The 57,671-nt window shown below is 39.1% G+C and carries 50 protein-coding genes (1 of these 50 only partly in view); 35 read left to right on the forward strand and 15 right to left on the reverse strand.

Annotated elements, in window-relative coordinates:
* Window positions 1–153: 153 nt before the first annotated feature.
* Complete coding sequence (locus tag F4V57_RS13295) at window positions 154–1,287, reverse strand: anhydro-N-acetylmuramic acid kinase (protein ID WP_070071092.1); 1,134 nt, start codon at window positions 1,285–1,287, stop codon at window positions 154–156.
* Between the two features lie 78 nt (window positions 1,288–1,365).
* Here F4V57_RS13295 and tyrS point away from each other — a divergent pair, with 78 nt between their 5' ends.
* From tyrS to F4V57_RS13310, 3 genes are all read left to right on the forward strand, one after another.
* Window positions 1,366–2,580 carry a tyrosine--tRNA ligase gene (gene tyrS, locus F4V57_RS13300; RefSeq protein WP_070071091.1) on the forward strand — a complete coding sequence of 405 codons (1,215 nt, stop codon included), beginning with the start codon at window positions 1,366–1,368 and terminating at the stop codon, window positions 2,578–2,580.
* Between the two features lie 198 nt (window positions 2,581–2,778).
* On the forward strand, window positions 2,779–3,222 hold the full coding sequence (locus F4V57_RS13305) for a universal stress protein (RefSeq protein ID WP_070071090.1): 444 nt from the start codon (window positions 2,779–2,781) through the stop codon (window positions 3,220–3,222).
* A 268-nt stretch (window positions 3,223–3,490) separates the two neighbouring features.
* Complete coding sequence (locus F4V57_RS13310; RefSeq protein WP_070071089.1) at window positions 3,491–3,850, forward strand: RcnB family protein; 360 nt, start codon at window positions 3,491–3,493, stop codon at window positions 3,848–3,850.
* A gap of 114 nt (window positions 3,851–3,964) precedes the next feature.
* Here the strand turns inward: F4V57_RS13310 and F4V57_RS13315 are convergent, their stop codons facing one another.
* Entirely contained in the window at window positions 3,965–4,513 is a 549-nt protein-coding gene (locus F4V57_RS13315) for a DUF2062 domain-containing protein (RefSeq protein WP_171257574.1), read from the reverse strand.
* Window positions 4,514–4,886: 373 nt separating this feature from the next.
* On the opposite strand from F4V57_RS13315, the gene F4V57_RS13320 reads away from it, so the two are divergent.
* A complete protein-coding gene (locus F4V57_RS13320) occupies window positions 4,887–5,324 on the forward strand; it encodes a DUF2147 domain-containing protein (RefSeq protein WP_070071087.1) in 438 nt (145 codons plus the stop codon).
* A gap of 53 nt (window positions 5,325–5,377) precedes the next feature.
* On the opposite strand, the gene F4V57_RS13325 is transcribed toward F4V57_RS13320, so the two are convergent.
* The gene (locus tag F4V57_RS13325) at window positions 5,378–5,728 is read right to left on the reverse strand and encodes an arsenate reductase (RefSeq protein ID WP_070071086.1); all 351 of its coding nucleotides are present in this window, start codon (window positions 5,726–5,728) and stop codon (window positions 5,378–5,380) included.
* Window positions 5,729–5,980: 252 nt separating this feature from the next.
* On the opposite strand from F4V57_RS13325, the gene murG reads away from it, so the two are divergent.
* The 7 genes from murG to lpxC all read left to right on the forward strand — a co-directional run bounded on the left by murG (window position 5,981) and on the right by lpxC (window position 14,049).
* A complete protein-coding gene (gene murG, locus F4V57_RS13330) occupies window positions 5,981–7,081 on the forward strand; it encodes an undecaprenyldiphospho-muramoylpentapeptide beta-N-acetylglucosaminyltransferase (protein ID WP_264754226.1) in 1,101 nt (366 codons plus the stop codon).
* 14 nt (window positions 7,082–7,095) lie between these two features.
* Window positions 7,096–8,550 carry a UDP-N-acetylmuramate--L-alanine ligase gene (gene murC / locus F4V57_RS13335; RefSeq protein WP_070071084.1) on the forward strand — a complete coding sequence of 485 codons (1,455 nt, stop codon included), beginning with the start codon at window positions 7,096–7,098 and terminating at the stop codon, window positions 8,548–8,550.
* A 41-nt stretch (window positions 8,551–8,591) separates the two neighbouring features.
* Complete coding sequence (locus F4V57_RS13340) at window positions 8,592–9,503, forward strand: D-alanine--D-alanine ligase (protein ID WP_227515728.1); 912 nt, start codon at window positions 8,592–8,594, stop codon at window positions 9,501–9,503.
* 12 nt (window positions 9,504–9,515) lie between these two features.
* Window positions 9,516–10,367, forward strand: a complete 852-nt coding sequence (locus F4V57_RS13345; protein ID WP_070071082.1) for a cell division protein FtsQ/DivIB — start codon at window positions 9,516–9,518, stop codon at window positions 10,365–10,367.
* A 66-nt stretch (window positions 10,368–10,433) separates the two neighbouring features.
* Window positions 10,434–11,696: a cell division protein FtsA gene (ftsA, locus tag F4V57_RS13350; protein WP_070071081.1), complete on the forward strand. Its 1,263-nt coding sequence runs from the start codon at window positions 10,434–10,436 to the stop codon at window positions 11,694–11,696.
* 149 nt (window positions 11,697–11,845) lie between these two features.
* The gene (gene ftsZ, locus F4V57_RS13355) at window positions 11,846–13,039 is read left to right on the forward strand and encodes a cell division protein FtsZ (protein ID WP_070071080.1); all 1,194 of its coding nucleotides are present in this window, start codon (window positions 11,846–11,848) and stop codon (window positions 13,037–13,039) included.
* 110 nt (window positions 13,040–13,149) lie between these two features.
* Complete coding sequence (gene lpxC, locus F4V57_RS13360) at window positions 13,150–14,049, forward strand: UDP-3-O-acyl-N-acetylglucosamine deacetylase (RefSeq protein WP_070071079.1); 900 nt, start codon at window positions 13,150–13,152, stop codon at window positions 14,047–14,049.
* 99 nt (window positions 14,050–14,148) lie between these two features.
* Here the strand turns inward: lpxC and F4V57_RS13365 are convergent, their stop codons facing one another.
* The gene (locus tag F4V57_RS13365) at window positions 14,149–14,607 is read right to left on the reverse strand and encodes a hypothetical protein (RefSeq protein ID WP_070071078.1); all 459 of its coding nucleotides are present in this window, start codon (window positions 14,605–14,607) and stop codon (window positions 14,149–14,151) included.
* A 95-nt stretch (window positions 14,608–14,702) separates the two neighbouring features.
* Here F4V57_RS13365 and F4V57_RS13370 point away from each other — a divergent pair, with 95 nt between their 5' ends.
* The 8 genes from F4V57_RS13370 to recJ all read left to right on the forward strand — a co-directional run bounded on the left by F4V57_RS13370 (window position 14,703) and on the right by recJ (window position 26,567).
* Window positions 14,703–15,311, forward strand: coding sequence for a M23 family metallopeptidase (locus F4V57_RS13370; protein ID WP_070071077.1), 609 nt, complete (start codon window positions 14,703–14,705; stop codon window positions 15,309–15,311).
* Between the two features lie 347 nt (window positions 15,312–15,658).
* Window positions 15,659–18,376 (forward strand): pyruvate dehydrogenase (acetyl-transferring), homodimeric type, encoded by a 2,718-nt coding sequence (gene aceE, locus F4V57_RS13375; RefSeq protein WP_070071076.1) that lies wholly within the window; start codon window positions 15,659–15,661, stop codon window positions 18,374–18,376.
* Between the two features lie 2 nt (window positions 18,377–18,378).
* Window positions 18,379–20,034, forward strand: a complete 1,656-nt coding sequence (locus F4V57_RS13380; protein ID WP_070071075.1) for a 2-oxo acid dehydrogenase subunit E2 — start codon at window positions 18,379–18,381, stop codon at window positions 20,032–20,034.
* Between the two features lie 248 nt (window positions 20,035–20,282).
* Complete coding sequence (locus F4V57_RS13385) at window positions 20,283–21,080, forward strand: oxygen-binding di-iron domain-containing protein (protein ID WP_070071074.1); 798 nt, start codon at window positions 20,283–20,285, stop codon at window positions 21,078–21,080.
* Between the two features lie 187 nt (window positions 21,081–21,267).
* Window positions 21,268–22,734 carry an IMP dehydrogenase gene (gene guaB, locus F4V57_RS13390; RefSeq protein WP_070071073.1) on the forward strand — a complete coding sequence of 489 codons (1,467 nt, stop codon included), beginning with the start codon at window positions 21,268–21,270 and terminating at the stop codon, window positions 22,732–22,734.
* 99 nt (window positions 22,735–22,833) lie between these two features.
* The gene (gene glmM, locus F4V57_RS13395) at window positions 22,834–24,171 is read left to right on the forward strand and encodes a phosphoglucosamine mutase (protein WP_070071072.1); all 1,338 of its coding nucleotides are present in this window, start codon (window positions 22,834–22,836) and stop codon (window positions 24,169–24,171) included.
* Between the two features lie 29 nt (window positions 24,172–24,200).
* Window positions 24,201–24,857 carry a pyridoxamine 5'-phosphate oxidase gene (gene pdxH, locus F4V57_RS13400; RefSeq protein WP_070071071.1) on the forward strand — a complete coding sequence of 219 codons (657 nt, stop codon included), beginning with the start codon at window positions 24,201–24,203 and terminating at the stop codon, window positions 24,855–24,857.
* 3 nt (window positions 24,858–24,860) lie between these two features.
* Window positions 24,861–26,567 carry a single-stranded-DNA-specific exonuclease RecJ gene (gene recJ, locus F4V57_RS13405; protein ID WP_070071070.1) on the forward strand — a complete coding sequence of 569 codons (1,707 nt, stop codon included), beginning with the start codon at window positions 24,861–24,863 and terminating at the stop codon, window positions 26,565–26,567.
* Window positions 26,568–26,639: 72 nt separating this feature from the next.
* On the opposite strand, the gene F4V57_RS13410 is transcribed toward recJ, so the two are convergent.
* Entirely contained in the window at window positions 26,640–27,422 is a 783-nt protein-coding gene (locus tag F4V57_RS13410; protein WP_070071069.1) for a putative porin, read from the reverse strand.
* A 322-nt stretch (window positions 27,423–27,744) separates the two neighbouring features.
* On the opposite strand from F4V57_RS13410, the gene prfB reads away from it, so the two are divergent.
* The 3 genes from prfB (at window position 27,745) to F4V57_RS13425 (ending at window position 30,347) form a co-directional block, all read left to right on the forward strand.
* Window positions 27,745–28,840, forward strand: a protein-coding gene (prfB, locus tag F4V57_RS13415; RefSeq protein ID WP_141729298.1) for a peptide chain release factor 2 whose coding sequence is annotated in 2 segments (ribosomal slippage) — window positions 27,745–27,816 and window positions 27,818–28,840 — 1,095 coding nt in all. Because the reading frame shifts where the segments join, the coding sequence is not laid out codon by codon here.
* A gap of 135 nt (window positions 28,841–28,975) precedes the next feature.
* Entirely contained in the window at window positions 28,976–29,275 is a 300-nt protein-coding gene (locus F4V57_RS13420) for an ArsR/SmtB family transcription factor (protein ID WP_070071067.1), read from the forward strand.
* A gap of 19 nt (window positions 29,276–29,294) precedes the next feature.
* Window positions 29,295–30,347, forward strand: coding sequence for an alkene reductase (locus F4V57_RS13425; protein WP_070071066.1), 1,053 nt, complete (start codon window positions 29,295–29,297; stop codon window positions 30,345–30,347).
* Between the two features lie 171 nt (window positions 30,348–30,518).
* Here the strand turns inward: F4V57_RS13425 and F4V57_RS13430 are convergent, their stop codons facing one another.
* Together F4V57_RS13430 and F4V57_RS13435 are read right to left on the reverse strand one after the other, a co-directional pair.
* A complete protein-coding gene (locus F4V57_RS13430) occupies window positions 30,519–31,433 on the reverse strand; it encodes an AEC family transporter (protein WP_070071065.1) in 915 nt (304 codons plus the stop codon).
* The gene (locus F4V57_RS13435; protein WP_070071064.1) at window positions 31,426–32,361 is read right to left on the reverse strand and encodes a DMT family transporter; all 936 of its coding nucleotides are present in this window, start codon (window positions 32,359–32,361) and stop codon (window positions 31,426–31,428) included. The genes F4V57_RS13430 and F4V57_RS13435 overlap by 8 nt, the downstream gene beginning before the upstream one ends.
* Window positions 32,362–32,448: 87 nt before the next feature.
* Between F4V57_RS13435 and F4V57_RS13440 the strand changes: the two genes are divergently transcribed.
* The 3 genes from F4V57_RS13440 (at window position 32,449) to F4V57_RS13450 (ending at window position 35,495) form a co-directional block, all read left to right on the forward strand.
* Complete coding sequence (locus F4V57_RS13440; protein WP_070071063.1) at window positions 32,449–33,321, forward strand: LysR family transcriptional regulator; 873 nt, start codon at window positions 32,449–32,451, stop codon at window positions 33,319–33,321.
* A gap of 189 nt (window positions 33,322–33,510) precedes the next feature.
* Window positions 33,511–34,797, forward strand: a complete 1,287-nt coding sequence (locus tag F4V57_RS13445) for a 3-deoxy-D-manno-octulosonic acid transferase (RefSeq protein WP_070071139.1) — start codon at window positions 33,511–33,513, stop codon at window positions 34,795–34,797.
* Window positions 34,794–35,495 carry a 16S rRNA (uracil(1498)-N(3))-methyltransferase gene (locus F4V57_RS13450; RefSeq protein WP_070071062.1) on the forward strand — a complete coding sequence of 234 codons (702 nt, stop codon included), beginning with the start codon at window positions 34,794–34,796 and terminating at the stop codon, window positions 35,493–35,495. The genes F4V57_RS13445 and F4V57_RS13450 overlap by 4 nt, the downstream gene beginning before the upstream one ends.
* Here F4V57_RS13450 and F4V57_RS13455 read toward each other — a convergent pair.
* Both F4V57_RS13455 and F4V57_RS13460 read right to left on the reverse strand, forming a co-directional pair.
* On the reverse strand, window positions 35,484–36,455 hold the full coding sequence (locus tag F4V57_RS13455) for a mechanosensitive ion channel family protein (RefSeq protein WP_070071138.1): 972 nt from the start codon (window positions 36,453–36,455) through the stop codon (window positions 35,484–35,486). The two genes, F4V57_RS13450 and F4V57_RS13455, sit on opposite strands and share 12 nt — an antisense overlap.
* Before the next feature lie 116 nt (window positions 36,456–36,571).
* A complete protein-coding gene (locus F4V57_RS13460; protein ID WP_070071061.1) occupies window positions 36,572–37,153 on the reverse strand; it encodes a DUF805 domain-containing protein in 582 nt (193 codons plus the stop codon).
* A 347-nt stretch (window positions 37,154–37,500) separates the two neighbouring features.
* Between F4V57_RS13460 and murD the strand changes: the two genes are divergently transcribed.
* Both murD and ftsW read left to right on the forward strand, forming a co-directional pair.
* Entirely contained in the window at window positions 37,501–38,847 is a 1,347-nt protein-coding gene (gene murD / locus F4V57_RS13465) for a UDP-N-acetylmuramoyl-L-alanine--D-glutamate ligase (RefSeq protein ID WP_070071060.1), read from the forward strand.
* Between the two features lie 9 nt (window positions 38,848–38,856).
* Window positions 38,857–40,074, forward strand: a complete 1,218-nt coding sequence (ftsW, locus tag F4V57_RS13470; protein ID WP_081409295.1) for a putative lipid II flippase FtsW — start codon at window positions 38,857–38,859, stop codon at window positions 40,072–40,074.
* Between the two features lie 46 nt (window positions 40,075–40,120).
* On the opposite strand, the gene F4V57_RS13475 is transcribed toward ftsW, so the two are convergent.
* The 3 genes from F4V57_RS13475 to F4V57_RS13485 all read right to left on the reverse strand — a co-directional run bounded on the left by F4V57_RS13475 (window position 40,121) and on the right by F4V57_RS13485 (window position 44,168).
* A complete protein-coding gene (locus F4V57_RS13475; protein ID WP_081409294.1) occupies window positions 40,121–42,559 on the reverse strand; it encodes a TonB-dependent receptor in 2,439 nt (812 codons plus the stop codon).
* A 91-nt stretch (window positions 42,560–42,650) separates the two neighbouring features.
* Window positions 42,651–43,607, reverse strand: a complete 957-nt coding sequence (locus F4V57_RS13480; RefSeq protein WP_070071059.1) for a FecR family protein — start codon at window positions 43,605–43,607, stop codon at window positions 42,651–42,653.
* Between the two features lie 48 nt (window positions 43,608–43,655).
* Window positions 43,656–44,168, reverse strand: coding sequence for a sigma-70 family RNA polymerase sigma factor (locus F4V57_RS13485; protein ID WP_070071058.1), 513 nt, complete (start codon window positions 44,166–44,168; stop codon window positions 43,656–43,658).
* Between the two features lie 275 nt (window positions 44,169–44,443).
* On the opposite strand from F4V57_RS13485, the gene F4V57_RS13490 reads away from it, so the two are divergent.
* The 5 genes from F4V57_RS13490 (at window position 44,444) to F4V57_RS13510 (ending at window position 49,690) form a co-directional block, all read left to right on the forward strand.
* On the forward strand, window positions 44,444–45,340 hold the full coding sequence (locus F4V57_RS13490; RefSeq protein ID WP_070071057.1) for a LysR family transcriptional regulator: 897 nt from the start codon (window positions 44,444–44,446) through the stop codon (window positions 45,338–45,340).
* 100 nt (window positions 45,341–45,440) lie between these two features.
* On the forward strand, window positions 45,441–46,526 hold the full coding sequence (locus F4V57_RS13495) for an LLM class flavin-dependent oxidoreductase (protein WP_070071056.1): 1,086 nt from the start codon (window positions 45,441–45,443) through the stop codon (window positions 46,524–46,526).
* A 12-nt stretch (window positions 46,527–46,538) separates the two neighbouring features.
* Window positions 46,539–47,525 (forward strand): ABC transporter substrate-binding protein, encoded by a 987-nt coding sequence (locus F4V57_RS13500; protein WP_227515724.1) that lies wholly within the window; start codon window positions 46,539–46,541, stop codon window positions 47,523–47,525.
* 9 nt (window positions 47,526–47,534) lie between these two features.
* The gene (locus tag F4V57_RS13505; RefSeq protein ID WP_070071055.1) at window positions 47,535–48,101 is read left to right on the forward strand and encodes a cysteine dioxygenase family protein; all 567 of its coding nucleotides are present in this window, start codon (window positions 47,535–47,537) and stop codon (window positions 48,099–48,101) included.
* Complete coding sequence (locus F4V57_RS13510) at window positions 48,098–49,690, forward strand: rhodanese-like domain-containing protein (protein ID WP_070071054.1); 1,593 nt, start codon at window positions 48,098–48,100, stop codon at window positions 49,688–49,690. The genes F4V57_RS13505 and F4V57_RS13510 overlap by 4 nt, the downstream gene beginning before the upstream one ends.
* Window positions 49,691–49,749: 59 nt before the next feature.
* On the opposite strand, the gene F4V57_RS13515 is transcribed toward F4V57_RS13510, so the two are convergent.
* A complete protein-coding gene (locus F4V57_RS13515; RefSeq protein WP_070071053.1) occupies window positions 49,750–51,048 on the reverse strand; it encodes a solute carrier family 23 protein in 1,299 nt (432 codons plus the stop codon).
* A gap of 131 nt (window positions 51,049–51,179) precedes the next feature.
* The gene (ppc, locus tag F4V57_RS13520; protein ID WP_070071134.1) at window positions 51,180–53,870 is read right to left on the reverse strand and encodes a phosphoenolpyruvate carboxylase; all 2,691 of its coding nucleotides are present in this window, start codon (window positions 53,868–53,870) and stop codon (window positions 51,180–51,182) included.
* Window positions 53,871–54,190: 320 nt separating this feature from the next.
* Between ppc and F4V57_RS13525 the strand changes: the two genes are divergently transcribed.
* Window positions 54,191–54,568 carry a hypothetical protein gene (locus tag F4V57_RS13525; protein WP_070071052.1) on the forward strand — a complete coding sequence of 126 codons (378 nt, stop codon included), beginning with the start codon at window positions 54,191–54,193 and terminating at the stop codon, window positions 54,566–54,568.
* 153 nt (window positions 54,569–54,721) lie between these two features.
* Window positions 54,722–55,852 (forward strand): molecular chaperone DnaJ, encoded by a 1,131-nt coding sequence (gene dnaJ, locus F4V57_RS13530; protein WP_070071051.1) that lies wholly within the window; start codon window positions 54,722–54,724, stop codon window positions 55,850–55,852.
* 115 nt (window positions 55,853–55,967) lie between these two features.
* Here dnaJ and F4V57_RS13535 read toward each other — a convergent pair whose 3' ends face one another.
* Window positions 55,968–56,798 (reverse strand): class I SAM-dependent methyltransferase, encoded by an 831-nt coding sequence (locus F4V57_RS13535; protein WP_070071050.1) that lies wholly within the window; start codon window positions 56,796–56,798, stop codon window positions 55,968–55,970.
* A 181-nt stretch (window positions 56,799–56,979) separates the two neighbouring features.
* On the opposite strand from F4V57_RS13535, the gene dapB reads away from it, so the two are divergent.
* On the forward strand, window positions 56,980–57,671 hold the 5' portion of the coding sequence (gene dapB, locus F4V57_RS13540; protein WP_070071049.1) for a 4-hydroxy-tetrahydrodipicolinate reductase. Its footprint extends 118 nt past the window's final position; the window shows 692 of its 810 coding nt (coding positions 1–692); its start codon is at window positions 56,980–56,982; the stop codon falls past the right edge of the window.

Genomic DNA, 57,671 nt, shown 5'->3' on the forward strand with positions numbered 1-57,671 from the left:
AAAAATAATCAATTGTTTCATAATTTGAATAATTTCTAATGTTATAGAATAACATTACATATTTTACAGCACAGTTTATCTATGCTGTAAAACTAACATTATCTCATTATGCGATTAAGATGTTGATAAAGTTAAATATTTATCAGATATGGTTTAAACACTGGTGATTGTTCCTAAAACTCTAAAGCCTTTTGCACCAGTTACAGCAGGTAAATTTCCGGATAGTCCTTCACAAAAACGCATGGCTAGCCAAGCAAAAGCCGTAGCCTCTACCCATGTAGGCGCTAAACCCAACACTTCTGTAGTTTGTACACTCCATTCATGTTTGCGTAAACGCCAGCGTAATTGTTCCAATAGATGACTATTATAGGCACCCCCACCACAAACATAAACTTCACCGGTTGGCATAATGTCCTTGCTACGATAAATGGCTTTCTTAATGGCACGAGTCGTAAGCTTCATTAGGGTTGCCTGAATATTTTCGGGAGTGTCTTCTAATTCGTCATAATCCAGATCATTGCGCCAGTCACTGATCTGATCATCAAGCCACTCCAGATTGAAATCTTCACGTCCGGTACTTTTGGGTGGTTCTTTGGAAAAAAATTGATGTTCTTGCAGCCGTTCCAGTAAGGAGCGTACGGGTTGGCCATAAGCAGCCCAGTCACCATTTTCATCATAAGGCTGGCCTGTATGACGTTCACACCATGCATCCATTAAAATATTTGCAGGTCCTGTATCAAAGCCATATACCAGTTCAGAATGGTCAGCTGGTAACATGGTGACATTGGCAATACCCCCCAAATTTAAAATAACCCGATGGATAGAGGGATGCTGAAAAAGTTCTTGATGGAACGCAGGTACTAAAGGTGCACCTTGTCCGCCAGCTGCCAGATCACGGCTACGAAAATCATAGACAACAGGAATTCCAGTTAATTCTGTAATGATATGTGCATCACCAATTTGTAGACTAAAGCCAGTTTCCGGGCGATGGCGAATGGTCTGGCCATGTGAACCAATGGCACGAATACGACTGCGATCTAGTTTATTGTCTTCAATCAGTTGATTAACACCCTGAGCAATCATTTTACCCAGCGCAACGTGAACAATGCCCATACGATCAATTTCGTTATCATCGGGTAAGGTAAGTGCCATTAACTGGTCACGTAATTCTTCTTCAAAATGTAAAGTTAAAGTGGCGTGTAATTGTAATGGATCAAATGAAGCTGCAACGAGATCCAACCCATCCATACTCGTACCTGTCATTACGCCAATATATACTGCGGTCATGCCGATCTTTGCCTGCATTTGCTGAAAAAAATGTTAGTATATCGCACAAATTGAAAGATAAATGTATTGGATTTTGTGATGAGTACTTTTCTACCTGCTCAAGAGCAGCTTGAGTTAATTAAGCGTGGTACACATGAAATTATTTCAGAAGAAGATTTGCTAAAAAAATTGCAGCAAAATCGTCCATTGCGCATTAAAGCCGGCTTTGATCCGACAGCACCGGATTTACATTTAGGGCATACCGTATTAATCAATAAACTTAAAGTATTTCAGGATTTAGGCCATGAAGTCCATTTTCTGATTGGTGATTATACGGCAATGATTGGTGATCCATCGGGTAAAAGCGCAACCCGTCCACCATTGTCCCGTGAGCAGGTTGAAGAAAATGCCAAAACTTATCAGGAACAGGTCTTTAAAATTCTTGATCCTGCAAAAACCAAAGTGGTATTTAATTCGGAATGGTTTAGCCAAAAATCAGCAGCGGATTTAATTCAATTGGCGAGTCAGCAAACAGTGGCGCGTATGCTGGAGCGTGATGATTTCTCCAAGCGTTATCATAATGAACAACCGATCGCGATTCATGAATTCTTATATCCATTGGTGCAAGGTTATGATTCAGTGGCATTAAAAGCGGATGTTGAGTTGGGAGGGACAGACCAAACCTTTAACTTACTCATGGGACGCACCTTACAAAGTCGTTTTGATCAGGAATCCCAGGTTTGTATTACCGTTCCTATTCTGGAAGGTCTGGACGGTGTGAAAAAAATGTCTAAGTCTTTGGGTAATTATATTGGGGTTTTTGATGCTCCGGGAAGTATGTATCAAAAAGTACTCTCCATGCCGGACAGCCTAATTGAGCGTTATTTTGAGCTATTAAGTTTTAAATCTATGGATGAAATTCATCAATTGCTCAAGGAAATGGCTGAAGGTCGTAATCCTCAAGATATCAAGCGAATTTTAGCATTAGAATTGGTTGAGCGTTTCCATGATGCTGAAGCGGCAGCGAATGCACATAAGTCGGCCGGTAATCGTCTTGTAGATGGGGAAATTCCTGAGGATACACCTGACGTCACTATTTCACGTGCCGAACATGGCGGTGAATTATTTATTCCTTCAATTCTTCGATTGGCAGGATTGACTAAAAATGCAGCTCAGGCCAAGGATGCTGTTGCTCGTGGCGCAGTAAAAGTAGACGGCGAGGTTATTGATGGTTCTTTTGCAGTCAATGAAAATAAAACCTTGATTATCCAAGCCGGTAAAAAAGCAATTGCTCGTGTCATATTTGTTGATTAATTCTGGTATAGGCAAATAAAAGCGGCTGCTTATTTGACTCAGTTCAAGTAAGCAGTTTTTTATGCAAAATTTAATCATTAATCCAATTATATTTTTATGGTTTTATTGTCGTTTTGAATTAGCAATTTTCCCAAATTTGTTTCACAATAAATCAAACAGATTTACTATTTAGCTTTAACAAGAAATAAGGAGAACAACATGTCATTTCAACATATTCTAGTTCCAATTGATGGTTCAACAACTTCGTATGCTGCAGTATCTAAAGCAGCAGAATTGGCAAAAGCCTTTGATAGTAAGGTTACAGCCATTTGTGTACTTTCTTTGGATCCCTTTTTTGGTGTGGAATTTATTAATACTCAGGACATGCTGGAAACTGCGGTTAAACAAGCGCATGAAGAAGTTGCAAGAATTTTGACAGAGGCCAAACAAAAATTTGCAGAGTATGGCTTGGTTGTTGATACCAAAGTGATTGAAGGCAATGAAATCAATAAGGCAATTGTCGAAGCCGCAAAGGAATTACAAACAGATTTGGTGGTTATTGGCTCTCATGGACGTAAAGGTTTGAAAAAATTTGTACTTGGCAGTGTCGCCCAAAGTATTTTGGGAGAAATTTCTGTGCCAGTACTGGTCGTGCGTGAGTAATAAGGTGACTTTAATTCAAAAGGTTAATCAATCTCTGCTTGCTGAATAGTCTTTTTATCTGGTAATGCATTTGTCCACTTTTTAGAAATAAAAGTTGTCATAAAGCATAAAGACCGTTGATAGTTTTATCTAATGTTTAATGGTAAATATTTTTGGTTACAATTCTCTTGTAGTTTTAATAATTTACAAACAAATTATGCCAACTCTCTCCTTGGAGAGTTGGTTTAATACAACCATATCAGAGAATGACATAAAGGGTTTATTGATAATGAAACGTTTAGTACAAGCAATTACTTTTTCTTTGGCAAGTGCATTTGCGGTAACTTCTGCAATGGCTGCACCACAACAGCAAGATCAACAACATCAAACAGCTCCACAACAACATAAACAATCTACTCAGCAGCAAAAGCAGGTAACTCCGGCTCAGCAAAAAAAGCAGATTAAACCTTCAAGAGATTGGAAAGCTGGTGCTAAAGTGCCAGTAGCCTATCAGAAAAAAGCCTACAAGGTTGATTACAAAGCGCATAAACTGCCTGCACCAGCAAAAGGCCAACAATGGTTGAAAGTAAATGGTGAATATGTATTGGTTAAAACTGCCAACCATCAAATCATTAAAGTAAAACGTTAATTTTAAACATATAAAAAAGCCTTATCTTTGTGATAAGGTTTTTTTATATCTGATAAGATATTGGTAATCAATCAGGCAGGTTTATTTCTACTTAAACATTTGATTTGATAAAATTTAAAAAGAATGATTTCTTTTATTCCATGCACGAATCACACTTAATCGCCATAAAATCAACGTCACAGTATAAAATAATACCGCAAAGATGAAGGCTTCAATAAATAAGCCAGAGATTAAAATTTTGGCCAGACTAAAATCAATATGACCATGCCCAAAGTTCATTATCCAGTGTTCGATTTGGTGTAATACGCCTAATATCATGTCTTTATTAATCATATTTACATGATAAATTTTTGTACCAAACCAGAAAGCCAGATAAATAATTGGAACAATGGTTAATGGATTACTGAGCCAAGCCAAAGTTAGACCAATAGGGAGATTGACCTCAAAAATACAGGCAAATAGTGCAATAAATACACTATGAAAAGGAATAGGTAATAAACCAAAAAAGGTCCCAATAAAAACAGCTTTGGCTATCGAGTGCCGGTTAATGTACCAAATGAGTGGATTTAATGCATGCTTACCCAATAAACGCATCAGTTTTAAGCTGGCGACTTTGTCATGAGAAGGCAACCATGTTTGTAGAAATTGTTTTGCCATAATCATTTGATCATGTCAGGGAAAGAGGTTTTATTGTGCCAAAAAATATAGTAAATGCCTACAATTGTCGATGGGATTACATAACAAGGTATTATTTTTGATAAATAATCTTATTTAGATCGCACTGGTGAAGATGATGGATAAATGTAGAAAATGTTCCATGTGAAACAATACCAATGACTTATATGTTGATTTTTGGGATGAAAACAAAAACAGAAGAAAAATGTTTGTCTGCTAACAAGATTTTCAGCATAAAAAATGACTGATCGTTCATGAAAATTATCGATTTCTTTACATTTTTCAATGGAAATACCTTCAGGATTATTTGTTATGATGGCTGTGCTGTATTATGGAAAAGTGTGAACAAGGAAACATTATCATGAAAAAGTTATCTTTAATTCTGGCAACAACGGCACTAGTCAGTACAGGTGCATTTGCCGATACATTGAATAATAGTCAGTGGCAAACCATTGACGATGAAACAGGCAAGCCTAAAGCGATTGTACAGTTTAAACAGCAGGCAAATGGTAGTTTTAATGCCGCTATTGTCAAAGTGCTTGATCCTCAGGCTGCAAAAGCATGTACCAATTGTGCTGGTGCTTTAAAAGGAAAATCCTTACAGGGTGTGACCATTGTACGTAATTTGAAAGCTGTTTCTACCGGTAAATATGATGGCGGAACCATTCTTGATCCCAAATCAGGTAAAAGCTATAAAATGAAAAGTGAAATTTCGGCTGATGGTAAGAAGTTAACAGTGCGTGGTTATATTGGTATTTCTGCTTTGGGTCGTAATCAAACATGGAATCGTGTAAATTAACTGCTTGTATTTCGAGGAGCTTGTAACTGTAATACAAGCTCTTAGTGATAAATTTACTGGCTGAGTTGTTGATATGCTATGTCATCAAAGCCGACCAGTAAACCCTTGGCATGCTCTAATACTGGGCGTTTGATCATACTAGGATGTGCAATGAGGGTTTCGATTAACTGTTGTGGATTAGCGAGCGCATAAGCTTGTTGTTCATCATCAAGTTTTCTCCATGTGGTGCCTTTTTTATTTAATAATAGATTTGCATCAACAAGTGTTAACCAGTACTGAAGTTTTTCAGCACCAATGCCTTGTTTTTTGTAGTCATGAAATTGATAGGGTAAATTTTTTTGTTCCAGTGCAGTAAATGCCTTTTTCATGGTGCTACAATTTTTAATGCCGTAAATAATAAGCATGTCGTGTCCTCATTAAATCTAAAGTTTCTGGATTTAGCTTAAACAAAATAGAATAAAAAATAAAATTGTGCTGATCTATGTTTGTATTAAACCCGATGGTTTATTGATTTTTAGCACTGAATTTTGATATTTTCCGAATTTTAGTAAATTAATGATGAGATATATCCTTCGCAACGAAAATTTACTTGCGTTGCGGTAGTTTAGCTTTAAAATATTTTCATTGATAAGAAACCTATTTAGTTTTGATAAACTGTGACAAATACGACAACACACTCCCGACATATCCTGATGATGGCTGCTGGTACAGGCGGCCATGTTTTTCCAGCATTGGCTGTGGCAAAAGAGCTACAACGCAGAGGGCATCAGGTGTCATGGTTGGCTACACCATCAGGTATGGAAAATCGTTTATTACAGCAATACGATATTCCGATTTATCAGATTGATATTCAGGGTGTGCGAGGTAATGGCGTTATACGTAAATTATTGGCACCTTTTAAAATTCTAAAAGCCATGCTTGCCGCAATGCAAATTATGAAGGCACAAAAAATTGATGCTGTGGTTGGATTTGGTGGTTATGTTGCAGGTCCGGGAGGACTAGCTGCTCGTTTGTCTGGTATTCCTGTGTTGATTCATGAACAAAATGCTGTGGCAGGATTTACTAATAAACAACTGGCGCGTATAGCCAAGACGATTTGTCAGGCTTTTCCAAAAACTTTCCCAGAAACGAAGAATCTGGTCACCACGGGTAATCCAGTACGTCAGGAAATTTGTGAAACACTTTCACCAAAATGGCGTTATGAGCAACGTGAAACAGCACAGCAACCTTTGAAGATATTAATTGTTGGTGGGTCGTTGGGAGCACAAGCCTTGAATGAGCGTATTCCTACGGCACTGGCTGCTTTAAATTTGCCAATTCAGGTTTACCATCAGTGTGGTCAACAACAATTGGATGCAACGCAGCAGCGTTATCGGGATGCTAAAAAAGTAGATGGTTTTACAGTTGAAGTGGTGCCTTTTATTGAAAATATGGCACAAGCTTACAGCGATGCGGATTTAATCATTTGCCGGGCAGGTGCTTTAACGGTAACAGAAGTTGCAACCGCAGGTTTGGCTGCTATTTTTATTCCATTGCCAAGTGCAGTAGATGATCACCAAACTGCTAATGCACATTATCTGGCAGACGTTGGAGCAGCAAAAATTTGCCCTCAGGAAACATTAATTTCTATACATTTGACTGAATTGCTCATCCCTTTAATGTCAAGAAACGTATTATCTGATATGGCGATTAAAGCCCGTCAACAGGCACAAACACAAGCTACAGCACACGTTGCTGATTTAGTAGAAGCTTTATAAATTAGAGTATCCTTATGTCACCAAATCATATTTCCGACAAACAAGCAAAACAGCTGATCAAAATTCCAGAAATGCGTCGAATCAAACAGATTCATTTTGTCGGTATTGGTGGAGCCGGGATGTGTGGAATTGCCGAAGTTCTTAAAAATCAGGGTTATTGTGTTTCTGGTTCGGATATTAAAGCATCTAAAACAACGGCACAACTTGAGGATAACGGAATTCAGGTTTTTATTGGTCATGATGCCAGCAATATCGAGGGTGCTAATGTATTGGTGGTATCAACGGCAATTGATCCTGAAAATCCTGAAGTTAAAGCTGCACTGGAAAAACGTATTCCTGTCGTGCGTCGTGCAGAAATGCTAGGTGAATTGATGCGTTATCGCCATGGCATTGCCGTTGCCGGTACACATGGTAAAACCACCACTACGAGTTTACTGACCTGTATGTTGGCTGAAGAAAATCTGGATCCTACTTATGTGATTGGTGGTTTGCTTAATCGTACAGGAGTTAATGCTGCGCTGGGCGCTAGTCGTTATATCGTGGCAGAAGCAGATGAATCAGATGCATCCTTTCTATATTTGGAGCCAATGGCAGCGATTGTCACCAATATCGATGCGGATCACATGGATACCTATGGTGGTAGTTTTGATACCTTAAAAGACACTTTTGTACAATTCTTACAAAAATTACCATTTTATGGTTTAGCGGTAGTATGTGGGGATGATGCCAATGTTCGGGAGATCATTCCTCGTATTGCTCGCCCGATTTTAACGTATGGTTTTAATGCGGATAATGATATTCGTGCCGTTGAAGTCGAACAGGATGGCATGCGTTCACACTTTACGGTATTACGTAAAGATTGTGAGCCATTACGTTTAACCATTAATCAACCGGGATTGCATAATATATTAAATGCGCTTGCAGCCATTGGTGTTGCAACGGATGAAGGTGTTTCTGACGCAGCAATTTTCCGTGCATTGGAAAGTTTTAGTGGTGTTGGACGACGGTTTCAGGTGCAGGGTGAGTATGCACTTGGTGAGGGCAATGTTAAGTTGGTCGATGATTATGGTCATCACCCTAAAGAAGTTGAAGCAACGATAAAAGCTGCCCGACAAAGTCATCCAGATCGCCGTTTGGTCATGTTATTTCAGCCACACCGTTTTTCGCGTACCCGGGATTGCTTTGATGATTTTGTGGAAGTGTTATCCAAGGTTGACGTACTTTTACTGATGGAAGTATACGCTGCGGGAGAAAAACCGATTGTGGGTGCAGACAGCCGCACATTGGCACGTAGTTTACGCTTGCGTGGTCAGGTCGAGCCAATAGTTGTCGATCCTGTAGATCGACAATTGCCAGAAGTTTTAAAGAATTTGTTACAACCCAATGATCTTTTGCTTACACAAGGCGCAGGTAATGTTGGTTCAGTTTCAGTAGAATTAGCCCAACATCAATTATATTTGAATGATTAATCATTCTTCTTTTTATGAATAAGGAAAACACCGTGACACAGGTGCAGGAAAAATTTGGAAAAGTTGCTGTTTTACTTGGTGGTAAATCGGCGGAACGTCAAGTGTCTTTAAACAGTGGACAGGCTGTACTCAACGCTTTATTGCGTAGTGGTGTTGATGCGGAGGCTTTTGATCCGTTGACCCGTAGTGTTACAGAGTTAAAAGACTATGATCGTGCATTTATTGTATTGCATGGTCGTGGTGGAGAGGATGGTCAGATTCAAGGTGTACTCGAATGGTTGAACGTGCCATACACTGGAACGGGTGTACAAGGTTCAGCCATTGGTATGGATAAAATTAAAACCAAACAAATTTGGCAGGGAAGTCATTTACCAACAGCACCATATCGTTTGGTTTCACCACAAAGTGATTTTGAGCAGGTTGCCCAGGATTTGGGTTTACCAGTGATTATCAAGCCTGTACATGAAGGCTCCAGCATTGGTATGAGCAAAGTTGAGAAAATAGAAGATTTTGCTACAGCCTTGTCTAAAGCAACGGTACATGATTCCATTGTTATGGCCGAAAAATGGATTACCGGACGTGAATTTACCATCATTATTTTGAATGGTCAGGCTTTACCGGTGATTAGGCTTGAACCACCTAAAGACGTTGCATTTTATGATTATGAGTCCAAGTACAACCGAAATGATACCACTTATGGCATTCCTTGTGGTCTGAATGCTCAGGAAGAAAAACAATTACAGGAATTATGTTTGCAGGCATTTAAAGCAGTGGGTGCCTCAGGTTGGGGGCGTATTGATGCCATGCAGGATGATCAAGGAAATTTCTGGTTATTGGAAGTCAATACTGTACCTGGAATGACAGATCATTCACTAGTACCTAAAGCAGCACAGGCAGTTGGAATTAACTTTGATCAACTGTGTTTAACAATTTTAGAACAAACCCTGAATTAAGACTTATTTAATATGGCACAACTTCCAGCCTCAATGCGTCGTCGAAAACCTGCGACCACGTCTATTCATGAGAAACAACCTCAACTGACGGATAAGTTATTGGGCTGGGGCAGCTGGTTATTGTTGTTTTTAGCATGTCTGGTGCTGATTTTTGGTGCTTATGTGTTATATCAACGTATGGTGCAGGCAAAAATAGCAAAAGTTGAAGTATTGGGTGTATCTGCCAATGAACGCAAAATTTTGACGAATTATGTGAATGATCAAACTCAAGGTGGATATTTTACTACGGATTTGGAGCAAATTCGTGATCGTGCGCTGACTTTATCCTGGGTCGATCGGGTGGTTGTTTCCCGGGCATGGCCGGATTCAGTTGTATTACGGGTGATTCCTCGCCATGCGATTGCTCGTTGGGGTACAGGTCGGCTGTTGAGTGATGATGGTGTGGTTTTTCAACCTGTTGATCCAGTAGCTACGGCGAAATTACCATTGTTACATGGGCCGCAATCTCAGGCACGAATGATGATGAATAAATATCGGGATATTAATCAGATGTTTGCTCCAATGAAAATTCATCTTAAAGAATTGTATCTCACAGAACGTATGACATGGTTCATGCAATTTGATAATGGTATGCGTGTGATTGTGGATCAAGATCAAACCATGAGTAAGTTACAACGCTTAAGTCAGATAGCCAGTTCTGACTTAAACACAGTGTGGGGACAAATTGCAGCCATTGATTTACGTTACAGAAATGGTTTAGCAATTCAATGGAAGGATGCTCAGGCACCAAAAATTGTGGATGGTCATTTTGTTTTAACAAATAGTGAAACAGCAGTTGCGACACCTGCAACAGTCACTCCATAATATGAAGGGCGATGAAGTTAACAAAAACGGCATTTAAATATCAACAAAATAGTATGGTAATGAGTAATGAGTGAAGTTGTTCCATCGGTTGTGGCAATTGATATTGGAACACACAAAGTATCGGTGTTGATCGGTAAAGTGCATGCGCCGGATAAAATTGAAGTTGTCGGCATGGCTTATGCACGTAACCGAGGCATGAATAAAGGCAAAATTATTAGCCTTGATAAAGTTGTGTCTGCTATTAAAAATGCTGTACAGGCTGCTGAAGATATGGCGGAATGTCGTATCCATAGTGCCTGGGTAGCGATACCAAGTGCTGAATTACACAGTAGCTATGCCGCAGGTCGCACCCCTATTTTAAATAGTGATCAAACCATTACTACCAGTGAACTGGTTCGGGCACTGGAACTTGCTAAAGCCAGCCATGTTGCCTCAGATTATTATTTGGCCAGTGCTGTGCCTATCGGTTTTCAGGTTGATGATAGCGATGAATGGGTACAGAACCCGATCGGGATGTCTGGGCACACTGTAACTGGGCATTATCAACTGATGATGTTGCCTATCAGTACCATGCAAAATCTGGATAAAGCCCTAAAAAATGCAGGTATTGGAGTAGAAAAACTGGTTTTATCGCCACTAGCCAATGCAGAAGCAAGTTTATTAAAAGATGAAAAAGAATATGGCGTATGCTTGATCGATATTGGCGCTGGTACAACGAATATCACGGTATACCTTGAAGGTCGTCTGGCTATGGCCAGTACCATTCAGTTAGGTGGTGAACATGTAACACGCGATATTGCCGCTGTACTACAAACTACAACAGAAGAAGCAGAACGCCTAAAAACACTCCATGGTTGTGTAGATCATCAAGCCATTAAACCAGATCAAATGATACAGGTACAAGGTATAGATGGTCCTCAAACCATTAGCCGTATTGAGCTTGCAGATATTATTGTGGCACGTTACGAAGAAATTTTTGACTGTATTCGTCAGGAAATCGAAAATAGCAATTTACTTTCGGGTTTATATCACGGTGTTGTGCTAACAGGTGATGCCTGTCAGATTGAGGGTGCCATTAATTTGGCTCGTCGTAAACTTAGTGTCACCGCACATCTTGGTAATCCACCTTTACAAGTGTATGCTAAAGATGAGATGTTGCCAGCTTTACGTCGTTCGCTTTACGCAACGGCAAGTGGTTTATTGATGTTTAGCCAGAGTGAATTACAGCAAACAGTCACACAACCTGAAGATGAGCAAGCAAGTTCAGCTTGGCAGCGTATTGTTGATAGTTGTAACAATGCACTTAACAAGTTGAAGAATATGTTTTAGGTAAGAATGCATTGCAATGTTTTTTGTTTGTAATAATCAGTGATCTGGTTATTACAAATCAAAGCAGCCATGTTAAGATTTACAAACGAAAATTTAAGCAGTATGCGGGCTTTAGAGGCTGCTAATCACTTTTTTGGAAGTCGGAAGGTATGACTACAAATACATTCACATTGTTAGATGACGAAGTAATGGATAATAACGGACAGGCCCGTTTCACAGTTTTTGGTGTTGGCGGTGGAGGCGGTAACGCCGTGCAAAACATGGTAGAACAAAAAATTCACGGTGTGAAATTTGTATGTGCCAATACCGATAAGCAAGCTCTGGATCGCATGTCTGCACCGAATAAAGTGCAACTGGGTGAACAATGTACCCGTGGTTTGGGTGCTGGTGCCAATCCTGAAGTGGGTCGTGCAGCAGCAGAAGAAACCCGTGAAACCATTCGCCAGCACCTTGAAGGCACAGATATGGTTTTTGTCACTGCGGGTATGGGCGGTGGAACTGGAACTGGTGCCGCACCTGTTGTTGCAGAAGTTGCAAAAGAGATGGGAATTTTAACGGTTGGTGTCGTGACAACACCGTTTGAATTTGAAGGTCGTCGCCGTATCAAATCGGCTGAACAAGGCATTGAAAATCTGGAGCAATATGTTGACTCTTTAATCATCATTCCAAATGAGCGTCTGCTCGAAGTGTATGGTGATATTTCGATGAAAGATGCTTACAAAAAAGCTGATGATGTATTACTTAATGCAGTTCGTAGTATCTTTGACCTTGTTGTAAATCCAGGTTTAATCAACCTTGATTTTGCTGACTTAAAAACAGCTATGAGTACACGTGGTTATGCCATGATGGGTACCGGAACAGGTCGTGGAGAACAGCGTGCTGAACAAGCTGCTGAAATGGCAATTCGCAGTCCACTGCTAGATAAAGTTAATATTAAAAATGCGAAAGGCGTATTGCTCAACATCACTGGTGGTGAAGATTTAACCTTAAAAGAAGTTAAAACGATTGCCAATATTGTTGGGCAAATTGTTGATGAAGATGAAGTACAATTTTTCTATGGTACAGCAATTGACACTGATGTTCGTGATGAAATTCGAGTGACAGTTGTTGCAACCGGATTAACTCGTAATTCTGATCCAGTGCCACAACAACAGGTAAGAAGTACAGTCACAAATCCAGTAACAGCAGCACAAAATACTTCTGTTGATGCAGATGATGTACCGGCCATTGCCCGTCAACAAGGTGCAGGATTAGATCAAAATAAATCTGCAAACTCAGGTTCCAGTCCTCGACCATCTCCAATGAGTATTCAGGATTATCTAAAAAATCAACAACGTAAATAGCATTGTTGAGATTGAATGGAAAGGATAGTTATCGAGTATAATTATCCTTTCTGTTTTTTTATCGCCTATTTTGTGCTAACGTATTACAAACTCTAAATTTGTAAGCAAATATGTTGAAACAGCGAACAATCAAGCAAGCGGTTCGTGCCAGTGGTATTGGATTGCACAGTGGTAAAAAAGTCAGGATAAACTTTTTGCCTCATGACTGTGATGGTGGCATTGTTTTTAGACGTATTGATTTACATCCTCCAGTAGAAATTCCTGCACAAGCTATGCTGATTCAGGAAGCCTTTATGTGTTCCAATCTGGTTCAGGGCGATGTTAAAGTGGGCACGATTGAACATCTCATGAGTGCAATTGCTGGTTTGGGAATTGATAATCTACTGGTTGAAGTCGATGCTGCTGAATTGCCCATTATGGATGGCAGTGCTGGACCATTTCTATATTTATTATTACAGGGTGAATTACAAGAACAAGAGGCACCAAAAAAATTTATTAAAATTAAGCAAGCTGTACAAGCAACAATCGCCGACAAAACAGCAAGTTTTGTTCCTTTTGATGGATTTGAACTGAATTTTACCATTGATTTTGATCATCCTGCTTTTGATAAAGCACATCAATCCACATCAATTTTATTTTCCACTGCAAACTTTGCTGAACAAGTGAGTGAAGCACGTACTTTTGGATTTATGAAAGATCTGGAGTATTTACAAGCCAATAATCTGGCTTTAGGTGCAAATTTGGATAACGCAATTGGTCTGGATGAGCATGGCGTTGTCAATGAAGAAGGTTTGCGATTTGCAGATGAGTTTGTGCGACACAAAGTTCTGGATGCGATTGGTGATTTATATTTATTGGGACATCAAATTATTGCCAAATTTACAGCCTTTAAATCTGGACATGCCCTTAATAACCAACTTCTACGTACGGTTTTGGACAATCCAGAAAACTATGAAATTGTAACTTTTTATGACGATAATTCCTGTCCGATTAAATACGTATCAGTTTAGAAATTTAGACTAAGTTACTGTCTTTTAAAAAATAACGTTATAGTGTAACAATAATGAAAGCCTTTAATCCTGAGGGCTTTGCCACTTTTAGCTTAATATTTACTCCACTTTTATGTTATCGGGGCTTGCCAAACGTAGTAAAGCTTGGCTAAGCTTGGCATCGTTCACCAGTGAGGCAGCCTGACGTAACGCTTGTTGAGTTTCGTTTGACAATGTTTTACTTCGTGTATATTTTTTGCTAGTAGGTTTGTCGGGAGTTTTCAGGATAACCTGAATTCGTTCTAATCCTTCTAGCGATGGGATAGTTTTAAATTTCTGTATAAATTGGTTATGCAGGTAACGTACCTGACTAATCAATGCCTGATTATCACCAGTAATGGTTAATAAACCATTTTGATAATAAACCACTTGCCATTGCCCTTGGGGTGGTAAGTGAGATTGAATAATTTGTGTAAGTTTTTGCCAGTTGGCGACTTGCGATTGAAGAAATGAAAAGTTTCCTAAACGTTGTGATGACACCTGATTCAGTTCAGTGAAACAGATTTTAGGCGAACGCATACGTGCTTCCACAAAGTTAGACATGTATATAGTTAGTCATGAAGCTGAATAGAAAGCAAGTGTATATAACGTTTAGGAAATTAGAGGCTTTGTTTATGCGTTTTTACCAGTTATTAATTGCGTTGTGTGCCAGCACGGCAATGTCATCAAGCTTTGCAGACATTCAGAGAACTTATATTTCCGCAGGTTCTTCAGAAGATCGTTTAGAGCAGTTATCTCAGACTTTAAGTAAAAATAATACTGAAGAATCCGTTGAATTTACCAATGCATCATTTAGTCACGGTAAAAACTCAAGTTCTAGTGCGCTAGGTTCATGGTTAACTGCCCATCCGATCAAAAATGCCCGTGTTTCATCAACATGGGGGAATCGCACTTTATTGGGTAGTACACGTCATCACTCCGGTGTGGATCTGGCTGCACCATCAGGTACACCTATTTATGCGACTGGTCCTGGCATAGTAACCAAATCTGGTTGGGGTACAGGCTATGGTAACTATGTAGAAATCGATCATGGTAATGGTTATGTGACTCGTTATGCACATGCTTCTCGCTTGGGTGTGCGTGTTGGTGAGCGTGTTTCTGCAGGTCAGATGATCGCCAATGTTGGTTGTACAGGCCGTTGCACAGGACCACATTTACATTTTGAAGTGGTTAAGAATGGACAACGCCAAAATCCTTCAACTTATCTTGCAATGTTACCTTAATGGTTGATAAAAAATCTCTATTACAAAAAATCACCCAAATTTAGGGTGATTTTTTATGTAAATATTTTATTTTTTGAATACGAAATCATTTTATATCATGCAATAAAATAATCATCGACCAGATCGGCATATTCAGGAAAACCTGATATAAAAAAATATGATGATTTTTGCTTAAAAAATAATCTAATTGACTGTTTTTTTGTATTGTTATGTAAAATGTAAACTTTTATCATTTTTTTAAAAAATAATGTCTTTATTCTGTATTCATTTTCATGTCTAACGCTCATGGGGCAAGACGTGATACAAATATACATTAACTATGGATATAGCAAATAAGGTGATAAGAGATGGCTTTTTATGGAGATACAGATGCTCTGGAAACACAAGAATGGCAGGAAGCATTTGATTCTGTAATTGAACATATTGGAACGGAACGAGCAGCTTTTCTATTACAAACATTATATCAGCGTGCAATTTCTAAGCATGTACCAATTCAGCGATTAAATACACCTTATTTGAACACTGTTCCTGTAGATGAAGAGCCTGCTATGCCGGGTGATCAGGATATGGAGCGCCGTATTCGTGCGTTAATTCGCTGGAATGCTTTAGCGATGGTATTACGTGCTAATAAAACTGGTGATGACCTTGGTGGTCACTTGGCAAGTTTTGCTTCTTCAGCAACATTATATGATGTAGGGTTTAACCATTTCTTCCGTGCAGCCAGTAATCATTTTGGCGGCGATATGATTTATTATCAAGGTCATTGTGCGCCGGGGATTTATGCGCGCTCTTTTCTGGAAGGTCGTTTAACCGAAGATCAACTGAATAATTTTCGTCGTGAAGTGAATGGAAACGGCTTACCAAGCTATCCGCACCCTTATTTGATGCCAGATTATTGGCAATTCCCAACAGTATCTATGGGTCTTGGTCCAATTATGTCGATTTATCAGGCACATATTCAAAAATATCTGATGAATCGTGGTTTGATTAAGGAAGAAGATCGTAAAGTCTGGGCATATCTTGGTGATGGTGAAATGGATGAGCCAGAAAGTCTGGGAGCTATTTCACTCGCTGGCCGTGAAAAGCTGGATAATCTGATTTGGGTGGTGAACTGTAACTTACAACGTCTGGATGGTCCGGTGCGTGGTAATGGTAAAATCATTCAGGAGCTTGAATCTTTATTTCGTGGTGCAGGCTGGCGCGTGATTAAAGTGGTTTGGGGACGTCATTGGGATCCTTTATTGGCAAAAGACAAATCCGGTGCACTCAAAGCACGTATGGAAGAGGCCGTTGATGGTGATTTTCAGCGTTATCAAGTGAAAGGTGGCGGTTATGCCCGTGAGCATTTCTTTGGTAAATATCCTGAGTCAGAAGAGTTGGTTAAACATTTAAGTGATGATGATATTGATGCATTGAATCGTGGTGGTCATGATCCATATAAAGTTTATGCTGCTTATGCCGCAGCAATGCAAAGTACAGAACAACCTACAGTGATTTTGGCAAAAACCGTAAAAGGTTATGGTTTATCTGATGAAATTGAAGCAGTAAACAAAACCCATCAGATCAAAAAAATGCAAATTGAATCATTAAAATACGTGCGTAACCGTTTTAATTTGCCATTTAATGATGAGCAACTTGAAGAGTTGCCATTTTATCGTCCAGCAGAAAATTCACCTGAACTGAAATATTTGAAAGCTCGCCGTGAATCTCTGGGGGGTTATCTTCCTGCACGTCGTAAAGAAAGTATTGCTTTACAAATTCCTGAATTATCAGCTTTTGATAGTGTACTTGTGGGTAGTGGTACCAAAGAACAATCTACGACTATGGTCATGGTACGCTTAATTTCGGCATTATTAAAAGATAAGGCGCTTAAAGACCATGTTGTTCCAATTGTACCTGATGAGGCACGTACATTTGGTTTGGAAGGTATGTTCCGTCAGTTAGGTATTTATGCTGCACATGGCCAAAAATATATTCCTGAAGATAATGAACAGCTAATGAATTATCGTGAAGCCAAAGATGGCCACATGCTACAGGAAGGGATTAATGAAGCTGGAGCAATGAGTGCATGGGCAGCGTTAGGTACGAGTTATTCAACCAATAACTTGCCAATGATTCCAATGTATATGTACTATTCAATGTTTGGTTTCCAGCGTATCGGTGATATTGCATGGGCAGCAGGTGATGCACAGGCACAGGGCTTTCTGTTCGGTGCAACAGCAGGACGTACCACATTGAACGGTGAAGGTTTACAACATCAGGATGGACATTCACATATTCTTGCAGGCACAATTCCAAACTGCGTATCTTATGATCCATGCTTTGGTTACGAACTTGCGATTATTATTCATGATGGCTTACAACGTATGTATGTCAATCAGGAACGGGTATTTTATTATCTCACTCTCATGAACGAAAACTATACCCATCCTGAAATGCCACAAGGTGTTGAAGACGGTATTAAAAAAGGCATGTACTTGTTTGAACAGGATGAAAAAGCCACTGTTCAACTGCTGGGTTCAGGTGTAATTCTGCGCGAAGTGATCAAAGCAGCTAAAATCTTGCGTGATGAATATCAAATCCATGCCAATGTCTGGTCAGTGACCAGCTATAATGAACTGGCGCGTGATGGTATGGCATGCGAAGAATATAATCGTAAACATCCTCTTGCTGAAGAAGCCAAAGAATCTTGGGTATCACAGCAATTACGTGAACATGAGGGTATCGTTGTTTCTGCAACAGATCATATTCGTTTATATAGTGAACAAATTCGGGCATATCTACCGGAAGGTCGTCCGTTTGTGGCATTGGGAACAGATGGTTATGGCCGCTCAGATACTCGTGAAAACCTGCGTAGTTACTTTGAAGTCGATGCTGCCAACATTGTTGTTGCAACATTGAAAAAATTATCAGATGAAGGCGAAGTGGATGCACGTCTGGTGAAAGATGCCATTTCTAGTTTTGAGCTGGATATTGATCGTCCGTTGCCATGGAAACCACAAGCACATGCGGAAGTACAGGCAGTTGCAGAATACGTTGAAAATACTTCAGGAGAGGAGAAATAATCATGCAAATTACAACTCCTGATATTGGTGTAGATAAGGCTGTTGTTGCAGAAATTCTAGTGAAGGTGGGTGATCATATTGCTGAGAATGATAGTATTGTTCTCTTGGAATCGGATAAAGCTTCAGTAGAAGTTCCTAGTTCTGCCAGTGGTATAGTTAAAGCGATTTTAGTTAATTTGGGTGATGACGTTAAAGAAGGGATCGCATTAATTGAACTTGAGAGCGAAGGTGCAGTACAAACTGCGTCTGAAGCTCCAGCCAATGAAACTACAGCAGAAAAAGTTAGTTCTGAATCTATTCAGGACACGGTATCAGAATCTGAACCAGAGACTGCCATTGCAGCAGCCACAGAAAGTGCAGAAATAGAGGTTAAAGTTCCTGATATCGGTGTTGAAAAAGCACTTGTAGCAGAAATCTTGGTGAATGTTGGTGATCAGATTGATGTTGAACAAAGTGTTGTTCTGGTTGAGTCAGATAAAGCATCTGTAGAAGTCCCTAGTCCGGTTGCAGGAGAAGTTTTATCTATTGCTGTTAAAGCGGGTGATAGTGTAAAAGAGGGCGTATTACTTCTTACAGTGAAATCGACTACAGCAGCAAAAAGTCAGGCAGCACCTGCCAAAGCAGAAGCGTTAACCCAGACGCCAGTTGCAGAGAAAAAACAAGTCCCTGCACAACCACAATCTACTGCAGCACTCACAGCCAAAATGGATAGCATTGATAAACTGAATGACGAACAAAAAGCAGCTAATGCTAAAGTTTATGCTGGACCAGCTGTACGTCAATTAGCACGTGAATTGGGCGTGTTGCTTGCAGAGGTCAAAGCTTCTGGTGAACATGGTCGTATTGTAAAAGATGATGTATTTGCTTACGTAAAAACACGTTTAAACGCATCACAAAATACAACAAGTACCACAGTTGCGCCTGCTGCATCAGGTTTACCACCTTTACCTGATTTCAGTGCATTTGGTGGTGGTGAAATCAAAACAATGACACGCTTGCAACAAGTATCTGTTCCACAATTGTCATTAAATAACTTTATCCCGCAGGTCACACAATTTGATTTGGCAGATATTACCAACCTTGAGGCATGGCGAGGCGAACTTAAAGACGACTTTAAAAAGCAAGGTATTGGTTTAACCATTCTGGCTTTTATTGCCAAGGCGGTGGCACACTTACTTAAAGACGAGCCATATTTTGCTTCACATCTGGCAGATGATCAGAAATCAGTAGTGTTACGCAATGAGATTCACATGGGCATTGCAGTAGCGACACCGGATGGTTTAACAGTACCTGTATTGCGTAATCCGGATCAAAAATCCATTAAGCAAATTGCACAGGAGCTGGCAGAATTAAGCCAAAAAGCGCGTGATAAAAAATTGAGTCCAAAAGACTTACAAGGTGCAAACTTTACCATTACAAGTTTGGGCAGTATTGGTGGGACAGCATTTACGCCATTGGTAAACTGGCCACAAGTTGCCATTCTGGGAATTTCTCCAGCAACCATGCAGCCTGTTTGGAATGGTAAGGATTTTGATCCACGCTTAATGTTGCCGTTGTCTTTATCTTATGATCACCGAGTAATTAATGGTGCTGATGCTGCACGATTTACCCGAAAGTTGACCATATTACTGAAAGATATTCGTAATATCTTATTGTAATTACTCAGCATTTATTAAAATTATGTTATTGGTTTTTTGAATCAATTGTCAAGTTTAATTCATTGAGTGAATCAATATAAAGACTAGGTGGTTGATTCATATAAATAAAAAAAATGTATAATATCCTACTAATTTAGTAGGATATTTTTATTTATGAGAACTAAATCTCAAAACCTTTTTTACTCTATTGTATCTTTGTGTAAATCATCTTATTTTGACAAAAATTTCTTATTATTGCGTAAATACTTATGTCATTAGATCGAACATCTTCACGTGTTTTATATGACGACGGACATCATAAATGTATCGCCTTTACCAGTCTGGTAAAAGGGGAAGGTGTACAGGCAAATCAGTTTCTAATTATTGATGGAAAAAATGCAGCAGTACTGGATCCTGGTGGTGATTTGACTTATACCCCCTTGACACTGGAACTCAGCAAATATGTTCGTATTAATCAGTTGGATTATGTGATTGCTTCCCATCAGGATCCAGACATCATTACTTCAATGCCGCGCTGGCTGGTATATACGCAAGCCAAAGTTGTTGCATCTAAACTCTGGGCACGATTTCTACCACACTTAAATTCTGCATTCACCAGTGATCGTATTCAGGGTGGCTGGCTGGAACGTTTAATTGAATTACCGGATGAAGGTGGAATTATTCCTTTTGGTAATACAGTGATTAAGGCAGTTCCTGCTCACTTTTTGCATTCAGTTGGTAATTTCCAATTTTATGATCCGGTTTCAAAAATTTTGTTCTCTGGTGATATGGGTGCATCTATTGTTCATGATGCCAATGCTCCGATTATTGATTTTGAAGCACATACGCATAAAATGCGTGGATTTCATCAGCGTTATATGTGTTCTAACCGGATTATTCGGTTCTGGGTGAACATGGTGCGGGAAATGGATGTGGAAATGATTGTTCCACAACATGGCACACCATTTATTGGTAAAGAAATGATTGAGAATTTCTTGAACTGGATTGAGCGTTTGGAGTGCGGTATTGACCTATTTAACCAAAATTCCTATCGTTGTCCAGATTGAATTTAAAGGCTTTGGGGTGGGAGAATAGACGCTTTAAGCGTCTATTTTTTCTTATATTACCTAAAAAAACAATCATTGGTAAAAACATTAATAAAACCTAATACTAAAAATTTTAAATGAGGAAATAAATGCAATTTCATGTGAAATTTGTTTATAATAGCGCACGGAAATTACCAGTGAGATTGTTATGTTGACCATCGTTCAAGAAGCGTTAACCTTCGATGATGTCTTATTACTCCCTGCCTATTCAACAGTTCTTCCAAAAGATGTCTCCTTAAAGACACGCCTTACTCGTGGCATACAGTTAAACATTCCCTTAGTATCTGCTGCCATGGATACCGTAACCGAATCCCGTATGGCCATTGCAATGGCGCAAAATGGCGGTATTGGCATTTTGCATAAAAATATGGACATTGCAGCACAGGCGGCTGAAGTGCGCCGAGTGAAAAAATTTGAAGCCGGCATGGTTAAAGATCCAATTACGGTTTCGCCACAAACTACAGTACGTGAGTTGATCGACATTACTAAAGCGAACAACATCAGTGGTGTGCCTGTGGTTCAAGATGGTAAAGTTGTTGGTATCGTTACAGGTCGAGATACCCGTTTTGAAACCAATCTGGAGCAGCCGGTTAGTAACATCATGACGCCACAAGAGCGATTGGTGACAGTCAAAGAAGGCGAATCTAAAGAAAACATTCAGGCATTATTGCAAAAACACCGTATTGAAAAAGTATTGGTGGTGGATGATCAGCAAAATTTGAAAGGTTTAATTACTGTAACAGACTTTCGCAAAGCTGAGCTTTATCCAAACTCCTGCAAAGATGAGCTAGGTCGCTTGCGTGTTGGCGCAGCGGTGGGTACTGGTGCAGAAACACCAGCACGTGTAGAAGCACTGGTTGAAGCTGGTGCGGATGTCATTGTGGTGGACACAGCACATGGGCATTCGATGGGTGTCATTGAACGCGTACGCTGGGTAAAACAAAACTTTCCACAAGTTCAGGTCATTGGTGGCAATATTGCTACAGGTGATGCCGCACTTGCCTTACTTGATGCTGGTGCGGATGCAGTTAAAGTCGGTATTGGACCTGGATCGATTTGTACTACACGTATTGTTGCAGGAATCGGTGTTCCACAAATTTCTGCGATTGATAATGTTGCTCGAGCTTTAAAAGAACAAATTCCATTGATTGCTGATGGCGGTATTCGTTATTCAGGTGACATGGCCAAAGCGATTGCTGCTGGAGCATCAACCATCATGGTGGGTTCCTTAATGGCAGGTACTGAGGAAGCACCAGGTGAAGTGGAATTCTTCCAAGGACGTTACTACAAGGCCTACCGTGGTATGGGGTCATTGGGTGCTATGGCCGGTGCCAGTGGTTCAGCAGACCGATATTTTCAGGATGCCAAAGCTGGCGCTGAAAAACTGGTTCCAGAAGGTATTGAAGGTCGTGTACCTTATAAAGGTCCAATGGGTAATATCGTACATCAAATGATTGGTGGTTTACGTTCTTCAATGGGGTATACCGGATCTGCAACCATTGAAGATATGCGTCAAAATGCTCAGTTTGTTAAAATTACTTCGGCTGGCATGAAAGAATCGCATGTACACGATGTCACCATTACCAAAGAAGCACCAAATTACCGAGTAGGTTAAGTTTCTCAAAGATAAAAAAATTAAACAGCTATCCAATATGGATGGCTGTTTTTTATTGTAAAATGGTGTAATAACAACGCTTAAGATAAGAGAGAACAAATGAGTTATTTTGGTACAGATGGCATTCGTGGTAAATTTGGACAAATGCCGATAACACCAGAATTTGCTTTAAAACTGGGATTTGCCGCAGGTACAGTATTAAAACGGGCATTTCCAAAGAAGAAGCCAATTGTTGTATTAGGTAAAGATACCCGTTTATCTGGTTATATTCTGGAATCTGCTTTGCAGGCCGGACTGAACTCTGCTGGTGTCTATGTACATTTACTTGGGCCATTACCTACCCCTGCAATTGCACATCTTACCCGTGCGTTACATGCCAATGCAGGAATCGTCATTTCTGCATCACACAACCCTTATTTTGATAATGGCATTAAATTCTTTTCCAATGAAGGTAAGAAATTACCGGATGAATTACAGGATGCGATTAACGCAGAACTTGAAAAAGAGATTATTATTCAGGAACCTGATCAGTTGGGTAAAAGTGTACGTGTCAAAGATGCAGCGGGACGTTATATAGAATTCTGTAAATCAACTTTTCCATATCATTTAAACTTACAGGACTATACTATTGTCGTCGATTGTGCCAATGGCGCTGCTTATAGTGTTGGGCCGGCAGTATTTCGGGAATTAGGCGCCAGAGTCATCACGATTTATGATCAACCAAATGGTTTGAATATTAATGATGATTGTGGTTCGACACATCCTGAAAATTTACAAAAAGCTGTGATCAAGCATCAGGCAGACTTAGGTATTGCTTTTGATGGTGATGCAGATCGTGTCATGATGGTAGATCAACATGGTCATTTAATTGATGGTGACCATGTGCTTTATATTCTTGCAACACAAGCGACACAAAAACCAGTAGGTATTGCAGGCACCTTAATGAGCAATATGGCACTGGAACTGGCACTGGAAAAAGCTGGTATTGCATTTACTCGTGCCAAAGTCGGTGATCGTTATGTATTACAGGCACTGGAAGAAAATCAGTGGATCATAGGTGGTGAACCTTCCGGACATATTTTAACGTTAGATAAAAGTACTACAGGTGATGCAATTATCTCCGCTTTACAGGTACTACGTGTCATGGTTGAAAAACAGCAGGCATTACATCAACTGGTACAAGGCTTTAAACTTTTTCCGCAAGTATTGGAAAATGTCCGTCTTGAACACATGATTGATCCATTCTCAGATTCGGTGATGGTACAAGAGTTTGCAAAAGCTGAGCAGCAACTTAAAGGGCGTGGTCGATTATTAATTCGTAAATCAGGTACAGAACCTGTGATTCGGGTAATGGTTGAAGGCGATAACCTGAATGAGGTAAAACAATTGGCAAAACATCTGGCCAATGTCATTCGTCAGAATGCTGTAATTTCATAACATTATTAAATATTTATAGGGGTTAGCACATGAGTGATGTGATTAAGGATTTAAGTGAATTACGGTTAAGCTATCAACGTGCAGAACTGCATGAAGCGCAAGTTCATCCGCAGCCTCATGAGCAGTTCCTGACATGGTTTAATGCCGCATTGCAATGTGATTTGCATGAACCCTATGCCATGTATGTGGCCACTGCCAATGCACAAGGTGTACCACATGTTCGCACATTGTTATTACGTGGTGCCAGTGCGCAGGGTTATGATTTTTATAGCAACTATGACAGCTTAAAAGGCCATGATCTGGCCGAAAATCCACAAGCACAATTATTGTTTTATTGGGCTGAACTGGAACAACAGGTCAGAATTTCTGGTCGTATAGAAAAGATTTCTGTTGAAGAATCCACGGAGTATTATCAAAAACGTCCACATGATAGTCAGGTAGCTGCACATGTCAGTACACCACAAAGTGGTATGATTGATAGCCGTGAAAGTCTACAACAGCGTTTTAATGCGGCATTTGCTGAGTATCAGCACATGACTCAACTACCAAAACCGGAATTTTGGGGTGGCTATCGTTTGGTTCCAGAATATTATGAATTCTGGCAGGGACGTCCAAATCGATTGCATGATCGTTTAGCTTATATTCAACAAAATGGGCAATGGATTATTCAGAGGTTAATGCCTTAATTCATGGATAATATGCTTTTACAGCAAAGAGATTTAAAACAACCTTTGCAACAATATGAATATCTGGGCTCTACAACATTGGCCCGAATTTTATCGGCCAGAGATGTTGCCACAGATCAACTGGATTTACAGCTTAGATCTCTATTACAACCTGATTTAAAAGGCTTAACTCAAGCGATTACATTGATTGACCAGGCGATTGATGCACAGCAACAAATCCTTATTGTTGGGGATTATGATGTTGATGGCGCAACCAGTACTGCTTTGATGATACTTGCGTTGCAACAGATGGGCGCACTAGTACATTACATCGTGCCAGATCGCTTTAAATATGGTTACGGTCTAACACCTGCAATTGCTGATCTGGCGCATGAACGTTATCAGCCTGATTTATTGATTACTGTCGATAATGGTATCTCCAGTCATGCCGGCGTAGATCGTTGTCATGCACTGGATATGCAGGTGATTGTGACAGATCATCATTTAACCACTAAAGCGACGCCTGATGCAGAAGCTGTGGTGAATCCTAATCAACTTGGCTGCAATTTTGCCAGTAAATCATTGGCAGGTGTTGGTGTTGCATTTTATGTGCTAGCAAGTTTGGCATCACATCGACAAAAACAAGGTAAAACGAGCTGCAAATTGAGCCATTATCTGGATCTGGTTGCATTAGGAACTGTAGCTGATGTTGCCAAACTGGATTTTAATAATCGTATTTTAGTACAGGCCGGATTGAAAAAAATTCGCGAAGGGCAATGCCGTGCAGGAATATTGGCCTTGTTGGATCTTGCCGGAAAAAATCCACTACAATTACAGGCACAGGATTTTGGTTTTGTTCTAGGCCCAAGAATTAATGCCGCAGGCCGAATGGATAGCATGCAAATTGGCATTGAATGCTTATTGGCAGAAAATTTACAACAGGCATTTCCCTTAGCCTATCAACTGGATCAACTTAACCTTGAGCGGCGTCAGGTTGAACGAGGAATGCGTGAGCAAGCCTTTGATTATCTAGAACAGGTACAGCTTGATGGAGAGCAACTACCACAAGCCATCGTTTTATTTGAGCCAGAATGGCATCAGGGCGTCATCGGCATTGTTGCCGGACGTTTGAAAGAACATTTCCATCGACCAAGTATCGTCTTTGCACTGGATGAAGATGGTCAGCATTTAAAAGGTTCTGCCCGATCAATTGAGGGTATCCATATTCGTGATAGTATTGAAGCTGTCGCACAACAGCAGTCAGATTTGGTTAAATTCTTTGGTGGGCATGCAGCCGCAGCGGGATTAACCATTGAAAAAGAAAAATTTACACAATTCCAGCAATGCTTTATTGCACAGATTCAACACTATCATCCAGATATTTTTCACAGCAAGTTGTTGACGGATGGTGCTTTGGCAGAAAATGAATTTAACCTTGATTTTCTAGAAAAAATTCAAAATCTTGGACCTTGGGGGCAGGGATTCGAGGCGCCTGTATTTGATGGTATATTTGATGTTATGGATTATCAATGGCTTAAAGATATACATCTCAAATTAACATTAAAATTACCTTCTCATCAAATTGTGTCGGCGATTGGCTTTAATTACCTTGAAAAATTGAATGACACCAGAATTTCATCAAAAATTCGTCTGGCATTTACCTTGGAAAAAAATGAATTTCGTCAGCAAAGCCAATTACAGTTAAGAATATTATTTTTGCAAAATCTTTAAGAATTTTTATTTTCTCAATAAAATAGCGCTTCCGAAGAAGCGCTATTTAGAGTAAATAGGGTTATTCTTTAATTAGAAACGGTAGTTTGCACCAATCGTATAGGTATTATAATCATCACCGAAACCTAGGCGACCTTCAACACTTAAGTTTTGATCAAAGAATTTTTTGGCACGAATACCCCATTGGTCTTGATCAATGGCTTTATCTTTTTGGTAATCAGCACCGAAACTTAATGTCTTATCAATGTAATAGTCTGCGCCGGCAGAATATTGTTTGTTGTCATCGCTACCAAAGACACCACGTGCTTCTAAATTGATGTCATGGCCATTTTGTAGCGTAGTGACGTATTTTGCACGTAAAGTTGGATTAACATCATCATCACCATGTTCTGTATCATAACCTTGTGCACCGGCAGCAACCAATAAGCCAGGTGCCGGTAAATAACCAACTTCTGCGCCATAAGTTGTCGTTTTGGTATCAATATTTGTATTATCTACTTTATATTCGCTACGACCAACATTACCACTTAGATAAAAATCAGAATTTGGTACAAAGTATTCAGCGCCTACGCCATATTGTGTATTTTTGTTGCCACTATTGTCTGCGTATTTAACTTCAGCATTGACATTACTGGCACGGTCAAGGAATGCTGCCTCAGCCAAAGGAGAGTCTTTTACCTGTACCTGATTAAAATAATAAGTACCGTTCACACCGAACTGATTAAGATCTTTAGTGTTGTCATTATCAATACGGTTATAGTTACCACCCACCTCAGCTTGATAAGCATTGGCATTAATTGCTGCTAAAGATGCAGTGGCTGCTAATAATGCGGTCGCAATAGTTAACTTTTTCATAGCTTAATCCTCCAAAGCGGATTTATTAAATTTTTTGTTACAAATTCAGTCTAAATTAAAAAATCATAGCGTCAATTCATGATTTAGAATTTATAGTAATTTTATGTTATTTTAATTGCTTTCATTAATACTAAGTCTTTGATAAATAAAATAATATTTTTAAATGTAAAGATTATTATCATTATGTTAAAGTCTGTATTTCGGTGAATAGATGTACTACTTTTGACAATCCAAAAGAAAAGAAGCGATCGATTGACAGTAAATTTTGTCGGATTTAAAGCTATGCTAGAATAGTTTTCTTTTAACCAGTCTGTGTATTGTTATGGAAATTAATCCTTTTGTTTTACGTTTAAAAGACCTTTCAGATCGTGGCGGAATGTTACGGGGGTATCTTTGACTACGATCTGAAAAAGGAACGTCTAGAAGAAGTACTAAGAGAATTAGAAGACCCTGCAATTTGGAATGATCAGTCGCGTGCGCAGGCGATTGCCAAAGAAAAAGGGGCATTAGAGAATAGTGTTGGTGTTTTGGACAAACTTGCTGAACAATTGGTTGATGCCCAAGCCATGCTGGATTTGGCAATTGAAGCCGATGATGAAAGTTTACTGGATGATGTGACTGCGGAACTGGATTATGCAGAAGAAAGTCTGGCAAAACTGGAATTTCAGCGTATGTTTAGTAATCCGATGGATCCAAATCCGTGCTTTCTGGAAATTCAATCAGGTTCCGGTGGTACGGAAGCACAAGATTGGGCATCTATGTTGTTGCGTATGTATTTACGCTGGATTGAACGCCATGGTTTTAAAGGCGAATTGATGGAAGTATCCGATGGTGATGTTGCGGGTATTAAATCGGCAACGATCCGTGTTGATGGCGAGTTTGCTTTTGGCTGGTTGCGTACGGAATCAGGCGTACATCGTCTGGTTCGTAAATCGCCATTTGATAGCAATAATAACCGTCACACTTCCTTTGCGGCAGTTTTTGTTTCACCAGAAATTGATGACAATATTGAAATTGATATTAATCCATCTGATGTGCGAACGGATACCTATCGTGCTTCTGGTGCAGGTGGTCAGCATATTAACAAAACCGATTCTGCGGTGCGTTTAACCCATATGCCAACCGGTATTGTGGTTGCCTGCCAAAACCAGCGTTCGCAACATGCCAACCGTGATACAGCATGGAAGCAGTTACGTGCCAAATTGTATGAACTGGAAATGCAGAAACGTAATGAAGCTGCACAGGCTCTGGAAGATTCCAAGTCCGATATTGGTTGGGGGAGCCAGATTCGTTCCTATGTACTGGATGATTCCCGTATCAAGGATTTGCGTACCAGTGTTGAAACGTCGAATACCAAAGCTGTTTTGGATGGTGATCTTGATAAGTTTATCGAGGCCAGTTTAAAACAGGGTCTGTAAGTAATATCATTTGAAGGCTTATTCAATTCAATTGTTTGTATATCGTAAAAAATAGATTTAAAAATCGAAAAAATACGATATATTAATGTTGGACGTTGAATAAGGCTTCTTTATTTAAATGTGTGCCAGAAAATTATGGATACGGATGCAATTTTTAAAGCTTTGGCTAATCCAATGCGACGACAGATATTGCAATGGTTAAAATCACCAGAGCAGTTTTTATCTGCCGATGAATGTGGTGGATTTGAAAAAGGTGTATGTGCAGGACAGATTGAAAAATTGGGACAATTGTCCCAGTCAACCATGTCTAATCATCTTTCCGTATTACAACAAGCTGGTTTGGTGACTGTGCAAAAACATGGACAATGGTCATATTTCTCCCGTAATGAAGCCTTGATTCAGCAATATTTAGATGTGCTAAAAAATACGCTATAACTAGAGTAAAGAGGTTGACATGGCAGACTTACTTGATTCATTAAAACTGGGCGATCTTCTCCTTAAAAATCGATTAGTACTGGCACCTTTGACACGTTCCAGATCAGGCGATAGTCGTGTACCCAATGATCTCAATGTTGAATATTATCAGCAACGTGCTAATGCAGGATTGATCCTTACGGAAGCCACTGTGATTAGCCCGTCTGCTGTAGGCTATGCCAAAACACCGGGATTATATAATCAGCAGCAAGTGTATGGCTGGAAAAAAGTCGTTGATGCCGTACATCAACAAGATGCCAAAATTTTTGTGCAACTTTGGCATGTTGGACGTATTTCTGATCCTGAATTATTAAATGGTGAAACACCTGTTTCTGCCAGTGCAATTAAACCTGCTGGTCATGTTAGCTTGTTACGTCCAAAACGTGAATATGTGACGCCTCGAGCATTAGAAATTAATGAAATTCAGGCAATTGTAGCAGATTATAAACACGCCGCAGTATTAGCCAAAGAAGCCGGTTTTGATGGGGTAGAATTACATGCGGCCAATGGTTATTTAATTGATCAATTTTTGCAAACTAAAACCAATCATCGTGAAGATGAATATGGTGGTTCGGTTGAAAATCGAGCTAGATTATTACTACAAGTTGTAGATGCTTTTATTGAAGTTTGGGGCGCTGATCGTGTTGGTGTGCATTTAGCACCGCGTAGAGATGCACATGATATGGGTGATGATGATCCACGTGGAACATTTGGCTATGTTGTAGAGCAATTAAGCCAGCGACATATTGCCTTTATTTTTGCACGGGAATATCAGGCAGAAGACAGTTTAAGTCCATATTTACGTCCGAAATTTTCCGGTGTATGGATTGCCAATGAAAATCTGACGCCTGAATCTGCCAAAAAAATTCTGGCAGATGGTGAAGCCGATGCGGTATCGTTTGGTAAAGCCTACATTGCCAATCCGGATTTATTAGATCGTCTAGTCAAAAATGCACCTTTAAATGAGCTTAATCCTGAAACCTTATATGCAGATGGTGCAGAAGGTTATACCGATTATCCAGCGTTGAAATGATTGCTGGAATAGGGTTAGTTTTGACTTAAGTCAGAAATTGAACTTCATTAAAATAATACATTTAGGTGTGTTATTTTAATGAATTGAAAGCATAAATGATTTTATAAAAAATGTTAAAAATTTAGTTTTCCTATAAGTTTTTTATACTATCATTTTATATACTGTAAAATATTACTTGAAGTTTTCTATTAAATACATGATAACAGGCAATGAGATAAGACATAATAACGTCTGTAAGCTAATAATTCCTGCCATTAATTCATGATCACCACCTAGAACCTTTGTGAGTACATAGGCAGATGAAGCAGTTGGAATTGAAAAGAAAATAATAATTGCGATAAGGCTTGCAGAGTTTAAAATAAAAAATGAACTAATTAATATTGTAAATAATGGTATTAAAAACAATCTAACGATACTAATAGATAATGATCTTATAAAATTCTTTCTAATAACGTCAAAGTTTATTGCTGCACCAACACATAATAATCCTAGCATCAAACTACTGGTAGATAAAATGCTTAATAAATTATCAAATCCAATCCAGATTTTTATAGAAAAATAATTAAATCCAATCCCAATTAAACATGAATTAATTAAAGGATTTTTAATTAAAGAATAAAAAATATTTTTTAAGTTTAAATTATGTTTTGATGTTAAAGATAAGATAGAAATAACGTTAACAAATGGAATTGCTATAGCAAGTATGCTAACGAGAATAATCCTTATTTGTTCGTCTGGTAGTGTTAATGCAATGGAAAGTCCAAGATATGTATTAAATCTAATTAGACTTTGAATATATACCCCCATCTGCTTCTCTGAAACTTTTTTTATGATTGCTAATAAATATGAAAATATAATAATCACAAACATAACAATAAATATAATAATTAAAATTGATTTGATTCCAGCTACATCATCCTTGGCATTAGCTAAAGATGAAAAAAGTAATGCAGGGAACAATATATAATAATTTAATTTTTCTGCACCTTCCCAAAAGTTAATATTAAAAAATGACTTATATTTAAAGTATAGTCCTAATAACATTAGAGATATAGGAGGGGTAAACATCGAAATTAAATCAAGCATTAGATTTAACTCCATGATCTGTATTTTTATTTAGATCTAAATTATCTCTTTTATTGGTGAGCAATACGCCAGAAAAGCAAAGAACTCCACCAATTAACATAGACAATGTAATAGGCTCATTTAAAATGAAAAAAGATAATAAAATAGCAAACACAGGAACTAAATTATTAAAAATAATGGTTCTGGATGTGCCTATTTTTGCAATACCCTGCATATACCAAATAAATGCTAATACTGTTCCAAAGGCACCAAGATAAATAATGCTTAAACATGTACTAAATTTAAAATTTAAAGTTTGCCATTGTTGTATTTTGGGTATGGAACTAATCAATAGAAAAAGTGTTCCCCAAAGTGTAGAATAAGTGGTCATTATTAAAGGCGATAAAAATTTTGATTGTCTACAAAGTAGAGTATATATCACCCAACTTAAGACAGCCCCACTCATCATTAACTCACCTACACCAAAGGAACTACTCAATTGAGAAAACAGTTGACCTTTAGTAACAACAATTAGAGTGCCTAAAAAAGCGATGATGACGCCATAGTAATTTAAAACTGCTAACTTTTCCTTGAAAAAAAATCGTGCAGCAATCACGGTAAGTATCGGAGATAAACTTACAAATAATGCTGTTCTTCCTGCTTCCATATGTGACAAAGCATTGAAGAAAAAAATGTTATATGTGAATACGCCTGTTAAGCCCATTCCGGCAGCAAGGAAGTGCTGGGATAAGCTAATTCTTTTGAAAGAGCCTTCTACTTTGACAAGGATGATGATGAGTAATGCCGAAGCAATCATAAATCTCAATAGTGCAGCAGCATAAGGAGGAATATCTGCCGCAACAATTCTGCCAGCGATGAATGTTCCTCCCCATAGGAGAGCAACACAGGTGAGTTTTAAGTAGATCAACATATCGGATTTTAGAATCATGAATATATCAATTTAGCTTGAATTTTTTGTATTTTATTACTAATAATTAATCATGATAAAATGAGCTTTTACTCATATATAGCGCGCATGACATTTGTACAATTGGAAGTATTTTCAGTTTTAGCAGAACTAAAAAGTTTTACTCTAGCTGCCAAACAGCTAAAAATTTCACAGTCAGCAATTTCTCATGCACTGAAAGCCCTTGAACAACAATGGAACGTGCGTTTATTTCATCGTAATAAAAATGAAGTAGAAATCACCGAGATTGGATATGAATTGCTGATTTATACTAACGAAATATTAAGCAATTCTAGTGTTTTGACTCAAAAAATATCTGACTTTCATGGATTTAAAGCAGGGAAAATAACCATAGGCTCGTTTGGTGCTTCATCTTCAAATGTACTAATTCCTTTAATTTTGAAAAAATTTACTGTGAAATATCCAAATATAGAAATTTTTATTAAAGAAGGAACAGACAAGCAAATTGCACAATGGTTAACAGAAAGAAAAATTGATGTTGGTTTTGTTGTCTTGCCTGAAGATCATTTTGATACATATCCTATTATTGAAGATATTTTTGTTGCATTAATACCAAAAAATTTAACTCTTTCTCAAAAGCAATCTATCACCTTGAAAGAAATCGTCCAGTATCCATTTTTGATGACAGCAGCAGGGAGTGAGCAACATGTGAATCAAATATTTAGACAGGCTAATTTAAATCCTATAATTAAGTGTCATTTTTCTCAAATTTTAACCATCATCAATATGGTAAATAATAATATGGGTGTATCTATTGTTGCGGATATGGCACTCAATAAAAATTTATTAGAATTATATCCTAATGTTAGTAAACATCCATTGTCACCGAATATCAAAAGATCCATAGGACTTGCGGTAAAAAGTAAAAATTATCTTTCACCAATCATTAAAGATTTTATTGAAATAGCACAGTCTATTTAATTCTTTCACTTAAATAAGTTTTTTGAATACGTGCGAAGATGTTTATCGGTACAGATAAATTTTAATGTTTTTAAGCCACTAAATTTAGGCAGTGCTTTCTTTCATGGCAGATGCTCATTTTAATCTATGTATTTGCCTAATCTAAGCTTGTGCTATACTTTTTATGGTAAAAAAAAACAGGGATTGATCTTGACCACTCCGCTTTGGTACAACTCTTTATTGACATTAATCAAACCTTTATATCGTCTGCGCGTAAAACAACGTTTTGGGCATTTAGATGATTATCAGCAGGAAGTCGATGAGCGTTTTGGGAATTTTCAGCCTGTAAAAAATAAAAATACCATTTGGTTTCATGCTGTATCGGTTGGTGAAACCAATGCAGCCCAACCTTTAATTGAACATTACTTAAAATTGGGGCAGGCGGTTTTGGTCACCAATACTACACGTACCGGGCAGGCTCGAGCCAAATCCTTATTTGCCGAAAAATATCCGACATTGTTTCAGGCAGTCTATTTGCCGATTGATCAAAAGCACTTGATTGAAAAGTTTGTGGTTTTAAATCAGCCCCGTATTTTATTGTTGATGGAAACTGAGCTATGGCCTAATTTATTGAGCATTGTACATCAACATCATATTCCGCAATTATTATTAAATGCCCGACTTTCCGAAAAATCGGCCAAAGGTTATGGCAAATTTCAGCGTTTAACATTCCCGATGTTACAGCAGTTGGATTGGATTGCGGCACAGGATCAGGCAACATTTGATCGGTTTCACCATTTAGGTAAATCTCAAAGTGAAATGAGTGTAGTTGGTAACGTGAAATTTGATATTACTGCACCAAAACATTTTATTCAGCAAGCCAGTCAATTGCGACAGGAATGGCAATTACAACAGCGAAAAATAATGGTGTTGGCCAGTACGCATGCGGCAGAAGAGCAACAAATTTTGGCTGCGTTAACTTCTGCTTTATTCAAGGACAAAGATCTATTATGTATTGTGGTGCCACGTCATCCTGAACGTTTTGATGCGGTTTTTACTGAGATTGAAAAACTTGGCTTAAAAGCCCATCGTCGTAGTTTAGGCCAGACCATCGAGCCTGATACACAGGTTTATCTTGCCGATTCAATGGGTGAGCTATGGTTGTGGTATGCATTGGCACAAGTCGCCTATGTGGGTGGTTCATTAAATGAGCCGGGTGGTGGACATAATATTCTGGAACCAATTGCATTAAATGTGCCGACCATATTAGGGAAAAATTATTTTAATTTTCAGCATATTATTGATGAGTTTGTAGAGCATGATGCAGTCAAGGTTGTTCAGAATACGGATGAAGCAGCGCAAATTTTGCTGGATTTATTCGACAATCAGGCACAACGAGATCAGATGAATCAGCAGGCACAACAAATTTTGCAAGCAAATCAAGGGGCATTGGCACAGCATATTGCATTGATTGATCGGTATCTGGTTGCACAATGAATATTGTGTTATTGGCAAAACAAGCTGATCAGCATGAATACTGTATTCGGGATCCACGACAAATTCAGCATTTAAGGCAACATCTTGATGTAAAAATTGGTGACTGTTTAAAAGTTGGTATTCAGGATCAGGAGCGATTTGATGCCCGAATTATTAGAATTGAAATACATGAGATCTGGATTGAACGGCTGTCCAAACAGGTTATTCCAGCTAAAATCCCTGTAACCTTAATCGTAGCACTACCTAGACCCAAGGTTTTACGTCGCTTAATTATGGACAGTGTCACTTTGGGCGTAGAAAAAATTGTACTCATGCACAGTTATCGCGTCGATAAAAGTTATTGGCAGAGCCCTTTTTTGGAGCAATTACCACATTATGTTCAGTTGGGGCTGGAGCAGGCTGGTGACGTAATGGCGCCAGAAATTATTCTGGAAAAACGCTTTAAGCCATTTGTGGAAGATCGTTTAGCACTTTGGACACAACAACATCCGACATTTGTAGGACATCCTTATACGGATCAAAGTATGCCTTATGCCTACAATCAGCCTTGTCAGGTTGTAATTGGACCAGAAGGGGGATTTATCCCTTATGAAATTGATCTACTGAAAGAAAACGGTTGCCAGATTTATCATTTGGGCAACCGTATTTTACGTACAGAAACAGCAATTCCAGTGATTCTATCCAGATTATTTATTTAATGTAGTTTCTGGTTGAATGGATACAGGCTGAGAAATATGTAAATCCTGAATTGGATAAGGAATCGAAATACCTTTCTGGTCAAATGCCTTTTTGACAGCCAGCTGAATTTCACTAATCGATTCTGTGGTTGTGGTTGCACCTGTATCTACCCACCAGCGAATCATCAGATTGATAGAGAAATCAGCCAGGGTTGATACCTGTACCGTAAAGGCCGGATCTGTCAGCACATTTAGATTATCATTTAAGACCTCATGAACAATTGCAGAAGCTTGATCAATATCTGCATCGTACCCAATCCCAACGACAAATTCACAACGGCGCTGTTGATAGGCAGTATTGACTGTAATGGCACTGGTGTACACTGTAGCATTTGGAATGACGATGCTACGACCATCTGCGGAACGTAAAAATGTTGCACGAATCTGAATATCTTCTACTGTACCTTCCAGACCGTTAACCAAAATAGTATCGCCAATACGAAACGGTTCACTTAATAGAATCAGTACACCAGACAGTAAATTCTGGAAAATATCTTTAAAGGCGAAACCAATTGCAACCGAACCGATCCCTAACGCACTAATGAGTTGCCCTGGTGAGAAACCCGGAATAATAATAACCAGAGCAATTAAAAAACCAAAAAATAGAATAAAGGTACTGCCTACACGATGTAGAACCATTACCAAATTTTGTCGTGTATTGGAGCGCTTTAATAATGCCTTGGTAATAAATGCCTTAAATAATTTGGACAAAAACCAGAAAATTAAAAAAACAATCAAACCCGAAATAATGTAAGGCACACGTTCCCAAAATCCATCAATCATTTTATTCATGGTGGTATAGGCATCATTGTAGATGTGCGCTTGTTGAATGACGGTTTCAGTGGTTTTCTGTCCCGCATTTTGGATAAATTGTGAAGTTTGTTCGGTCACTTCTTTTAATGAGGCTTTTTCGTCACTCACTACAGGGTTCTCATACAATAAATTAAGTTGTGTATTGTGCCGTAAATTTTTGGAGAAAGGATGTGTTTTTAACTCGCAATTACGCATTTAAACGCATCCCATACAACCATTTAGGATTAAAGCACAGTTGTATTCTCTTTAGGCATAACTTCCAGCGAAGGGATGGATGGATTATCCATTAAAGTGCCAATGATCATCGCATATAGACCAATAAATAACACAATAAGAATAATGTTGATCCAAGCCAATACTTTTTCCCATGATTCAGAAGCTCGAGGCGCGCCAAAACGATTGATACCTTTGGTGCCCGGAACAAACAATAACATCAGCATGACAATGAAATTAACCAGTGGCACAAAAAATAGTAAAACACACCAGCCATTTAAATTAAAATCATGGAATCTTTTGATAATAATAAACAAATTGATAAAGAAAAAAGTCAGCATGATGGCAATAAAACCCAAATAAAATGCGCCAAATGATGCTGTTGATAATATATTTTGTTGACTAGACAATTGGTTATAAAATGCAGTAGCAAAACCAGTAAAAATTGCCATTGCGATAATAATCACATAAAAGACAATATTAATTAGAAAATTCCATCCAAGATAACTCAGGCGGCTTAAACGTCCTTCGGTTGAAAATAAACGAAAGGCAGGATTTGTTGTTGTAGGAAAAGGCGGTGGAGTATTTTGCATTGTCTGGCACTCATATTTTATTTAATTCTGTTCAACAGCTTAGCATAATTTTAGGTTTGACTAAATCATTGTCTATCACATGATAGGCATTCACGTTGTGCTAAAACAGCTTATATCTTTTTAAGCACAGGCGAGAATATACAGACATTGATACTTTGCTAAGATGCAATATCATCATCACTCCTAATATTAAATGATCAAGATAACACCAGCGTTTAAAAACAAAAGATTCAGTTAAACACTATTCTTTCAAGACGAAAAAATCAGTGAAAAACTGTAAATATGACAGTATTTAAATAGACAAAGTGCTACCATTTTCCCAGTTTAAAATAATGATGTAGGTCGATATGTTAATACAGCGTGGCGGGTTAAAAGTTGTTGCGGGACTGGGAATTTCCGGAGTTGCATCAGTGAATTATTTTTATCGTAAGGGATATCAGGTTGCTGTTACAGATTCCCGGACTTTACCGCCAGGTCACGACAAGATTCCACAAGATGTGGTCAGCAGTTTTGGGAAACTGGATGAAGAATTATTATTACAGGCAGAAGAAATTATTTTAAGCCCAGGACTTGCACCACAATTACCAGAAATTCAAGCTGCAATTGCCAAAGGTATTCCAGTCATTAGTGATATTCAGGTTTTACATCGTGATTGTAAAATTCCCATCGTTGCCATTACTGGATCAAATGCCAAGAGTACAGTGACCACCCTGGTTGGTGAAATGGCAAAAAATGCAGGTAAAAAGGTTGCTGTTGGAGGTAACCTTGGACGACCAGCATTGGACTTATTAGAAGATCATCCGGAATTGATTGTTTTGGAATTATCCAGTTTCCAACTTGAAACGACAACCAATTTAGGCGCACAGGTTGCTGTTGTATTGAATATGAGTGAAGATCATCTGGATCGTCATGGTGATATGGTGGGTTATCATGCAGCCAAGCATCGTATTTTTCAGGGATGTAAAAGTTTTGTATTCAATCGCGATGACGGTTTAACACGTCCTTTGGTGGCAGATCAGATACCATCGATCAGTTTTGGACTGAATGCCCCGGATCTTAAACAATATGGCATATTACGTGATGCTCAGGGACACATGTTCTTGGCACGTGGTACAGAGCGCTTATTGGATAGCAGTGCAATGTATATTCAGGGCAGTCATAATATTGCCAATGCACTGGCTTGCCTAGCCTTGGGCGAATCGATCGGATTACCGTTGGACGTGATGTTAGATACCCTAAAGCACTTTAAGGGGTTGCAACACCGATGCCAATATGTCGATGAAAAACAAGGGGTACGTTATTATGATGATTCTAAAGGAACCAATGTTGGTGCAACTCTGGCTGCGATTAACGGCTTAGGACAAGCTTTGGCCCCAAAACATGCAAAAGTCGTATTGATTTTAGGCGGGCAGGGCAAAGGACAGGACTTTTCTCCTTTATCTGCTGCGTTAGTGAATTATGCACGTCATGTGGTGTTGATTGGAACAGATGCAACGTTGATTGAGGCTACATTAGATCAGACAATCTCACGTAGCCATGCAGTAACTTTACAGGAAGCTGTTACGCAATGCCAACAACAGGCACAAGCGGGTGATGCAGTATTATTATCTCCGGCATGTGCCAGTTTTGATATGTTTAAAAGCTATAATGATCGTGGGCAACAATTTGTCCAGTATGTACACAATCTGACTTAGACCATGATAATGAAAGAATCCATATTAAATAGGGCGCAGGGTGTCCAGCAGCGTATTGAGCAGGCAGTTTTAGCGTTGATGCAGAAATTGCCCAAAGAGATTACAGCACGTAATACATTGATTTTCTGTGTGTTGGCTCTACTGTGTATTGGTACAGTGATGGTGGCCTCAGCTTCTATGCCCTATGCTGAACGTTTGCATGAAAATTCCATGCATTATGTGGCTAGACATCTGATGTATCTGGTGGTTGCATTTGGTGCCGCTATTACTGCCTATCAGATTAAATTAAAAAATTGGTTTGGCAAAATGCCGGTATTGATGTGGCTGGGCACGGCTATACTTTTAATTCTGGTTCTGCTCATTGGACGAGATGTTAATGGATCAACACGCTGGTTAAATATTGCTGGCTTTACTTTACAGCCTTCTGAAATTGCCAAGTTCGCCATGGCGGTTTTTACTGCGGATTATGTGGTTCGTCGTGGTGGTGAAGTCAGGGAAAGTTTGGTCAGTTTATTACGCTTGAGTATTCCTGTTGGAACAACGGTTGCATTGATCATGTTAGAACCGGATTTAGGCGCATCAGCTGTGATTGTCTGTACAGTTGCGCTAATTTTCTTTCTGGCAGGCGCACCTGTTAAAGCCTTACTGAGCGTGATTGGGGTTGTGGTTGCTTTTCTTACCACATTTATTTTGATTGAACCTTATCGGTTACGCCGAATGCTATCTTTCTCCAATCCTTGGGAAGATCCACAGGGGGCAGGTTATCAGTTATCACAAAGTTTAATGGCTTTTGGTCGTGGTGAATGGTTGGGAACAGGGCTTGGTCATAGTGTACAAAAACTGGCTTATTTACCTGAAGCGCATACTGACTTTATGTTGGCAGTAACAGCCGAAGAACTTGGTTTTGTCGGAATCAGCCTGATTTTTAGTTTGTCCTTTTTGATGGTGGCATGTTGCATGCGTATTGCGCATCGTGCATTAAATAATCAGCATTTGCGTAGTGGTTATCTTGCTTATGGAATTGCAATTATTTTCTTTCTGCAAATTTGTGTAAATGCAGGCATGAATATGGGATTAATTCCAACCAAAGGTTTAACTTTGCCATTTATTAGTTATGGTGGATCATCGTTATTGATTTGTGCTTTCATGATGGGTGTGATGTTTAGAATTGATCGGGAAACACAAGCCGTGAATACTCCTGAACGCATTAAACAGGGCATGAATTAGACACAAGAATCAGGCTGGAATTTCCAGCCTGATTCTTTATTAGGTTTTAAAAATCTACTGTTGCAGATAAAGCTAAAGTACGTGGGGCACCTAAAGCAATTGTGCTATATGATGCAATGCCGGACCAATATTTTTTATTAAATGCATTGAGCAAATTAGCACGTAAAATGACCTCTTTATTGGCAATTTTGGCAGTATAGCGGGCATTTAAATCTACTTTACTCCATGACGGTAGATATTGGGTATTTGATTGATTGATAGGTTGTTGATCAACATAGCTAAAATGCCCACCAATGACTAGAGGAAGGGTGGAGAATGTCCACTCTGCGCCAAGATTAGCCTGCCATTCAGGTACACCTACAGCCTGATTTCCTTGAGTACTTTCACTGTTGGTTTTCGTAAGTTCCGCATCAATATAGGTTAGATTGGTATACGCTGAAAGTGCTGAAGTTAATGTTGAGCGAACGCTTAACTCTACACCTGTATTTTGTTGTTCGGCATTACTGGAATAGTAGCCATTGATTAATTGCCCGCTAGGCTTGGTAATTTGAAATGCATTTAGTGAGGCAAAATTTCGATTATCATCATATTTAATCCCAATTTCGTATTGTTTTGCTTTATACGGTGCAAAAACTTCTCCTGAATTCAGCGCAGTATCGGGTGCTGTATCACCTTTACTTAGCCCTTGAATATGATTTGCATAAATTGAAAGATTATCATTGATTTTATAAACTGCTGCCACTAAAGGGGTTAAGGCATGTTCACTATATTTAGGCGTTGAACTAGTATAGTTCTGGGATTCAACATATTGTTGCCTTAAGCCTAAAGTCAGTAAAAATTTTTGATCAAACATGGATAATGTATCTGCGATACCAAATCCTGATAAATTAGAGCGTGAATTTAACGGTGCAGATTCAGGAATATTAAGATTTTGAACAGTTTGTGTAACAGGTGAATAAAGATTGGAATAGACCGTAGGTCCACTCGGAAGACTCATTGCATATTTATCTTGATATTTATTGGCTTGAAAAACAATTTCATGCGCAATATTTCCGGTCTTAAAATGACTTCTTAAACCTGTATCGATGGTAAATCGATCTACGTTAAAAATACCATAGCGCATTGCAGATTGTGTATCACCAGCTTCGTTAATAATCGAAATGGTTTGATCTGATAAACGTTCTACTCGAGATTGCGCACCACCAATATTTAGAAAAAATGCATGATTATCATTAAGATGATATGTGTTATGAGATGCAAAAGAAGTATCTTTTACCGTTGACCATCCCCATGGCTGAGCCGCACTATATTTACCATCAGGTGCAGCAGGTAAGGACACATTTGCACTTAAATAATAAGGACGAACAGGATTGTCAAAATGCTCACGTTGCCAAACAAGATCAATCGTGGAATCTAATTTGTTATTTTTATAATCCAATGCAAGAGCAATGGTTGATAATTTTCTGGATTGATTTTTAATGGCTGTATCGCCATCGTGATGACTAACATTCAGGCGAGCGCCAAATTGTTTTTCATCACCAAAACGCCGACTTAAATCTGTATGTACTCCTATGTTGGAGTGACTCGTATAATCTGTAGTGATACGATTTAGATCGTTCGTTGTAGCACGTTTAGGGACGATGTTGATGGCACCTCCGACACCGCTATTGGGTGACATACCGTATAACATGGCACTTGGGCCTTTAAGTACTTCAACACGATCTATATATGAAGTAAGTAAGCGATAATTGGGTGCTACACCATATTGTCCATCCCATGCAATTTCACCTAAATTCCCTTCACCAATCGGAAATCCGCGAATCATAAAAGAATCCAAAAAACCGCCTGAAGAATGTGTGGATTGTATTGAAGCTTCTTTTGCAAGAGCGTCTGCTACAGTAATGGCATGTTGATTTTCGATAGATTCGGCCGTGTAACTGGAAACATTAAAAGGAATATCAATAATTTTTTTGGTTCCTAATAATCCCATTCGACTGTTTTGAGCAATTTGCCCATCAAAAACGGTATCCTGATTTGCCTCTACAGTAAGCGCAGGTAGTTGAGCAACAGTTTGAGGGGTAGAATTTCCTTTTGCATTGACATCAATCTGTTTAAGTTCTCCGACATAATGTGGCCGGTCGGATGACTGAGCTTTACTCACTAAAAGATATCCATTTGCAGTTTTTTGGATGCGGTAGGGCGAGTTTGTCAGAATTTGTTGAAAACCCTGTTCTATGGTGTAGCGACCAGACAAACCGGAGCTTTTAAAGCGGCTCACGGTAGCCTGATCAAATGCTAGAGATACGCCCGCCTGTGCAGCAAAACGAGTGAGAACCTGATCAAGTGCCGCTGCCGGAATTTGATAAGATTGCACAGCAGTGGTGTCTTGTGCATTGGCAATGTTAGTCGCTGTAACACCTAAAATTCCACAAATAAGAAGACGGTGAATGGTCTGTGTTAATGGCTTAATTTTGAGCAATCCCATTTTATCTGTACTCCAATGTTATAAAAATGATGTGCTATATAACATTGACAATTGAAGTTGTGGAAAGTGCCAAAATTAAGCCAAAAATTTTTTAATCAATTTTTGAAAGTTTAATTTTTTTGCCAAAGATGCTGTGATTTATATTGAGATGGTAGGCATTACCCAAAGACGCCAGTAGACTGTTTAGATCCTGAGTTGGGTAAGTGCCCGAGATAATTAATTTTTCTAATTCAGGAGAAAACTCAACATGAACACCGTAATTTTTTTCAATCGCTAGGGCAAACTGTGCCAAAGACATACGGTCAGCCACGATTAAACCATTCCGCCAAGTGTAGTTTAGAGGCTCAATCGATTGTGCCATCTGAATTTGCTTTGCATTAAACTGGATTTTTTGTCCAGCGTTAAGCTTCAATTGTTGCCCATGCTGATTTTTAATCAGTACAGCATGTTCAAGCACAGCAACTTGGGTTTGATCTTTGCGTTGTTCTACATCAAATTGTGTGCCTAATGCCTGAATAGAACCATATTTACCTAAAACTTTAAATGGACGATGATATTCAGTTTGATCCTTGGCAGTAGTGATATAGATCTCACCATAACGTAGTGTGATGTTACGCTCGGTTGTTGTGTACTGTACATCTATGGCTGTTTTACTGTTCAGTATGATTTGTGTACCATCTTCCAGTATAATTTTTTGTTGTTCGCCATAAGCTGTACGATAATCTGCGAATATTGCTTGCTGTTGCGCATAAAAAGCGGCGATAGACAGCGTGCTGCAACATAGTACAAGAACTAAGAATTTACTTAGATATTTTTGTTGTCCCTGATCATCCAAAACTTGCTGTTTAATGACATACGGTGTATCGGCCAGACATTTTTGTAATTGTATAGCCTGTTGCCATGCCAGCTGATGCGCTGCACTTTGACTTCTCCATTGTTCAAATACCTGTTGTTTTTTTGCGGATAAAGGTGCTTCCTGTATTTCAACTAACCATTCTGCTGCTTCAGCAATGATTTCTGGTTTGATGTTGACCGAATGATCCGACAAATTGGTATACCTTTAGTGTTGAATAAACAGAGCGACTCTATGTAAGCCTTAGTCCATTTGCATAATGGTTAAACAGCAAATAAAAACCTGTTTCATTTCACGTTTAACCGTTGTTAATGAGATCTCAAGTTTCTCGGCAATTTGTTGATAGTTTAGTTCATAAATCTGCGACAATTGAAAAATCTGTTTTTCTCGAGAGCTTAATTGATTAAAAGCTTGATTAATATTAAATAAAGTTTGGATGGCAATAAGTTCTTCTTCAGCAGAAGGGCAATATTCAGATTGAGTTTGTGCAAGTGTTTCATAATAAAGTTGCTCAATATGCTTTCTGCGCCAAAAATTAATTGCCAGATTTTTTGCCACTGTGGTGAGCATCGAACGTGGCTGGCGATAATGGGATTCTTGTTGTTGTAATAATTTAATGAATGTTTCATGTGCAATATCTGCGGCATCACAATGGTTTCCCATTTTTTTACATAACCATGCATAAAGCCAGCCATGATGTTGTACATATAGCTCCTCAATAAATTGTGAAGTGGATAACCGGGTGGAAGAGTGCATAGAGGGATTATCAGATAATAATAATTATCATTTTAATATTGAATAAAACACTTGCCAAGTAGTTTTAAAAAAGGATGAGAAAATATGATATGTATTGAAATGGCTAAAGTGATGATTAAAAAATAATGTATAGTCTTTTGCAAAAATGAACCAAAGTTATATTTATTTAAAACATAGAGAAATTAATGTAAAAAGGGTGGTTGCTGTATTGATCTTTATCGATAAGAATATTTGGAAATTTTTTGCTCTATCATCGTACTGGATGTTTTTCATATATGAAAATAGAAGATATTGAAGCTTTTGTCGCATTTGTTGAGTTGCAAAGTACTACACTTGCTGCGGATAAATTAAATGTCTCGCAACCTTCGGTGAGTAAAAGAATTCAGAATCTGGAGGATGATTTGGGGCTAGATTTATTTGATCGTCGTTCTAGACCATTAAAATTAACCCAACAAGGCGTGGCAATTTATCAGCAATCTCAGCAAATTCTGCAACAACTCTTGCAATTTAAGAGCCTTGCTGGTGCTTTAAAGTCTGAAAATAAGAAAATAAGATTGGGTATTGCCACCAGTATTGCTGATATTTGTTTGTTGCATTTATTGGATTATATGAAACTACATTATCCACACATCCAACTGGAAATTTTTACTGGCTGGAGTGTGGATTTAATGCAGCGATTTAAGTTACAGCAACTTGATCTGGTGATTTTAACCAGTAGCCATTTTTCAAAGATCGATTCCTCAATTGTAACGACTTTGATTGCCCCGTTAAATATTGTGCCCGTTGTATCAAGATTATTGCAGAGCAGCAGCATTCAATCGATTGAAGATTGTCAGCAAATTGGTTGGATTCTAAATCATGAGGGCTGTGGTTATCGGGCTTATTTGTCGGATTATCTTGTACAACATAATTTAATTCCAAACATCAAAATAGAAATTACCGGAACACGTAATCATGCCGAGCTTCTGACAAAAGGATTGGGCGTTGGTTTGATGCCAAAACAAGTTGTCGAATCTTCTTTGTATGCACAACAATTGACGGTAATAGAACCTGATTTTTTCTCATTTGAAGTAATGTTATTTGCTGCGATACAACCTGACTTGGCAAATATTTATGCTGCTTTATTAACTGAATTATCACAACAAGTCCGAAAAATTCTAGGACTGCCATAGTATTCCATAATTTAATATTAAATTATCATTTATATTTATTTTTAGAATTTTAATGACTGGAGTATGCTTACTCTCAATGAATAAAGTGCATGAGATGAGCATGGCAATACAAATTCTTGGAATGATTTGGCATCGTGAAGCATCCGAAATTATTCCTGCACAAACTGCTTTTGATAAAAATTATATCGGCCGTATTGCAAGAGCGCATGAAGATGCAGGCTTTGATCGTATTCTGGTTGGGTACTGGTCAGATCAGGCCGATGGTTTCTTAATTACGGCACATGCTGCAGCACAAACATCAAAAATCAAATTTTTACTGGCACACAAACCGGGTTTTGTGGCGCCTACAGTTGCAGCAAGAAAACTGGCTACACTTGATCAGTTAATTGATGGACGTCTGGCAGTTCATATTATTTCTGGTGGTAATGATATTGATCAACGTAAGGACGGGGATTATCTGGACAAAATTCAACGTTATGAGCGTAGTGACGAATTCTTGGATATCCTCAAAAAAAGCTGGTACAGCAAGCAGCCTTTTTCTTATCAAGGTCAATATTATCAGGTTGAAGATGCTTATGCTGAAATTCAACCTTTTCAAAAGCAAATCCCGATTTACTTTGGTGGATCTTCTGAAATTGCCTTAAAAATTGCGGCAAAGCATGCAGATGTTTATGCATTATGGGGAGAGCCTTTAGCTGGTGCGCAGGAACATTTAAAGAAATTAAGTCCTTTACTTGAGCAATATCAACGCCAATTGGCTTATAACATTTCTTTTCGCCCCATTATTGCAGATACCGAAAAACAAGCATGGGAAAAAGCGCAGGATATTTATCAATTGGCCAAAAAACAAATTGAAGATTTAGGCTTTAAAGATACACGGCGTAAACCTCAAAGCACAGGTGGAGAACGATTAATTGCTGCTGCAAAACAGGGAGAAATACTGGATCGTAATTTATGGACAGGAATCACTTCATTGGTACAGGGTAGCTATAACTCAACAGCTTTGGTGGGTACAGCAGAACAAGTGGCGGATTCCATTGCCAATTATTATGCATTGGGAATCCATAGTGTTTTGATTCGCGGTTTTGATCCAGTTCAGGATGCACTGGATTATGGAAAAACATTATTGCCTACTTTACGTGAAAAAACGGCATTGATTGATCAAAGAATATCAGAAACGGTTTAATCGGGAAAATTTATGATGAAGAAAAAAACCATAACGATTGTGGGTGTAATTCTGACCACATTAACCTTAACAGCATGTTCAAAAAAAGACGAAACGCATACCGCAGCGAGTCAGGATAAAGAAAATCGTTCAGAGATCGTACTAAGAATTGGCGATCAAAAAGGAAATATGCGGGCTCAACTTGAAGCATCGGGTGTTTTAAAAGGCATTGATTATAAAATTAACTGGTATGAATTTCCTGCTGCTGCACCGGTTGCTGAAGCTTTGAAGGTCGATGGTATTGATTTAGGTTATCTGGGTGATGCCCCATTTTTATTTGCAAATGCTAATGGCGGTACAGCAAAAGCAATTGCTGTGTATAAATCTGATCCATATCCAGTGGCATTATTGGTACGCAATGATAGCTCAATTCAATCAGCCAAAGATTTAAAAGGTAAAACAGTGACAGCCAATCAGGGCTCGATTGGACAATTGGTCACTTTGAGGGCAGTGGAACAAGCAGGGCTAAAGGCTACTGATGTGAAGTTCAGATTTTTGCCTCCTGCCGATGGCAAACTTGCTGTTGCCAATGGTTCAGTTGATGTTTGGGCTGTTTGGGATCCTTATACAGCCTATGCCGAGCTAAAAGATCATTTTCGAATTATTGCCAATGGCCGAGGCTTATATTCAGGTTACACCTTTCTTGCTGCTACAGATAAATCCTTACAGGAGCAACAAAAGCGGAAATCTATTCAAGATTTTATTTATCGCCTTAAACAATCACAAGAATGGGCCACTCAAAATGCCGATGAATTTGGACAGGAATATGCCAAAATTACCGGCTTACCAGAAGATGTCGGTAAACTTGCTTTTAAGCGTCGTAATGCTTCGTGGGAACCTATTGATGCAGATGTGATCAAGACTTCACAGGAAACAGCAGACTTTTACACCAAGCATAAGCTGATTAAACAACAGTTTAATGTATCCAATTCATTTGATACATCATTTAAGGTTAAATAAAGGTGAATCATGAGTTTGGTGACGGGTCGTTTTAAAGCATTGATTGACAAAATTGAAAGTTCTCTCGCACAGAACTTGGCAGATACTTTGATTATTGAATCTTTTATTCCGGAATTTAAAGCATTACTTGCAGATATTCATTGGTTACCTGAAATATTTCAACATTCAGATCCACAGCATTATCAGCAATATTTACTTTATAAAGATCCGCAAGTGCGTTTTTCCATTGTAAGTTTTGTCTGGGGGCCGGGACAGAAAACCCCAATTCACAATCATGAAGTTTGGGGAGCTGTAGGTGTTATTCAAGGTGCTGAAATTTCCCAACGGTTTGCCTGGAAAGAGCAAAAATTACGACCAGTCGCGTCAGGTGATGTCCTGCAAGTTGGTGATATTGACTGGTTTACACCAGCATCAGGTGATGTTCATCAGGTGAGTAATGCTTTTGCAGATCAAGTTTCTATTAGTATTCATATTTATGGTGCGGATATTGGTCAGGTGAAACGTTTTACCTACAGTCCAACCGGTGAGGCAAAAGTATTTATTTCAGGATATTCAAATAAGGAATTGAGAAAATGAATAAGGTAAATCAAAGTTTTGCAACGATTAAAAACAAATTATTAAAACGCCAGGAAATTGCGTTAGTCGATGTACGTGAAGAAGACTTATATGCCAAAGGACATCCATTGTTTGCTGTAAATATTGCTTTTTCGCGATTGGAAATCGAAATTTTGAACAGAATTCCTCGTTTGAATACCGATATTGTATTGTACGATAATGGCGAGGGATTGGCACAACAGGCATATCAAAAATTACAGGATTTGGGGTATCAAAACCTCAGTCTTCTGGAAGGTGGCGTGAATGGCTGGAAAAATGCTGGAGGAGAATTATTCATTGATGTAAATTCCGCCAGTAAAGCCTTTGGCGAATGGGTGGAGCATTATAAGCAGACGCCATCTTTAAGTGCTGAGGAAGTAAAACAACTTCTTGAACAGGATGACAATGTGGTCGTGCTTGATGCTCGCCGATTTGATGAATATCAGACCATGAGTATTCCTGGTGGAATTAGCGTTCCGGGCGCAGAATTAGTACTGCGTGCGCAAGATATTGTTAAAGATCAGCAAACAAAAATCATAGTGAATTGTGCTGGACGAACACGTAGTCTGATTGGTACGCAATCTTTGATTAATGCACAGATTCCACATCAGATTTATGCACTGCGTAATGGTACCATTGGTTGGACATTGGCCAGACAGCAACTTGCCATCCAGCAAAATAAACAATATCAAGATTTCCCTGCAAGCGCTGATAGACAGAATATTCTGGAGAATGCCAAAAATGTTGCACAACGGGCAGGCGTCCGCAGCATTGACTATGCTACGCTGAAAACTTTAACGCAAGAACCGGAACGTACAACTTACCTTTTTGATGTACGTTCTGAAGCAGAATATATTGCTGCTTATTTACCCGAAAGCCGCTGGATTGCAGGTGGGCAATTGGTACAGGAAACCGATCATTATGCCAGTGTAAGAGGCGCCAGAATAATCCTGATTGATCCTGAACGGATACGTGCCTATATGACCGGATCATGGTTGGCACAAATGAACTGGGAAGTATATGTGCTTGAAGATGATTTCTCGGCGTTATTGACAGAATCAGGCGTATGGGTACCAAAAACGCCGGCAATTACCATCAATGATTATCTTCAGCCAGCACAGTTAAATGCATGGTTAGAGGAAGGTCTGGCGTTGACACTTTTGGATTTTACCACCAGTGCCAATTATAACAAAGGTCATATTGCAACGGCACAATGGGCTTTGCGCAAAGATATTGCAACTTTATTTGGTCAGAATAAAATCAGTACAGATCATCCTGTGGTTGTAACCTGTGGGAGCAGTTTATTGGCACAATATGCTGTCGCACAGATTCAGGCATTTACACATCAACCGGTATATGTATTGCAAGGTGGCAATGCTGCATGGAAAGCAGCAGGATTCGCCATTGAAACTGGACAGGGTAACTTGTTATCTGAACCGATTGATCGTTATAAACGTCCTTATGAAGGTACAGACAATTCTGAACAAGCCATGAATGACTATCTCGAATGGGAATATGGTTTGGTGCAACAACTTAAACAAGATAATACACATGGCTTTTTTGTGGTGTGATGGCTTTTGAATCACAATAGGAAGCTTATCTGCTTCCTATTTTTTTACATCAAAAGAGATTAATCTGCATCTTTTAGGCTAAATAACCAGTTGAGAAGAATAGCAGCAAATGTTGCTGTTCCAATGCCTCCCAGATTAAAACTACCAAGTATTAATTCAAAATTACCTGCGCCTAAAATAATCGTAACTGCTGCAACCACAAGATTTTTATTTTTGGAGAAATCAACTTTATTTTCCAGCCAGATTTTGGCACCGGCAATTGTGATCAGGCCAAACACCATAATCGATGCACCGGTTAAAATTGCCACAGGAATTGTACTGATGATTGCGCCAAATTTTGGTGATAAGCCTAGAAAAATTGCAAACAAACCTGCGATAACAAAAATTAAAGTAGAATAAACACGAGTAATTGCCATTACACCAATATTTTCACCATAAGTGGTCATTCCTGGACCACCAGCACTCCCGGAAAGAGAAGTAGCCAGACCATCTGCAATAAATGCTTTGCCCATCTGCGGCATCAGATTTTCACCAGTCATTGCACCCACAGCTTTCAGATGTCCTAGATTTTCGGCCACTAAAATTAATGCCACTGGTGCAATAATCAAAATTGCATTCAAATCAAAATGTGGTGATGCATGCAAGTTGGGTAAACCAAACCATGCAGCTTGATTAATTACCGAAAAATCAATGGCTTTTCCTAGGCCTAAACCATTGGTCAAAACAGCGTAAATAATATAGGACAAGATTAATCCAAGTAGCAGGAGTAAGCGTTGAAATAATCCCTTGGTGAATACGGCAATAATACCCATACATAACACAGTGAACAGTGCCATCCATAAGTCAAATACATTACCTGCCACACTTTTAATCGTGACTGGTGCCAGATTTAAACCGATAATCATCACTACAGCACCTGTAACAACAGGTGGCATCATTTTTTCAATCCAGTGTGTACCGGTTACCATGACGATTAAGCCTATAACAGCATAAAACAGTCCACAGACAATGATTCCACCCATTGCAACATCAAGATTGGGATTGGCACCAGATCCAGTCACATGACCGGTGGCTGCTGCAACCACCCCAATAAAGGCAAAACTGGAACCAAGATAACTGGGAACTCGACCACCTGTGAAGAAGAAAAATAAAATGGTGCATATTCCGGATAATAAAATTGCCAGATTAGGGTCAAATCCCATCAGCAAGGGTGCAAGTACGGTGGCACCAAACATGGCAAAAGCATGTTGGATCCCTAAAACAATACTTTGCCCCAAAGGTAAATATTCGTTGGTGGCAACAGGACGTGCCTGTGCATGCCCCTGATAAGGTTGCCATTTGGGAAACCAGTTTGACATAAATCATTCTCTATCATTTTATTGTTACTATGATACCGATAGCCGATAAGCTGTGGCAGTTATTCTGCTGAAATTAAGCAAAAAAAGCGCCATAAATCACGATTTATGGCGCTTTTTTTAAGCAGAGTAGATTAACCAGTATTACGCAAACCTGCCGCAATTCCGGCAATGGTGACCATTAGGGCATGATCAACCGGCGTATGATTTTGTCCTTGCTGTAAATATTGGCGGCGGCGGCGCATTAACTCTGCCTGTAATAAATGCAGTGGTAACAAATAAGTCTTTCTAACCCGCATGGATTGATCAAGTACTTCATTTTCACTTAATAGTTCTGATTGGGTTTTGAGCTTGAGTAAAGTTTCAATGGTATTATTGAGCCGTTGTCTTAGATTATCACCCAAGGCAATTAATGTTGCATCATCGGTAAGGTGGCTTTCATAATATTGTGCAATACCACGATCTGCTTTGGACAGTACCATTTCCAACATATCAATCAAGGTCTGAAAGTATGGCCATTGTTCCTGCATTTCCATCAGCGTGGCTTTTTGCTGATTATCCATGGCGCTTTCCAGTGCAACGCCTGTTCCTAGCCATGCTGGTAGCATCAGACGAATTTGTGTCCACGCAAATACCCAAGGAATTGCCCTTAGTGATTCAATCCCTCCACCGACTTTACGTTTGGCAGGACGTGAACCCAATGGCAGCATCTGTAATTCCAGTTCAGGCGTGACAGTACGCAGATAACGTACAAAATCAGGATGCTCACGGACAGTCTGACGATAAATTTGTACCGACTCCGCAGTCATGGTAGACATTAATTCTCGCCATTGTGGCAAAGGTTTTGGTGGTGGCAATAAAGTTGCTTTCAGGGTTGCAGCGCAATAAATTTCCAGATTTTGTAAGGCAACATCTTCTAGACCAAATTTGAAACGGATCATTTCACCTTGTTCTGTAACACGGATTGATCCACGAATAGAACCCGGTGGTTGTGCATATAATGCTTGATGCGTTGGTGCGCCACCACGACTGATTGATCCGCCACGACCATGAAACAGTGTTAGACGAATATCGTGTTTCTCTGCAACTTCTGCCAGTTGTTCCTGTGCACGATATTGTGCCCAGTTGGCAGACATAAATCCGGCATCTTTAGCTGAGTCCGAATAGCCGATCATTACCTCATGTTTGCCATGAATTTGTTGTTTATACCAAGGCATATTCAGCAATTGATCAATGGTATCGGCTGCGCGATCCAAATCATCCAGTGTTTCAAAAAGTGGCACAACCCGTAAAGGACGGCTCACACCAGCTTCTTTTTGTAATAACATAACAGCCAGTACATCACTTGGGTATTCTGCCATGGAAATGATATAGGCACCCAAAGAGTCACTTGGTTGTTTTGCCAACATTTTCATGGTTGCCAGCACTTCCTGCACATCTGGATGATTTAAGGCATCTTGCTCAGTTAATTGTAAATTTTGTGGTAATAAAGGCCGTTTATTGGCCAATTCTTGAATCAGCCACGCCTGTTTGGATTGTTCATTCCATGTAGAAAATTCACCTAAACCCAGATAGGCAGTAATGGCACTAACAGCTTGACGATGGCGGGTCGATTCCTGACGAATATCCAGTTTAACCAGCTCAATGCCAAAACAGGCGGCGCGTCGAATTACATCAAGTAAATGACCATCGGCAATATCTTGCATTTGACAGGCATGTAGCGATTCATAGCAGGCCAGTAAAGGTTCAAGAATTTCTTGCGATGATTGAATCACGCCGGTTTTATCAGGATTGGCAATGCCCCGCAGTTTGGCATCCAGCCAACGTAAAGTGAGTTGTAAACGATCCCGTAATTCTCGTAAGCGTTCACGATAAGGTTCGGAATGATGATCGACGGCCTCGGCAAGTTCTGGAGTACATTTTTGCATCGACAATTCCCAGCGTAAATTGCCAATATCTTTAAGAAACAATTGTGCGGCTTGCCAGCGAGAAAGTAATAGCACATGTTGGGTAATATCGTGTGTCACGTTAGGATTACCATCACGATCACCCCCCATCCATGAAGCAAAACGAATTGGCGCACAATCTAGTGGTAAGCGTTTGCCACATTGTGTCAGCACCAAATCATCCAATTCTCGTAAAAATTTGGGTACAGCTTGCCATAATGTCTGTTCAATGGTGGTGAAACCCCATTTTGCTTCATCAACTGGTGTTGGCCGTTTTTGACGGATTTCATCTGTTTGCCATGCAGCCGTAATTTCCTGTTGCAGTTGTTTAAGTAAATTTTGTTGTTCAACAGGTGTAAGTTTACGCTGATCCAAATCTGCTAGATAACGACTGATATCATCATATTTTTGAATCAATGTGCGACGGCTGACTTCGGTCGGATGTGCCGTTAAAACCAGTTCAATACTCAGCTGGCAAATGGCCGAGTATAAGTCCTCATTACTGATGTGTTGATCTTGACAAAGTTGAAATAAGGTTTGAATGGCATTATTTTGATTTGGTTTGGATTCTGGCTGAAATTGTTGCTGACGGCGTACCCGAACCACATGATATTGTTCGGCAATATTGGCAAAATTTAGAAAATGGGTAAATGCACGGCTGAGCGGTAAGGTATCTTCATCTTTAAGATTTTGTAAAAAAGCAGCAAGTTGCTTTTCTGCCTGTGCGTCACCATCCCGTGCGCCTTTGGCATATTTACGAATATGTTCTACCTGATCATATAGATGTTGACCAACTTGCTGTTTTAGCGTATCACCTAAAAAATTTCCCAATAAACGAACGTCTTCACGTAGTTCAGCATCTATTTGCTTCAGTGACATTGCCATTCTCCCTCGCACTTAATTTTTTTTCAGTCTACACCTAAATATTGATAAAAAAACAATTCTTAAGTCTAATCTTACCAAGAGAATCATTGCTCCCAGCCTTAAACAGATTTTTATAAAAAACAATATGCTGAAAATTTTAACAAATCTGTAAAGAAACCTTTGCGATACACGATAAAACTACTCGCTTCAAGTTAAATTAGGTATACAATACAGCCTGCATGCGATGTAACGATGTTTACTGATCGGAGCAGGATTACAAGGATGCTGATAAAGAAAAATTCAGCTTGAAAATAAAGGGTAAGTTGGGGTTGTCAATGGGTCAGGAACAACAAAAAAAACAGGAAAAACTCGTGCTGGTGACTTACTTATTCATGTTGTTAAGTATTTTTACGATTATTCCGGTCGTGATCACTTATTGGCTTGCTGTCAAAGCATCTTATTTTCCCGATACAGAAGTGTGGTTAAATTCCCATGCATTCTGGATTGCCCGTAATTTACTCATTTTTTTGTGCATTGCTGTATTTTCAGCGTTGTGGTTTATTCCTTTGGCATTCTTTATGTGGGATCAATATATTTGGGTCACTGCCTGTACCATTGCTGGCGTGGTATTTGCACTGATTGCATGGCTATATCTGGTCAATACCTGGTTAAAAGGTATTATGCGGTTTTTTAAACGAAAACCTGTCTATTAAAGATCTATATGATCCGATTCATCAAATATCTTGTCATGCTTAAATTAAAAATTGAGTAAAAAACTCTGTTTTATCCTCTTGTAAAATTTTTAAACGCCCCCAAATTGTTGTCAGTTCTTTTGATTTGAAAATACGTTGGGAGTACCGCTGTTCATGGCAAAGCGTGACTATTATGAGGTTTTAGGGGTTTCTAAAACTGCAAGTGATGATGAGATTAAAAAAGCCTACCGTAAGTTGGCCATGAAATATCATCCGGATCGTAACCCTGATAATCCTGAAGCAGAAGAAAAATTTAAAGAAGCTTCAGAAGCCTATGAAGTGCTTTCAGATAGTGAAAAACGTAGCATGTATGACCGTATGGGACATAATGCGTTTGAAGGCGGCTTTGGTGGTGGCGGATTCGGTGGTGGTGGTTTTAGTGCCGAAGATATTTTCAGCCAGTTTGGTGACATTTTTGGCAATGCCTTCGGTGGCAATGGTCGTGGCCAACAACGTCAGCGTAGAGGTTCCGACTTGCGCTACGTCATGGAATTGACGCTGGAAGAAGCCATTAAAGGTGTGAAAAAAACCATTACTTTTTCTGCCCCTGCACCTTGTGAAACCTGTGATGGCAAAGGCGCTCAAAATAGTAGTGATGTAGAAACCTGTAAAACCTGTCATGGTTCCGGTCAGGTTCGTATTCAACAGGGATTCTTTGCTGTACAGCAAACCTGTAGTAGCTGTCGTGGAACAGGGAAAACCATTAAAAATCCTTGCCATAGCTGTCATGGTAGCGGTATTAAAGACCGCCAACAAACATTGGAAGTGACAATTCCCGCTGGTGTTGATAATGGTGATCGTGTTCGTTTAACTGGCAAAGGCGAAGCAATTCGTGGTGGTCAGGCCGGTGATCTGTATGTTGAAGTTGTAGTACGTGAACATGACGTATTCCAGCGAGATGGTGCAGATTTGTATATGGATGTACCAGTTAGCATTGCAGATGTTGCACTAGGTAAAGAAATTGAAATTCCAACACTGGATGGTCGGGTTAGCCTTAGAATTCCAGAAGGTACGCAGACTGGGAAACTATTCCGTTTACGGGGTAAAGGTGTACGTCCAGTACGTAGTACCATGACTGGAGATCTGTTATGCCGAGTTGTGGTTGAAACACCGACCCATTTAACCGAACGTCAGCGTGAGTTGTTAATCGAATTACAACAGAGCTTTGGTGAATCTTCGGTAAATTCCCAAGATTCCAAAAAGAAAAAAGGTTTCTTTGATAAAGTGTCCGATTTGTTTGATTAATTTAGTGATAGGGTAAAGACTCAACCCAGTCATGCCTTGACTGTATTTTTTAAACAGGAAGCCTACTAGGCTTCCTGTTTTATTTAAACTTTTTGGTCATACAACGTTTGTTGGGCTAAGCGTTTTTAATTTGATATTCCATAATACGTGAGGCTGTTTTGAATCTGGGAATAACCGTCATTAGGCCAGATAAAATAATTCCCATACGGTAATATCCTTGTAACTCATTAAATAAATAACTTTTCATGTGTTTTAAAGCAGGATGCCAGTGTTCTAATGCTTTCTCATTGTCAAGCCCAAACTTAAATTCAGCCTTGGTTTTACTTACAGTATCGTGTAGAGCAGATTGATGACTCATCCATTTATTTAACATATCAAAATGTAGGGCAGCTCCCGGAAAACGTTCTGCCAGAGCAATAAAAAGTTTTTTATTCTCCTGTTCATTGAAGTACATAAGTACTCCTTCAATAATAAACATAAAATTGCCATTCGGATATTGTTGTTTTAGCTGATCCATCCAGTCGGTTGTGAGAACTGAAGCTGCAATTAGGTGTTCATTGTTTTGAGGTGGAATAAGTTGTTGACGTAAAGTGATGACTTCAGGCAAATCCAACTGATAAAATTGAGCATCTTGTCCCAGCTCCCCAATACGTTGCAGCCGAGTATCTAGTCCACAACCAATAATAACAATGATAGGATTGGCGTGTTTCTGGATAAAATTTTTTAATTGTTGATCAAAGTGATTGGCACGAATCGCAACACCTACAGATGATGCACGTTTATTTTTAAATTTAGAAAAATCATAATCGATTTTGTTGACCAAATCACATGCGATGAGATCTTGAATTAAAGGACGCTTTTTGTGTGTTTCTACTGATTTGGCATACAAGGTGATCAGTAAGGTTTCAGCGATGCTATTTTGAAGGTTTAAGCTAATTTTAGTCATTGTAAATGATACTCATTATTTATTATGCGTATAGAGTATACCGCACTAATTTGTAAATCTTGCAATAAAATCGTATAGCGTTATGTTATCGAAAATTCATTTTACTGATCAAATCTACAGTCATATAAACACTGGTCAAGTTTTGCTATAGTACAACAAACTTATTTTTTCTGAGGAAATTATGGCAACGTCACCACGTATTGGAGTTTTGGGTGCAGGCGGACGTATGGGACGCACATTAATTCAAGCGGTACATCAAGCAGGTTATCAGCTTGCTGCTGCGGTCGAGCGCTCTGAAAGTAGTCTGGTGGGTACTGATGCGGGTGAGCTTGCCGGTCTGGGAGCTTTAGGCGTTAAAGTCGTTGGCGCAATAGAAGAAGCTTTGGCAGTATGTGATGTGGTCATCGACTTTACTGCGCCTGCCGCAACCGAAGCTCATTTACTGGCTTGTCGAGCAGCAAACGTCGCCATGGTGATTGGTACAACTGGATTTAATGACGCACAAAAAGCATTACTGGACGATACAGCACAGTATATTCCTGTAGTGTATGCTGCCAATTATTCTGTGGGTGTAAATGTTTCCATCAAATTGCTGGAGTTGGCAGCCAAAACTTTTGCTGATACAGTGGATATTGAAATTGTTGAAGCACATCACCGTCATAAAGTAGATGCGCCGTCAGGTACGGCGCTAATGATGGGCGAAGCGGTTGCCAATACACTGGGACGTGATTTAAAACAAGTTGCCGTATATGGGCGTGAAGGGTATACAGGCCCACGTGATCGTCAGACCATTGGTTTTGAAACTATCCGTGGAGGTGATATTGTTGGTGAACATACAGTCATGTTTATTGGCGAAGGGGAACGTGTGGAAGT

The sequence above is a fragment of the Acinetobacter qingfengensis genome (genome assembly GCF_008693185.1).
Classification (GTDB): Bacteria; Pseudomonadota; Gammaproteobacteria; order Pseudomonadales; family Moraxellaceae; genus Acinetobacter; species Acinetobacter qingfengensis.

Excerpts from the sequence above, each read along its gene's own strand:
- F4V57_RS13295 (WP_070071092.1), bottom strand. The coding sequence starts at position 1,287 with ATGACCGCAGTATATATTGGCGTAATGACAGGTACGAGTATGGATGGG.
- tyrS (WP_070071091.1), top strand. The coding sequence starts at position 1,366 with ATGAGTACTTTTCTACCTGCTCAAGAGCAGCTTGAGTTAATTAAGCGT.
- F4V57_RS13305 (WP_070071090.1), top strand. The coding sequence starts at position 2,779 with ATGTCATTTCAACATATTCTAGTTCCAATTGATGGTTCAACAACTTCG.
- F4V57_RS13310 (WP_070071089.1), top strand. The coding sequence starts at position 3,491 with ATGAAACGTTTAGTACAAGCAATTACTTTTTCTTTGGCAAGTGCATTT.
- F4V57_RS13315 (WP_171257574.1), bottom strand. The coding sequence starts at position 4,513 with ATGATTATGGCAAAACAATTTCTACAAACATGGTTGCCTTCTCATGAC.
- F4V57_RS13320 (WP_070071087.1), top strand. The coding sequence starts at position 4,887 with ATGAAAAAGTTATCTTTAATTCTGGCAACAACGGCACTAGTCAGTACA.
- F4V57_RS13325 (WP_070071086.1), bottom strand. The coding sequence starts at position 5,728 with ATGCTTATTATTTACGGCATTAAAAATTGTAGCACCATGAAAAAGGCA.
- murC (WP_070071084.1), top strand. The coding sequence starts at position 7,096 with ATGTCACCAAATCATATTTCCGACAAACAAGCAAAACAGCTGATCAAA.
- F4V57_RS13345 (WP_070071082.1), top strand. The coding sequence starts at position 9,516 with ATGGCACAACTTCCAGCCTCAATGCGTCGTCGAAAACCTGCGACCACG.
- ftsA (WP_070071081.1), top strand. The coding sequence starts at position 10,434 with ATGAGTGAAGTTGTTCCATCGGTTGTGGCAATTGATATTGGAACACAC.
- ftsZ (WP_070071080.1), top strand. The coding sequence starts at position 11,846 with ATGACTACAAATACATTCACATTGTTAGATGACGAAGTAATGGATAAT.
- lpxC (WP_070071079.1), top strand. The coding sequence starts at position 13,150 with ATGTTGAAACAGCGAACAATCAAGCAAGCGGTTCGTGCCAGTGGTATT.
- F4V57_RS13365 (WP_070071078.1), bottom strand. The coding sequence starts at position 14,607 with ATGCGTTCGCCTAAAATCTGTTTCACTGAACTGAATCAGGTGTCATCA.
- F4V57_RS13370 (WP_070071077.1), top strand. The coding sequence starts at position 14,703 with ATGCGTTTTTACCAGTTATTAATTGCGTTGTGTGCCAGCACGGCAATG.
- aceE (WP_070071076.1), top strand. The coding sequence starts at position 15,659 with ATGGCTTTTTATGGAGATACAGATGCTCTGGAAACACAAGAATGGCAG.
- F4V57_RS13380 (WP_070071075.1), top strand. The coding sequence starts at position 18,379 with ATGCAAATTACAACTCCTGATATTGGTGTAGATAAGGCTGTTGTTGCA.
- F4V57_RS13385 (WP_070071074.1), top strand. The coding sequence starts at position 20,283 with ATGTCATTAGATCGAACATCTTCACGTGTTTTATATGACGACGGACAT.
- guaB (WP_070071073.1), top strand. The coding sequence starts at position 21,268 with ATGTTGACCATCGTTCAAGAAGCGTTAACCTTCGATGATGTCTTATTA.
- glmM (WP_070071072.1), top strand. The coding sequence starts at position 22,834 with ATGAGTTATTTTGGTACAGATGGCATTCGTGGTAAATTTGGACAAATG.
- pdxH (WP_070071071.1), top strand. The coding sequence starts at position 24,201 with ATGAGTGATGTGATTAAGGATTTAAGTGAATTACGGTTAAGCTATCAA.
- recJ (WP_070071070.1), top strand. The coding sequence starts at position 24,861 with ATGGATAATATGCTTTTACAGCAAAGAGATTTAAAACAACCTTTGCAA.
- F4V57_RS13410 (WP_070071069.1), bottom strand. The coding sequence starts at position 27,422 with ATGAAAAAGTTAACTATTGCGACCGCATTATTAGCAGCCACTGCATCT.
- F4V57_RS13420 (WP_070071067.1), top strand. The coding sequence starts at position 28,976 with ATGGATACGGATGCAATTTTTAAAGCTTTGGCTAATCCAATGCGACGA.
- F4V57_RS13425 (WP_070071066.1), top strand. The coding sequence starts at position 29,295 with ATGGCAGACTTACTTGATTCATTAAAACTGGGCGATCTTCTCCTTAAA.
- F4V57_RS13430 (WP_070071065.1), bottom strand. The coding sequence starts at position 31,433 with ATGCTTGATTTAATTTCGATGTTTACCCCTCCTATATCTCTAATGTTA.
- F4V57_RS13435 (WP_070071064.1), bottom strand. The coding sequence starts at position 32,361 with ATGATTCTAAAATCCGATATGTTGATCTACTTAAAACTCACCTGTGTT.
- F4V57_RS13440 (WP_070071063.1), top strand. The coding sequence starts at position 32,449 with ATGACATTTGTACAATTGGAAGTATTTTCAGTTTTAGCAGAACTAAAA.
- F4V57_RS13450 (WP_070071062.1), top strand. The coding sequence starts at position 34,794 with ATGAATATTGTGTTATTGGCAAAACAAGCTGATCAGCATGAATACTGT.
- F4V57_RS13460 (WP_070071061.1), bottom strand. The coding sequence starts at position 37,153 with ATGCAAAATACTCCACCGCCTTTTCCTACAACAACAAATCCTGCCTTT.
- murD (WP_070071060.1), top strand. The coding sequence starts at position 37,501 with ATGTTAATACAGCGTGGCGGGTTAAAAGTTGTTGCGGGACTGGGAATT.
- ftsW (WP_081409295.1), top strand. The coding sequence starts at position 38,857 with ATGAAAGAATCCATATTAAATAGGGCGCAGGGTGTCCAGCAGCGTATT.
- F4V57_RS13475 (WP_081409294.1), bottom strand. The coding sequence starts at position 42,559 with ATGGGATTGCTCAAAATTAAGCCATTAACACAGACCATTCACCGTCTT.
- F4V57_RS13485 (WP_070071058.1), bottom strand. The coding sequence starts at position 44,168 with ATGCACTCTTCCACCCGGTTATCCACTTCACAATTTATTGAGGAGCTA.
- F4V57_RS13490 (WP_070071057.1), top strand. The coding sequence starts at position 44,444 with ATGAAAATAGAAGATATTGAAGCTTTTGTCGCATTTGTTGAGTTGCAA.
- F4V57_RS13495 (WP_070071056.1), top strand. The coding sequence starts at position 45,441 with ATGGCAATACAAATTCTTGGAATGATTTGGCATCGTGAAGCATCCGAA.
- F4V57_RS13500 (WP_227515724.1), top strand. The coding sequence starts at position 46,539 with ATGATGAAGAAAAAAACCATAACGATTGTGGGTGTAATTCTGACCACA.
- F4V57_RS13505 (WP_070071055.1), top strand. The coding sequence starts at position 47,535 with ATGAGTTTGGTGACGGGTCGTTTTAAAGCATTGATTGACAAAATTGAA.
- F4V57_RS13510 (WP_070071054.1), top strand. The coding sequence starts at position 48,098 with ATGAATAAGGTAAATCAAAGTTTTGCAACGATTAAAAACAAATTATTA.
- F4V57_RS13515 (WP_070071053.1), bottom strand. The coding sequence starts at position 51,048 with ATGTCAAACTGGTTTCCCAAATGGCAACCTTATCAGGGGCATGCACAG.
- ppc (WP_070071134.1), bottom strand. The coding sequence starts at position 53,870 with ATGTCACTGAAGCAAATAGATGCTGAACTACGTGAAGACGTTCGTTTA.
- F4V57_RS13525 (WP_070071052.1), top strand. The coding sequence starts at position 54,191 with ATGGGTCAGGAACAACAAAAAAAACAGGAAAAACTCGTGCTGGTGACT.
- dnaJ (WP_070071051.1), top strand. The coding sequence starts at position 54,722 with ATGGCAAAGCGTGACTATTATGAGGTTTTAGGGGTTTCTAAAACTGCA.
- F4V57_RS13535 (WP_070071050.1), bottom strand. The coding sequence starts at position 56,798 with ATGACTAAAATTAGCTTAAACCTTCAAAATAGCATCGCTGAAACCTTA.